Origin of the sequence: Sulfitobacter sediminilitoris (assembly GCF_010667575.1) — a bacterium.
Classification (GTDB): Bacteria; Pseudomonadota; Alphaproteobacteria; order Rhodobacterales; family Rhodobacteraceae; genus Sulfitobacter; species Sulfitobacter sediminilitoris.
Genome location: NZ_JAABNT010000001.1, coordinates 514577 through 569474 on the forward strand (window position 1 = coordinate 514577; position 54898 = coordinate 569474).

Consider the following 54898-nt stretch of genomic DNA (forward strand, 5'->3'; position numbering starts at 1 on the left):
CGTCATGGGCGGCGGCATCCTCGGCATCGAGGGCGTCGAGACGGGATTGGAGGGTGGCGTGGGGGTCCATGGGGTGACGTTGGGCGCGGTTTGCGCCTGCGTCAAGTGGAGGCCCCGACGGGCAGCGCCCGACCTGAGGGCGTTTTGGTCGGGATGTGTGGCAGAGGGACGGTGCGGAGTATGGGACGGGTGAGCTTGGGGGTGACTGTGCAAAAGCGCCCGTCAAACCGAAGGTTTGCCTTCGGCAAAACGGGGAGGTCGGGCGGGGCCGAGCGGGACAGGTGAAGAGGTGGTGCGGGGTTCATTTCATATTTCGTTAACCATGACCGGCTTACCCTGCCTCATGTCGAATTACATCCGGCCCCGGCGTCCCGGCGCTTGTTTATTCCTGACCATAACGCTCGCGCAGCGTGGTTCAACGACCTTGATTGACCGGATCGACAGCTTGCGGCGGTCGGTGCGGGCGTCGATGGCATCGCGGCCCTTTCAAATTGATGCTTGGGTGGTCTTGCCGGATCACATGCATTGCGTTTGGACGTTGCCGGACGGCGATGACGCCTATGCGGCGCGAGTGCAGTCGATCAAGGCGCGTTTTTCGCGGGATATGCCAGAAGGGTTTCGCCGGGCGAGCCATGTGGCCCGGCGCGAGAAAGGCATTTGGCAGCGTCGGTTTTGGGAGCATCATATTCGAGACACTGCTGATTACGAAAACCATATCGCGTATTGTTGGCACAATCCGGTGAAACATGAGCTGGTCGAGCGCGTAGAAGATTGGCCCTATTCGTCATGGCATCGGGATCACGCGTAGGGTGAAAGCCTACCGTGCAAGCCAAGAATTCCTCATTTTCATCGGTATTTCACATGCCTCAGCAACAACCTCTTGAATCCGATCTATGTCATCATCGCTAGGATCGAGAAGAACGGAAACAGCCGCCCTAGCCACTCCCGCTTCTGTCATTCGATAATCTTGGCAATCTCCAAAATACACGGCCATGGTCGAGGTTATTAGGCGATGCAGTCTAAGTTCTCTCACAGCCGGATGGGCGGAACGTAGATGTACAGGATCAGGCCGATTTTCAGTAAGAAAAACCAGTATCGCTTCCGCTTCGAAGGAAATTCCAAGCCGAGAAGCAGTGAAGTTCATCCATATCCGTTTGGAGTGCTTTGATGAAAATCTCCAAATAAAAAAGCCAATTGTGGTCAACAGAAGCAATCCGGACAGCAGGAAAGTCGTTAAGAGCCAAAATTTCCATTTGGCAATGTCATTTTCGACTCCGAAAACGTCGACGATACCGAAAAGATTGAATAATTGAATTCCTGAAACGACCCAAAGTACAATTGCAATCTGGGCCGGGCGAGCGAAGCTCTCTACTGCTCCCCAAATTCGCTCTAGCAAATTATTCAAAGTTTACCCAATAACTCCCTCAAACTCCCGCCACTCCCCCTTGCTCATGCCGGAGGTCTCCTGCGTCACCACCTCACCCTTCACAATCCGCCGAATACAATCAATAGCTGTGGCCGACAGGTTCGCTCCCCCCAGACGATAATCCTCGAATGCGCCGTAAGCCGCAGGCACCCAGTCGGCGACGATCTTGCAGATTTCCTCGGCGTAGACGCGGATTTCGTATTGGGCGTGGGCGTCGGCGCGCAGGCGGAGGAAGTGGAAGAGGTTGTGCAGGTCCACCTTCCAGTACCATTGGGTGTAGATATTGGCGGGCAGGTTCATGCGGGCAAGCTCGCGGGCGAGGCCGTCCTGGCCGTCCTGGGAGATCATTTCCTCGTAGTGGTCGTAGGCGCGGGTCGAGTCCGCCTTGAGGTATTCGAGGACGCGCGCGGCTTCCTCCCCTTCGAGCAACCCGCCCCGGCCCTGGTTGTTGACGGTCGACTGCGCGTTGATGTGTTCGGGCGCGGGAATGTAGAACTCGCGGTCGAGGATGGAGTAGCGGGCGGAGTATTCGTTGACGTTGGCGGTGCGGTGGCGGATCCACTGGCGGGCGACGAAGACGGGAAGTTTGACGTGCAGCTTGATCTCGCACATCTCAAACGGGGTCGAGTGCCAGTGGCGCATCAGGTAGCGGATGAGGCCTGTGTCGTTCTGCACGGATTTGGTGCCTTTGCCATAGGAGACGCGGGCGGCCTGGCAGATGGCGGCATCATCGCCCATGTAGTCGATAACACGGACAAAGCCGTGGTCGAGGACGTCATGCGCCTTGTAGAGATGCGCCTCCATCCCCGGAACGGTGGCCCGCAGCGTGGGCTGTGGCGTGCTGCGCAGTTCTTCGATTTCGGCGGTCTGTTCAGGGGAAAGGGGCATGGGCAGCAGTCCTTGGTCAGCAACATGGATTCGCGGACCACTATATCTGGGTGAAGGGCCTGCAGGAACAGCGATATGCAGTATTGTTTTTTGGGCACCCTTGGGCAGTTATTTCCACTTGCCCGCCCGCGAGCGTTGACAAGCGCACCCCTTTGCCGGGAATGTTGGCAAAAAGCAAATGAGTAGGCAGGCGATCATGAAAATCAATGCAGCAGGGCTGTTGCTTTGCACGTTCTTGGTGGGGTGCGGCAGTGGCGAAGCGCCCTTTGGCAACGATGCGACAGACCCCGATACCGGCGTAGAGGGTGATGACGGCACGATCACCAGCGATCGGACCATCCCGCCCGGCACCGCCTCCCCTTCCCCGGACGAGACGATCTTCCGCAAGGAAGCGCTGGACGGGGCCAGCGGCAACGGCTTTGCCGAAGGGGTCCGGTATAATTCCGCTGATGACACCTTCTTTGTCGACAACCTGCCTTTCGATGGTAGCACCGACGCCCCCTACATTCGCGGCGTGGCTGTCGGCAGTCTGGGCGATTACGCGGTCTACGAGGCCGTCGACCAGTATCCCGACTCTCTGAACGGCTCCCCGATCAATCAGTTCCGCCACCGCGCGATTTATGGCGTCAGCCAATCGGGCCAGACCGAATTCGCGATCATCCGGACCGGCGACTATGTTGGCTATGGCTTTGGCGGGTTTGTTTACGAGCGCAACGGCACGGTCAATCTGCCGACAACCGGTCAGGCGCTTTACAACGGCAAAGGCGCGGGCCTGCGGGACTACGTCAACCTTGGCGGGCTGGAATACAGCACCGCGGATGTTCAGATCGCACTGGATTTCGATGATTTCAACGCGGACACAGGCCGTTACGAGGGCGCGGTCGACGGTTTCCTGTTCAACCGCCGTGTCTTCGATCTTGCAGGCAACGAGATTACGAACGATATCATCGGCCGCCTGAACGAGGGCAATAACGCCTCGCTCACAGCGATCCCGACAGCAGTCTTTACCATCTCCACCAATGCGCTGGACGGTAATGGCGAGATCGTGGGCGAATTGACGTCCCGTTTTGCCAACGATGCGGGTCAGGCTGTGGAATACGAGGAAGGCCAGTACTACGGCATCATTTCGGGCGAAAACGCGGATGAGATCGTGGGTATCATCGTAACCGAAAGTTCGGTTGATCCCTCAGCAGAGACAGTCCGCGACACCACAGGGTTTACGATTTATCGACAAGCCAGCGACTAATGCGCTTTTGGCGTTTCACAAGGATTTCGGCGGTTGCGTTCTGTATTAGCTGCGCTCTGAGCGCAGATGCGCAAGTTGCCCTTGATCCAAATGAACTACGTCAGGCGGCAGTTGTGGCGTTGCAGACCGGCGATGCGCCGACTGCGCGACGTTATGCCGAAGCATTGGTGGCACGCGATCCCGCTGACCTGAACGCTAATTTGATCCTTGCCCGCGCGGCGCGCGATATGGGGGATATCCCCCCTGCCCGCACGGCGGCCCGGACCGCATGGCAACTGGCAGATACGGACGCAGAGCGATATTCGGCGGCGCTGATCACGGCCCAAATCCTTTCAACCGAAGGCAAACGCACCCGCGCGCAGCTGTGGTTGCGCCGCGCAGCGCAGAACGCCCCGAACGATCTGCTGCGCGAACGCGCCAAACGGGACTTTCGCTATGTCAAACGGCGCAATCCCTGGAAGACCGATCTGACGTTCACTTTCGCCCCGAATTCAAACATCAACAACGGCAGTGCTCGGGATACGTCGCGGCTGAACTACGCAATTTCCGAACTGCTGTTTGGCGAGCCCATTGAATACGAGCTGAACGACGAGGCTCAGGCCATTGCAGGCATCGAGATTGGCGGATCGGTTCGCACGCGCTACCGTTTTGCCCAGACGCCCACTACGGCGCATGACGCCAAGCTGTCGCTCAGCTACCGCACGTTCTCGATCACCGATGATCTGGACGATGATGGCATCAAGGGCTCCGACTTTGCCTTTGGATCACTGGCCTTTGGCTATGGCTACCGCCGTCTGAACCTTGACAGGAAGGGCGAATTTGCGCTGGACGTCGAGGGGGGCCAAACTTGGTACGGCGGGTCGCGCTATGCCTCTTATCTGCGCTCTCAGGCACAGCAGACATGGCGGACAAGCGCGCAGAGGCAATTCCGCTTTGGCGGAGAGCTTGAGCGTCAGTGGGGGCAGGCGACGCCCGATCTGGACACAGTGGGCCTTTCGGCAAGCATCACGCAGGGCTATGCCTCTGGCAACACCGGTTTTTTCGGCCTCTTTGCAACAACCACCCAGTCGCCAAACCCCGGATCAGAATATACCGAAGTGATGCTACGCACCGGGATCGCGCTTAGAAAGCCAATTGTGGGGGCCGCAGTACAATTTGGCCTGGGTGCAAGTTGGCGCGACTATGACTTCAGCCGGGATTCCCGCGATGGACGGCGGGATACACGTATCTTTGCGGATGTCACTGCCACGTTCAAAGACATCGACTATTACGGCTTCAATCCTACCGTGACGCTTTCCGCCTCAAGCACAGATAGCAACATTGGGCTTTACGATGTGAACCGGGTCGGGCTGAACATCGGGATCAAATCGGCCTTTTAAGCGGACACTCCCCGCCACCCTGCTGAATTTTCTGCAAGCGGCTGGCATCCCGGCAGCGCCATGCTAGGTTCGGGATCAGACCTGCAATCAAAGGAGCCGGCCAATGCCCATCAAATATCTGCACACTATGGTACGAGTGAAAGACCTCGACAAATCCATCGCGTTTTACAAGCTGCTGGGACTGAAGGAACGGCGCCGGATGGATCATGAGGGCGGCCGATTTACGCTGGTATTCCTCTGCCCACCAGACATGGACGACGGCCACGCGGATGTTGAGCTTACCTACAACTGGGACGGCGATGACGATTTGCCGTCAGACAGCCGTCACTTTGGCCATTTGGCCTATACGGTCGATAATATCTACGAAATGTGTCAGCACCTGATGGACAACGGTGTGACCATCAACCGTCCGCCGCGTGATGGACGCATGGCCTTTGTGCGCAGCCCTGACAACATCTCGGTCGAACTCCTGCAAGAGGGCGATGCCCTGGAGCCCGCCGAGCCATGGGCAAGCATGGAAAACACAGGGCATTGGTAAGAACCGCCACAGCGCTGACACTGGCGCTGGCTGCTCCTGCGGGGGCGGCTGAATGTCGGTTGGCGCTGCTGCTTGGGCTGGACATCTCCAGTTCTGTCGATGCGGCGGAAGATGCGTTGCAGCGTGGCGGGATGGCTGCCGCGCTGACATCCGAGCCGGTTCAGAACGCGTTTTTTGCGTCTCCAACACCCGTTGCTCTTGGGGTTTTCGAATGGTCAGGGCGGTACAACCAAGAGATCATTCTTGATTGGACGATGATCGAGGACCGTGCCGATCTGATGGCAGCTGCCGATGCCATCGCGCAAAGTGACCGCAGCTATAATGAATTCCCTACTGCGATGGGCGAAGCACTGATCTTTGCGGAAGCAATGTTGCGGCGCGGCCCCGACTGTTGGCAGCGCACAATCGATATTGCGGGTGATGGCGAAAACAACGAGGGGCCGGGACCACAGGCGATCTATGCGTCTCATCCCTTGTTCAAAGAGATCACAGTCAACGGATTGGTCGTGGTCAATGCCGCCGATTTTCAGACACCGCACCGTCTGACCCAGTTCTATGGGCAGGAAGTGCTGCACGGACAGGGCGCCTTTATGATCGAGGCCAATGGCTTTGATGATTATGAGCGTGCCATGCGCGAAAAACTGGAACGGGAATTGAGCGTGGCCGTGATGGGCGCAGCACCGATCAAGAAGGGGTCGCAGGGATGATCCGAATGGCACTTCTGATCGTGGTGTTGAGCCTGCCGGGTGCCGCTTGGGCCAATTGCAGACTGGCGCTTTTGCTGGCCCTGGACGTGTCCAGTTCTGTTGATCCGTCAGAGGACGCCTTGCAGCGTGGTGGCGTTGTCGCAGCGTTAACCGCACCCGAAGTGGTTGCGGCGTTCTTTGCCACAGATCAGCCAGTGGCGCTGGCTGTCTACGAATGGTCCGGTCGCTATCAGCAGGATGTCTTGCTGGACTGGACACTGATCGACAGTCAGCGGGCCCTGATTGAGGCGGCTGAGACAGTTGCCGCGACCAAGCGCGGACATTCCGACTATCCAACGGCTATGGGCTATTCGCTTGGGCACGGTGCACGGTTGTTCGAGACCGCGCCGGTCTGCACACGCAAGACGCTGGACATGGCCGGTGACGGTCAGAACAACGAAGGATTTGGGCCGCAGGATGCCTATAGGGCTTTTCCCTTCGATGACATCACGGTCAACGGATTGGTGGTAAATGCTGCAGATTTTGAAGGAGAGCTGGGTCTGATTGCATTCTACCGGGCCGAAGTGTTGCATGGGCCCGGCGCATTTTTGGAGATCGCCAATGGCTTTGCCGATTACGAGCGCGCCATGCGGCGCAAGCTGGAGCGCGAGTTAATGCCAGCAGTGATTGGCGCGCGGCCCGGCCCGAAAGACCCCAAGGGATGATCCGGCAGGCGGCATTGGCGCTGCTATTGCTGGTCTCTGCCGCGCCTGCCTTGGCTGAGTGTCGGCAGGCGCTGGCGCTTGGGCTGGATGTTTCGGGTTCCGTGGATGCACGCGAATATCGGTTGCAAATGGGCGGTGTTGCGCAAGCCTTGGACAGCTCGGAGGTGCGAGAGAAACTCATGGCGATGCCTTCGGCACCTGTGCACCTGATGGTGTTCGAATGGTCCGGCCCCGGCGATCAGGCGATTGTCGTGCCATGGACGGCGATTGATAGCGAGACCACGCTCAACGCAGTCATCGCAAACCTGCGTCAGACCGAACGGCGCGATGCCAGCCCCGGCACAGCACTTGGTGTCGCGATGAGCGAAGGCGAGCGGTACTTGCGGCAGCAGGCGGCGTGCTGGAAACGGACATTGGACATTTCTGGCGATGGCAAATCCAACCTTGGCCCCCGCCCCCGCGATGTAAAGGAGCGCATCGCGCAAAGCGGCATTACCATCAACGCGCTTGTGATCGGCGTGGACAACCCCAGCAGCGGCGACATCCGCCAGTCCGAGATCGGAGAGCTGTCGTCCTACTTCGACGCCGAAGTCATTGTCGGGCCAGACGCTTTCGTTCAAACCGCAATCGGATTTGCCGATTACGCCCGCGCGATGAAAGAAAAGCTGATCCGCGAACTGGATGGTCTGGTTTTTTCACAGCTGTAACACTCGTCCGTTACCTTGTTGCCTGTCACGCAAACGTGCCTGTCTCGTGATCATGCAACTTGTTATGTCGTCCCAGATGAACCGCTGCAGGATACCACCCCCATGCGCCCATTGAACCGCCGCTCTTTTGTCATCTTGACCACAGCGATCTTTGCGGCTGGTCTGACCCGCCCTCTTGCCGCGGGCACATCGCGGGTTTCAACTGATCGGGCCGGACGCGCCATTCAGGGCTATGACACCCGTGCCTATTGGACCGTGAATGCCGCGCAGGATGGGTCAGACGATCACACGGTCACCTGGAACGGTGCGCTCTGGCGCTTTGCCAATCAAAACGACGCTGACCAGTTTGCAAGCGCACCTGAAAGCTTTGCCCCGCAATTTGGCGGTTTCTGTGCGCGGGCAATGTCGCTGGGGAAGGTGGTCGACGGAGACCCAGAAGTCTGGCGGATTTTCGAGGGGCGGCTTTATCTTTTCGCACGCCCTGCGGGCGGCAAGATGTTCGACAAGGGAGAGGCGGAAATCATCGTAAAGGCGGAACAGTTTTGGCAGACGCTTTACTGATACATCTTGTGATGTGATCGCATAATGAATTATCGGATTTCAGCGCAACGAAGCAGATCACCAGTCCGGCTGCTGTGCGCCACAAAGCATCAGTAGATATATCTGATCTGATCGGCCCAATACCTCTCCATCCGCTTGAGAGAGACTGTGATCTCACTGATCCCATCTTCACCCAGCACGCCCTTGTCCCTAAGGCCGTCGGCTTGGCGTGCAAATAGCTCTGCCACGACTTTGCGGATGTGTCTGCCCTTTTCGGTCAGGCGTACCCGGACAGACCGGCGGTCAATCTCGCAGCGCTGGTGATGCATGTATCCCATCTCCACCAGCTTCTTGAGGTTATAACTGACGTTGCTGCCCTGATAATATCCGCGGCTTTTCAATTCGCCGGCGGTCGCTTCATGGTCACCGATATTGAACAGCAAAAGCGCCTGAACCGCATTGATTTCCAGCACGCCGACCCGCTCAAATTCATCTTTGATCACATCAAGCAAGAGCCGGTGAAGCCGTTCAACCAACGACAGTGCATCAAGGTAGCCAACCATGAAGTCTTTGTTAAGCAGGCTTGTTCCGACAGGGTCTTGAATGCTCATGTAAGTTCTCCGACTCAATTGTTGAGCCAGAAACTGAAGAATAAAACAGAATATTTCGTTAAACCGAAAGGGCTGCGGGACGCCCTTTAGACCTGTGGTGAATAGAGCGTTCGAATGTCGGCGATCACTTCGGAGAAATTGGCAGGCGCGTCGGTCTGGCCGGTCACCCATTGGTAAAGATCATGATCGTTTTCATTCAGAAGCGCGTCATACAGCGTGAGGTCTGCGTCAGTCATCGCCTCCAGCCGTGCGCCCGCATAGGCCGAAAGGATCAGGTCCATCTCCTTGATCCCCCGCCGTATGGAACGCATGTGCAGCCGCTTGATTTTGTGTTCGCGCAACTCAGACATTAGCAGGCTCATCCATCAGTTTGCGCAACCGTTTCTCCAAGCGCCCCATGGCCTCGGCATTGCTCAGCATTTCAGTTCGTAGCATCCGCATTTCCGCCATTACGGCTTGCATATCAGCACTCACTTCAGTGCCTTCGCCGGGCTCATCAAGCCCCTCACCTTCACCGTTTATCAGCCACATCATTGAGACATTCAGCAAGCCCGCCAGCATCGACAGCCGGTTCGCGCGCGGTTCTGACAAATCGTTCTCCCAGGCGCGCAGCGTTGCCAGACGCACGCCCAACCGCTTTGCAAGCATCGCCTCGGTCATGCCCGCGTTATCGCGCGCTGCGGCGACGCGGTCCCCGAATGTTGCGGCATCAGGGCCGTACCAGTCTGTTTCAGAATCCATCGTAACAACTCCGTCGTTGTATCAGGACCAATGACGCTTGATCGGTGCGAAGGCGGCCCCTATGAGTACGGTTGAACACATAACCGCCAGAGGCCCCTCATGGAATTGCTCTCAGCGACGCTTGACCGCGTCAAACCGTCTCCCACCATCGCTGTAACAACAAAGGCGGCGGAATTGAAGGCCGCCGGTCGGGATGTGATCGGCCTTGGTGCAGGAGAGCCGGATTTTGACACCCCCCAGAACATCAAGGATGCTGCAATTGCCGCGATAAACGCGGGCAAGACCAAATACACTGCAGTGGATGGCATTCCAGAGCTGAAACAGGCGATTTGTGCGAAATTTCAACGTGATAATGGTTTGATCTACACCCCCAGCCAGGTCAGCGTGGGCACAGGTGGTAAACAAATCCTTTACAATGCGCTGATGGCCACACTGAACCCCGGAGAAGAGGTGGTGATCCCCGCCCCCTATTGGGTAAGCTACCCCGATATGGTGCTGCTGGCTGGCGGCACCCCGGTCATCGCACCTGCAACACTGGAGGATGACTTCAAACTGACGCCCGAAGCGCTTGAGGCAGCGATTACGCCAAAAACCAAATGGCTGATCTTCAACTCTCCGTCCAACCCGACGGGTGCAGGCTATAGCCGGGCGGAACTCAAGCAGTTGACCGATGTGCTGATGCGTCATCCCCACGTCTGGGTGATGACCGACGACATGTATGAACACCTTGCCTATGACGACTTTGAATTCTGCACCCCCGCCGAGGTAGAACCCGATCTTTATGACCGCACTCTGACCGTCAACGGCGTGTCCAAGGCCTATGCCATGACCGGCTGGCGCATCGGATACGCGGCCGGACCAGAAAAACTGATCGGAGCGATGCGCAAGATCCAGTCGCAATCAACGTCAAACCCCTGCAGCATCAGCCAGTGGGCTGCTGTTGAGGCGTTGAATGGCACGCAGGACTATCTTGGTCCAAACAATGAAATTTTCGTACGCCGCCGCAATCTCGTTGTTTCTATGCTGAACCAGATTGACGGCATCGTGTGCCCAACACCCGAAGGGGCGTTCTACGTCTATCCTTCGATCGCAGGGCTTATTGGCAAGACCTCTGCTGCTGGGACAATCATCAAAGACGATGAAACCTTCGCCACGGCCTTGCTGGAAGAAAGCGGCGTTGCGGTTGTCTTTGGGGCCGCTTTCGGACTTTCCCCAAACTTCCGGGTCAGTTACGCTACATCAGATGAGGCCCTTAAGGAGGCCTGCACACGCATTCAGACCTTTTGTGCGGGGCTGACTTAACGGGAGAAGGAATATGGCGGCAGAGCTGCCTGAATATTACTTCAGGGTGCGCGAGAACGGAGCAGCCGTTTTTCGCGTCGATACCGAGAACAGGCAACGCCGGATCGAAATGGATCAGATCGCTGTCGTGAACATCAAGAACGGCGAGATCAAGCCGCATGGCGATCGCACCCTGACCGAAGAAGACCGCGAAACGATCCAAAGCTGGATGGAGGCAAGGGTTCAGGTCCTCGCACATCGCGACATCGACGATATTTTTCGCACCGTCGATCATATGAACCTCACAACCCAATGGGCTCAATCCCGCGCCAGTGACGCACAGCTTGAGGCCGTGACCGATCAGTTGCTTCTGGCAATGCACGATCTGCGCAGCACGCTTGTGCGAAAGAAGGCTGATCGCATTCGAAAGAACTGATCGTCGCCTGTCCGACTTTGCGACGGGCGCAAAGCCACGTTCATAGACAAAATTTGGCGGAATTGCCGTTCAGGACTGATGCGCCGGGGCCGAGGGCACCTGTTTCAGGGTCACGCCCCAAAAGCGCGCGTTGAGCAGCACTGCGGCAAAGCCGAGGCCAGTCACAAGTCCTGCCCAAACGCCGATACCGCCCCATCCCATAACAAAGCCCATCAGATAAGAGCACGGAATACCGACCACCCAATAGCTAAAGCCTGCCATCCACATCGGGATGGCCGTATCCTGCACGCCACGCAGCAGCCCAAGCGCAATCGCCTGCGCCCCGTCTACCAGCTGAAACAGCGCAGCCATGGTCAGAAGCCCCACGCCAATCGCAAGAAATTCAAGCCGCGGAGGTTCGTCTTTCTGCATAAAGATCGAAATCAGTGCCTCCGGCCAGATCACGAAACCAAGGATCGTCACTGCGGCAAAAGCCACTGATAAAACCGTGACCGTGACCGCCCCCCGGGCCATATGGGCAGGGTCGCGACGACCAAGGGCATTTCCGGCCCGGATGGTCGCCACATTGCTGAGCCCCAGATGCACCATGAAAGTGATTGAGGCGAGTTGTACCGCGATCCCATGGGCAGCAAGCGTGATTGTCCCAAGCCAACCCATCATCATCGCTGACGCCGCAAAAAGGCCGACCTCGCTGAGCGCGGTCAGTCCAATCGGGACACCCAGCCGGAAGACCCGCGCCAGCATTTGCGCATCCAGACGCCAAATCCGCACGAACAACTGATGCTGCGGAACGGAAAAAAAGGATATAGAGGGCCACCCCGATCAGAGAGACCACATGCGTCGTGACAGACGCAAGGGCGGCGCCGACCACGCCCAGTTCCGGCGCCCCCCAGTTGCCAAATATAAACGCGTAGTTGGCCAGCGCATTGATCACCGCCGCAACAAGCGTGATCCACAAGACAACCTGCGTACGTTCAAGTGCTGCCAGATATGACTTAAGCACCATCACCAACAGCGCTGGCAAGATGCCCCAGCCTGCCACCGCCAAATACCGACCCGCCGCATCCGAGACGGCTTCCCCCTGCCCCAAAAGCCGCAGGATCGGCTCTGCGAACACCAGAATTGGCAGCGCGAGCAGGCCAAAACCCAGCGACAGCCACAGACCCATGCGCGTGGCACGCCTGATACCGGTCTCATCCTTTTCGGCGGCGAAAGACGCGACCATCGGCATCACGGCCCATGCAAAGCCGGAGCCGAAAATGAACAGTACGAAAAAGTAGGTGCTGGCCAGCGTGACAGCCGCCAGTGCCTCGACTGAATACCAGCCGACCATGACCGTGTCGGTCACCCCGATTGCCACCTGTCCAAGGTGCCCACCAATCAGCGGCAATCCCAACGTCAGAATCGCCCGCACGTGGGCGCCGTATGTCATCTGAGCCTGCATGGCCCCAGCCTTACGTCGGGGCCAAAGCAAGGGGAACAGATTTCAGACCCTGCCCAGATGTGTTTCCTTGAATCCCGATCCGTATTTCAAACCAAAGCCAAGGGCCCGGTCCAGCCCGATGTGGGCAACCCAGATCAACGCCAACTGCCAGATAATCACATTGCCGATGATAAATGCGGCCCCGCCCAAGACGCTTGGTCCAAAATAACTGTGCCCAAGATTGTAAAGGAGTGCGCCCAGACGCGGCCCACGAAGATAGCCCAGCATCATCAGATCCGGACTGAGGATAAGCAAGGCAAACAGCATCCAGCTTCCGCCCAGATACCCAAAACAGAGGAGCGCTGCGATGACAACCGCCAGTCCTTCGAGGCGCAGGATAAGTGCAATAGGGTTGAAGACCGGCGATGCTGATCTGGTTTCGGTAAGAGACATCATTCCGTTTCCTTTTTCAATATTCTGAGGTCAGTATGCGCTGCGCCTGACCTGAAAGAAATTGTTTAAATGTGTATAGTCAGGTAACAACATTTGATGAGCATGACGTCCCTGACCCACATCCCCGCGTTTCACGCGGTCATGACCAAAGGCAGCCTGAGCGCCGCTGCGCGCCATCTTCGGCTGGCGCAGCCAACGGTGCGGCGGCATGTCGAAGCGCTTGAAGATGAACTGGGTGTCACGCTCTTTACGCGCGCGGCCAATGGGCTCACGCCGACAGCAATGGCAGAAACGCTTTTGCCATTCGCTGTTTCCACTTTGGAAGAGGCCGCAGCCCTGAATCGCGCGGCCTCCGCCCGCGCAGACGTGCTGGAAGGTGTCGTGCGGCTGACTGCCAGCCGGGTTGCCGCCACACATGTTCTGCCCCCTGCCCTTGCCGAGATCGGACGGCAGGCCCCCGGCCTGCGATTTGAACTTGCCGCGACCGATGTGGCTGAGAACCTCGTCCAGCGTGCCGCTGACATCGCCCTGCGTTTTACACCTCCACAGCAACAGGCACTTGTGGCTGCGCGGCTGGCTGATGTGGAGATCGGTTTCTTTGCCGCCCCCCGACTTGATTTGCCAGCGGACCTGACAGACCTGACCGGCGTTCCCTTCATCGCCGACGACCGCGAGGCGCAGATGCTGCCCCGGCTGGCAGAGATGGGTCTATCGCTGCCGCGCAACGTGGTGATGCGCTGTGACGATCCGCTGGCGCAGATCGCATATGTTCAGGCCGGGCTGGGCGTCGGGGTCTGTCAGGTCAAGCTGGCCCAGCGGTTGGGTCTGGTCCGGGTCTTGCCCGATCTGTCCTATCCCATGCCTGCCTGGCTGGTCGTGCACGAGGACCAAGCACAGGTCGCCCGGATCAGACATGTTTTCGACCACCTCAAAAAGACGTTAGGTCACTGGATGTGAGGCCGCTTGCCTGATCGCGGCGCAACGGTCAGTCTGACGAACAGACCGCAACGTCGCCTTTGCGCGGACAGGGTGATTCAATTTGAAAGCCACGAAAGGATGACCGTATGGATGCGCCAAGAACACAGACCGTCGATCTGAATGGCAAGCCCTTCTTTGTTCGGCACTGGGGCGACGAACGCCTGCCCAAACTGCTGCTTTTGCACGGCTTTCCTGAATACGGCGGCGCGTGGAGTGAACTGGCGCCCCTGCTGTCCGCGCGGTTTCACTGTATCGCCCCGGACCAGCGTGGGTTCGGCCAAAGCTGGGCACCGCAGGATGTGTCCGAATACACTGGATCCAAACTGGTTGCCGATATGGCCGCGCTGATCGGGGATGAACCGATCAACGTGTTGGGTCACGACTGGGGCGCAGCGGTGGCCTATGGCCTTGCGATGTTCCGCCCTGACCTTGTGAAGCGGCTGATCATCATGAACGGCGTGCACCCCGTGCCATTCCAACGGGCATTGGCGACTGGCGGGCCGCAGACCGCTGCATCGCAATACATTCACTACCTGCGCGCCGAAGGCTCCGAAGACAGGCTGGCAGCAGGCGGGTTTGCCAAGCTGACGGCGCTATTCTCAGCCCATATGGACCTGAGCTGGATGGATGAGGAGACGCGGGCGAGATATGTCGCCGAATGGTCAAGACCGGGGCGCATGCGCGGGATGATCAACTGGTACCGCGCATCGCCGCTGATCGTGGGCAAGCCGGGTGAAGCCCTGAGAGACTTGCCCGAATTGCCAGTCGAGAAGTTGCGGGTGCGCTGTCCACACCTTCTGATCTGGGGCGCGGATGATACGGCTCTCTTGCCCGAAGCGACCGAAGGGCTGGAAGATTTTGCTCCCGATCTCACTCGCGTGCAGATTGCTGGTGCGGATCACTGGCTGCATCACCAAAAGCCGCAGGAGGTGGCGCAGGCTATTCTGGACTGGCTACCCTCTGACTAAGGGGCGCTGGAGAGGTAAACATCAAGCCTTTGAACGCTTAACGATGGCCCCAATCATCAGGGTCGTCGTTGTTTCCAGGACTCAGCCCAATAATGTCACCATCGGTTGAACAACCAAGCCCCAGCACAGTGCGGTTTGCGTAGGCGAAATAGGCCGTGACCTGATTGATTTCGAGGATCTCGCCATCGTTCCATCCGGCCATGCGCAGCGCTTCGACATCTATCTCGGCCATGTCTGCGGGCGCGCGTGTCAACCGTTCCGCGTAGCGCATCGCGGCGTGTTCCCGTGCATCAAGGGGTGTCGCCGCAATGTCACGCGCCTCAATGCCCACGCGGATTGCATCAGCGTGCGCATCATCGCGCAGCAACCTCTTCATACCGGCAAAGTGATGCTCAACGCAGTAAGAGCAATCATTCAGCGAAGACACCCAGACGCCCAGAACCTCAAGAAACCACTTGGGAATTTCGTTGTCCTTATGGTGCAGCACGTATTTGTAGATCGCCATATGCCCCTCCATCGTGTGGGGCCGCAGCGAATGCATCATCATGATGTTATCCACATTGTTGTCTGGGCCGGTAACGCGTTGATAGAGGTCGCGCAATTTTCCAGTGGCGGCCTCGAACGGGATGGTGCTGATCCAGGGCATGTGTCACTTTCGTTAAGAGTCGTCTCAAAGCCTCCTAGCAGAGAACCGACAGGGCCGCACTTTTGGTTTAGAACGCAGAATGCTTATGTTGAGAACGGCTGACGGTTAATAGCGCCGACAGATAACCGGGACGATTGCAGATGGGCTGGATCACGACGCTCAAATCGAGAACACGACAAACGCTTGACCGTATTCGGGACCGCGTGCCCTTTGGCCTGCGGTCGGTGCTTGGGCTGTTGTTGATCGCCGGAGGCCTGCTTGGCTTTCTGCCCATACTGGGCTTCTGGATGATCCCCCTTGGCATTGCTGTAATTGCGATTGACCTTGCACAGATCTGGAAATCAATCAGACGTCACCGCTGACAACGCCAACCCGAGGTTTGCTCTGTCGCCTTAACAAGCAGCCTCAAACCCAGAACCGATCACTTCCGACTTCGTGTGAAAACCATCTTTTGATTGTGCAGATCTTGCGTGGCCCCAGTCCATGCATAAGCCAGCAAAGCCGGGTTGCGCGCCCCCACGGTGATGCGGTGCAGATGATCCGGTGGATTAAAGATCATCGATCCCGGCACATAGACCCCCTGATGATTTTCCGAGACCGCCCCTGACAGGCAGACATAGCTTTCCGTGATCCCCTGGTGGGCATGGGCGGGATAGGTGCAATTGGGGGCAAACAGCACCACGCCAAGGATAATTTCCTCGCTTATAATAGGACCGTTCGTGCCAGCCAGTTCAGCATAGGCGTAGCTGTTCTGCAGGCCTTTGGGCACCTTTTCATATCCCCATTGCCAGCTCAGATGCTGTTCAACCGCATCAAGCGCACGCACGGTGGGGGCCAGCACGCCCTGACGCCCCTCATCCAGCGCACGTCGGAGGTGGGCCGTCACGGGCTTGTGTGCAGGGGGCTGGGGCCGCACGAAGGCATTGCCGCGGAGCAGACGGGCGATCGCCTCCCGGACTTTGCGCTGGTGGCCCGCGATGCGGTTGCTGCCACCTGCAGGCAAGTAGCGATACAGTTCTTCAAACTCCTGCAGCAGATACTTCCAGTTCGGCTCAACTTGGAGGCGGGGCAGCGTATCAAGGCTCTCGCTGATCTTTTGGGCAGCACCTGAGGCGGGGTTTGTCATGCAAGCGTGCTTTCGTTGGCTGTGGACGCGCAGAATATGACCTGTGGCGCAAAAGGAAAGCGTGGCTTTGCGGATCATGCGCCCTTCCCCCTTGCCCGGCGCTCTGGCATAGTATGATCCAACCAAAAAGCGAGCCAGAGCAGCCCATGAACGACCTTCTTTCCGGACAGGAACAGACCGACTACGATGCATCCTCGATCGAGGTGCTGGAGGGACTGGAACCCGTCCGCAAGCGTCCCGGCATGTACATCGGCGGCACAGACGAACGCGCATTGCACCATCTGGTGGCCGAGGTGCTGGACAACTCTATGGACGAGGCGGTGGCAGGACACGCCACGCGCATCGAGGTGGAATTGCACGAGGACTATGCCGTCACCGTGCGTGACAACGGGCGCGGCATCCCGATTGATCCGCACCCGAAGTTTCCCGACAAATCCGCGCTTGAGGTGATCCTTTGTACCCTGCACGCAGGCGGCAAGTTCTCAGGCAAGGCCTATCAGACCTCTGGCGGTCTGCACGGGGTTGGTGCCTCTGTCGTGAACGCCCTGTCCGACAGCATGGTCGTGCAGGTCGCCCGCAACAAGGAGCTGTTCGAACAACGGTTCTCGCGCGGCATTCCGCTGGGCCCGATTGAAAAAGTGGGTGCGGCCCCGAACCGGCGCGGCACAACGGTGACCTTTCACGCGGACGAACAGATTTTCGGCTCCCACCGTTTCAAACCCGCACGGCTTTTCAATTCTATCCGGTCCAAGGCATATCTGTTCTCTGGCGTGGAAATCCGTTGGAAATCAGCCATTTCAGATGGGGAAACCCCACAGGAAGCGACCTTTCACTTCCCCGGTGGCCTGTCGGACTACCTGAAAGAAACGCTGGGCAAGGCCACCACCTACGCCGAAGCCGCCTTTTCCGGCACCGTGGATTTCCGCGAAAAATTCGGCGAGGCGGGCAAGGTCGAATGGGCGATCAACTGGACGCCATCACGGGACGGCTTCATCCAGTCCTACTGTAACACCGTCCCCACGCCTGAGGGCGGCACCCATGTGGCGGGTTTCTGGGCCGCGATCCTGAAGGGGATCAAGGCCTACGGCGAGTTGGCGAACAACAAAAAGGCCGCGCAGATCACCCGCGAAGACCTGATGTCAGGGGGCTGCGCTCTGGTGTCCTGCTTCATCGCGGACCCGGCCTTTGTTGGGCAGACCAAGGATCGCCTCAGCACGGAATCCGCACACAAGATGACCGAAGGGGCGGTGCGCGATCACTTCGACAACTGGCTGGCGGCGGATACCAAATCCGCCGGTGCCATCCTCGATTTCCTCGTCTTGCGTGCCGAGGAACGGATGCGCAGACGGCAGGAAAAGGAGACGGCGCGCAAGTCCGCCACCAAGAAACTGCGCCTGCCCGGCAAGCTGACTGATTGCACCAGCAAGGACCGCGAGGGCACGGAGCTTTTCATCGTCGAGGGAGATTCGGCGGGCGGCTCCGGCAAGGGGGCGCGGAACCGCAACACGCAGGCGCTCTTGCCACTGAAAGGTAAAATCCTGAACGTGCTGGGGGCTGCGTCAAACAAGCTGACCACGAACGCCGAGATCAGCGATCTCTGCGAGGCGCTTGGCGTCGGGATGGGGACGAAATTCAACCTTGACGATCTGCGGTACGAGAAGATCATCATCATGACGGACGCCGACGTGGACGGGGCGCATATCGCGTCCCTGCTGATGACCTTCTTCTTTACCCAGATGCGCCCGCTGATCGACCATGGGCACCTCTACCTCGCCTGCCCGCCGCTTTATCGCCTGACCCAGGGCGCCAAGCGCATCTATGTGGCTGACGATGCGGAAAAGAACTACTGGCTGGAAAAGGGCCTTGGCGGCAAGGGCAAGATCGACTTGCAACGCTTCAAGGGTCTGGGCGAGATGGACGCGAAGGACCTCAAAGAGACCACGATGGACCCCGCGACGCGGAAACTGATCCGCGTGTCCGTGGACGAGGACGTGCCCGGCGAGACCGGCGATCTGGTGGAGCGGCTGATGGGCAAGAAGCCGGAGCTGCGGTTCCAGTATATTCAGGAGAACGCGCGGTTTGCGGACGTGGCGGAGTTGGATGTTTGAGTAGTGACGCTAAGGCTAGATTTAGCATCCTGAAATTTGTCCCAATTGTTTTGAAGGAACGAGAGGGCGAACGTCTGACTGCAAGACAGATCGCAGAAATCGTCATGCAGAAGTTCCCGGTCGCTGTTGAGAACAAGCGCCGCAACAGTCAGGCAGTCCGGACACCGCTCGACAGCGATGATGCGATGATGCGATGATTTCGCAAATTGTTGCCGAGATCGGTAGTCAAAGGCATGCGATATTGAGTAAAGAGCCAAGAATTCGCACTTTGGACGAAAGACCTAGGAAATTCTTTTACTCTGAAAACTCAGATTTGGACGAGGTATCAGCGGACGCAGCTGCCAACCTAATCCTCCCTAAACTAGATAATCACCAACCATCAAAGCTGTCCGAACATGATCTATACCCGTTGTTCAGCAAATACCTACTAGAAGAACTGGGCGTTTACCCGAAACGCATTGACGAGAGAAAATCAAACAACACGCGAGGTGCTGGAGGCAATAGATGGCTGTTCCCGGACATCGTAGGTATGGAAGATTTAAGTCGAAATTGGGATCGTGAAATCGTTGATTTCGCAAAAGAGTACTCTGACAAGAAGACGAAACTTTGGTCTTTCGAAATCAAGCTAAAGCTGAACGGATCGAATGTTCGAGAGCCTTTCTTTCAAGCGGTCAGCAATTCGACATGGTCTAATACTGGCTATCTTGTAGCACAGGAGATTCAAGGCGAACAAACGGTAGAAGAACTAAGAATTCTCTGCGGCCTTCACGGAATTGGCGTGATCCAATTCAATTCAAGCGATCCATCAGAAAGTCAGATTCTGATCCCCGCCAGAGAACGGCAAGATGTTGATTGGCATACTATGAACCGATTGGTTGAACAAAACTCAGACTTTCTTCAGTTCGTTCGATTAGTTCGACAATTTTACCAGACCGGCGACCCACGTCAGACGGAATGGGATGCAATCTAGCCATTGCGTCGCACGCCCTACTCCTGCACCGCCTCCAAAAACGCCACCAGATCCGCCACCGGTCTGCTCGTCATGATCGGCTGGCCCGTCTCGGCCTTCATCGGCACGTCCTCGCCGTCAAAGAACTGACCGTAGACCGGCATGGGAGAGCCGTGGGCGACCAGCGGGTCGCGCCCGTCGATGCGCATGACCACGCGGGAGGTGGGGAACACGCCTTCGTGGCGCGATGTCAGGGTGCGCAGGTTCGGCGGTTGCAGGATCAGCGCGGGTGCCAGCGGGCCGCCGCCGCGGGCCTCTTCCCCATGGCAGACCGCGCAGTGCGTATCGTAAAGCTCCGACCCGATCTGCGCGTCCTGCGCCTGCGCCGCACCGGTCATAAGACAAAGCGCCGAGATGGCCGTAAGTATCTGTTTCATAGGATATTCCCTCCTGATTTGCCTTCATCCTAGATTGAGCAGATCTTCGCCGCCCTGATCAGGATCAAATTGTTTAAAAAATAGCTGTGACAGCGGCAGACCACCATGGGTGATTAACCTTTGGCGTGCAAAAGAAGGCTCTCCGCCGCCGCCCGTCACGGCTTGCAACATCGTCCCGGCGCCGTAGGGTAGGATCAACCGACCCAAGCGAGGCACCATGACCCCAGAAACCGCTCAATCCATTCTTGACGATGCCTTCGCCCCCTGGGTCCGTGCGCTTCAGCCCCGGATTACGGAAATTGGGCCTGATCGGACGGTGATGGAAATCCCCATTACCGAGGAGATCAATCGCATCGGCGGGATCGTTTCTGGCCAGGCACTGGCGGCACTGGCGGATACCGCCATGGTGTTTGCCTGCTTCGGGCATCTCGACGCGGTGGAGCCGGTGGGCACGGTGACGCTTGATACGCAGTTCCTGCGCCCCGCAACCGGCGACAGCGTTCGTGCCGAAGCGGAGGTCACTCGGGCCGGCAAGGCGATGGTCTTTGCCCGCGCCACCCTGATCGCGGAGCCATCCGGCAAGCCGGTTGCGCTGGCCACGGCGACCTTTGCGCGGTGAGGTCCTGATGCGGCTGTGCCTTGCGTTACTGGCAGTGCTGATGATCACCGCCTGCGGCCGCCCGCTGACGGAAAACGAACGCGCCTTTCTGGGCACGATCCACGGCGACACCCTTGATCTGGATGCGGTGCGCCTGCACGACGGTGCGCCGACGCGTGCGGTCACCTTTCGCCGCAAACCCCGACCCCGCACCACCTGTCGACAGCTGATCCTGCCACCCCCGGAAGATGAAATCGTGACCACCAAACCCGCCGCCGTGGCGCTGTGGAACACGGTCCTGTTCGACAAGGACTGGTTTCTTGAAGATTACCTGCCGGAGTATCCCGATACGGTGGGCATCATCGCGGCAATGCTCTTTGCCCATGAAATCACCCATATCTGGCAGTGGCAGAACCGCGCCACCACGGGCTATTCCCCGCTGCTGGCCGCCTCTGAACATGGCGGCGGGGCGGACCCCTATCTGTTCGACGTAAATGCAGACCGAAAGTTCGCAGATTTCGGGTTCGAGCAGCAAGGCTCCATCGTGGAGGAATACGTCTGTTGCCGTGCGCTGGCGCCGCAGGGACCGCGGACATCGCGGCTGCATGCGCTTATTGCTCAGGTCATGCCGGTCGCCCCGCTGCCACGGTCACGCGAGTGGGACGTGCGGCTGCCTTGGGACGGGGTAGAGCTACGGGGCATCTGCGGCTGAGCTGGTCAGGCATGGCACCGGCGCACTCCGCGTCTACCGCTGAATGCTCTCCATATAGGCCAGCAAACCGGCGAGCGCCCGTGGGGTCGGGGTCAGCACGCCATCCACCTCCAACGGCACAAGATCGTCCGCCATGGCCCCGCCGAACTGCGGCATGACGCGGGCCAGATGGCCGCCTTGGGGATCACCGTAGATATAGCTGAGTGCCCGCGCGGTCGGGAATGTCCCGCCATTACGACGCGCCAGAAGTGTCAGATCCGTCGGTTTGGGCGAGAGGCCTGCGCTCAGTGGTCCCTCCCCTCGCCCATCCCGTCCGTGACACGAGGTACAATTGGCGGCGAAAAATGCGGCACCCTCCTCCGGTTCCGGCATAGACGCCGGCGCACAGGCAACCAGCAAAGTCAGGGTCAGCGCCGACCCAAGTGAAATGGCTATTGCCCGCATTGCGCCCTCTCCAATCGACCCAACGGTATGGGTATCTTGCATGCTCGTACGACTCTCGCCATGATCCAGATCAAAGTTGCTCCCGAAAGGCAAGACATGGCTCATTACGCGTTGATCATGCTGCTTGCGGGCATCGGCATTCCCATCCTTGCTGCGATGAATGCCGCCCTGGGGCGTCATGTCGGATCCCCCGCTGCGGCAGCGGCGGTGCTCTTCGTCGTGGCTTTCCTGACGTGCCTTGCGGTGGCCATGGCCACTGGCCCACACCCCTTGTCACGCTTCGCCACGGCACCGAAGCACCTGTTCATGGGCGGACTTTTCGTGGCCCTCTACGTCCTGTCCGTCACCTTCATCGCGCCCAGCTTTGGCGTGGGCAACGCGGTGTTCTTCGTCCTGCTCGGCCAGCTAATCTCGACCGCCGCGATTGATCATTTCGGCTTGTTCGGTGCCCAGGTATCCCCGCTGGGTTTGATACGCGCCGGCGGTATTGGGCTGATGGCTGCCGGCGTTTGGTTGACCCAGCAAGCCTAAGAGGCCAGCGCCTTCATCTGATCCCAGACCGCATCCGCGACCTCAACCGGATCGGCGGGCTGCTTACTCTGACCGGGCATGCGCGCGCCCTCATCAGTGTTGGCATGTTCTTTCAACGCTTCCAGCCGCGCGGCAAAGTCAGGCGAGGCGGAGGGATCAATCACGATGTAATATTGCCCCAGATCATGCGGCGGCCCCTCGGGAGCCTTCAGCGGCTTGACGTCTTTCGACAGAACCCCGCCGGTCATCCCCGCCGCCAGCAATTCCGCCATCAGACCAAAGCCCCACCCCTTGTAGCCGCCCATAGACACAAGCGACCCCTGAAGGGCTGCGTCAGGATCGGTTGTCGGATTGCCCTCGGCATCCACGGCCCAGCCTTCGGGAATGCTCTGGCCCGCAGCCTTGGCCATGGTGATCTTGCCCAAGGCGACGGTTGTGGTTGACTGGTCGAATTGCATAGCGATGCCGCCCTTGCCATCCGGTACGGAGAACGCGATGGGATTGGTGCCGATTACGCGCGTCTTGCCACCGGGGGCCGCGACGATGGGTGAGGCATTGGTGAAACCGATACCGATAAAGCCGGACCGGGCAATCTGTTCGGTGAAATATCCCAACGACGTGCAGGTGTGCGCGTGGCCCACGGCAAGGCTGGCAATGCCGGATTGGCGCGCAGCATCCAGTGCCACGGGCAAACCGTATGCAAAAGCGGGTTGGGCAAACCCGAAATGAGCATCCACAGACACCACGGCACCGCGCGGCGTGGACACGGTTGGCGTGACATCCCCTTTGACACGACCTGATTTCAGTTGTTGGCAATAGCTTTCAACGTAGTAGAGCCCACAAATCTTGTTCCCGACAGATTCTGCTGCTGCGACCGCCCGCGCAACCTCTGCCGCAGGAAACGCGTCAGCACCGTGGGAAAGCAAAGCGGCCTGAACGGTCTCTTCGATATCTTTAAGAGAAACCTGAACCATATGCGCGCCTTTCCTTCACCAGCCAAACGGCGGAACTCCACTCTGACCAAAGGCGGGGACTTGCGTCAAGCGACATATCGCTCAGGCGGTGGTCATCTTGCCGGCATCCAGCCTGATCTGACGATCCATGCGTGCAGCCAGTTCAAGGTTATGCGTTGCAATCAGGGCCGAGAGGCCGCTGCCGCGCACAAGTTCCATGAGCGCCGCAAACACCTGATCCGAGGTTGCCGGGTCAAGGTTGCCCGTCGGCTCATCCGCCAGCAAAAGTCGCGGCGTGTTGGCCAGCGCCCGGCAAAACGCCACGCGCTGCTGCTCTCCCCCTGAGAGGGCAGCCGGGCGATGATCTGCACGCGAGGCAATGCCGACTGTCTCCAGCAGATCACGCGCACGGGCCTCGGCCGCCTTGCGTGCCGCGCCGTTGGCAAGTTGCGGCAGCACGATGTTCTCAAGCGCGGTGAATTCGGGCAGAAGGTGGTGGAACTGGTAGATAAAACCCACATCGTTGCGACGAATGCGGGTGCGACGGCGATCGTGAAGCCCTGTCATGTCCTGACCCGCGATCTGCACCTGCCCGTGATCCGCCGTATCCAACAGCCCGGCGATATGCAACAAAGTGGACTTGCCTGCCCCGGACGGGGCGACAAGGGCCACGATTTCACCCTTTGCAACCTCAAGATCGACACCGCGCAACACCTGCACTTCGTTCGGTCGACCCAGGTTATAAGTCTTGCTGATGCCTGTCAGTTTCAGCGCCGCATCACTCATATCGCAGCGCCTCTACCGGGTTCATGCGCGCGGCCCGGCGCGCCGGAAAGATCGTGACGATGAATGACAGACCCAATGACAACGCCACGGCTGACAGGACGTCTTTCAGGTTCAGCTCGGCTGGCAGGAAATAAATGCCCCGGATCGAGGCATCCCATGCAGTGCCGCCGGAAAGGTAATTCACGAAGCCGAAAATCTGATCCACGTAGATGGCAAAGAGACACCCAAGGATCACCCCCATCGCGGTACCGATGATACCCGTGAAGGCCCCGCAGATGAAAAACACCCGCAGAATAGAGCCTTCCGTCAGGCCCATTGTCCGCAGGATGCCAATATCGCGCCCCTTGTTCTTGACCAGCATGATCAGCCCCGAGACGATGTTCATCGCCGCGATCAGGACCAGCACCGACAGGATCACGAACATGACCCGGTCCTCGATATCAAGTGCATTCAGGAACGCCCCCGAGGCATCGCGCCAAGTCCAGATCTGCCCCCGTTCTCCAGCCGCCTGAAGCAAAGGCAAAGCCATCTCATCCACGCGTTCAGGCTCTTCCACCATCACCTCAAGTTCGTCCGCGACACCCTCTCGATTGAAGAAAGATTGCGCTTCGGCCAGCGGCAGATAGACCCGCGTGCGGTCAATGTCGTACCGCCCGGCGGCAAAGATATAGACCACTTCATAGGCGTTCACGCGCGGACTGGTGCCAAAGGCGGTCTTCACCCCGTTGGGAGAGATCAGCTTGATCCGGTCGCCCACGTTGACCCCAAGCGACCGCGCCACCCCGATGCCCAGCGCGATACCTTCCTCGAACCGGTCAATATCGCCCTGCGCCTGATCTGAACTGGCAATCCGTGGAATGGTCTTGAGGTTTTCCGGCGCGATGCCGTAAACCTCGACCCCCGCGTTGGACTGCCGGTTGTTGGCCATCACCTGCTGACGCACCAAGGGGGCGACACGGGTCACGCCGGGTACGGCGGCAACCTGTGCGGCCAGCGCCTCGTAATCGGCAATGGTCCGGTCGATCTGCCCGTTCGGTGCCACCTCGCCCAATTGGTAGACCGTCACATGTGCGTTGGCGCCCAGAATGGTATCCACGAACTCCGCCCGAAAGCCCGAACGGACCGAGAGCGTCGCAATCAGCGCAAAGACCGCCACCGTAATGCCGATCAGGCTGATCCATGTCATCACGCTGACCCCGCCCTCAGCCCGGCGGGCACGCAGATACCGCCATGCGATCATCCACTCAAAAGGGGCAAAAGGCGCGGTGCGGGCCATGGGTCAGATATAGGTATGGAAGCTGCGGTTCGCCATCATCTCGACATGCTGGCCGTGCTTGTGACCTGCATAAATGTCACGAATGCGCTCCACAGCCTGCTCTGGCGGCATTTCTTCGCTTTCACCCGTACGGCGCGAGGTCAGTTCGACCACACCGTTCTTCAGGCCGCGCGGGCCCACGGTAATCCGCCACGGCAGACCGATCAGGTCCATGGTGGCAAATTTGCCGCCCGCGCGCTCATTACGATCATCATAAAGCGGTTCAAGCCCAAGTGCGGTCAGCGATGCATAAAGCGCCTCGCAGGCAGCGTCTGCTTCTGCGTCGCCCTGCTTGAGGTTGACGATACCAGCGTGGAAGGGTGTCACCCCTTCAGGCCAGATGATGCCGTTGTCATCGTGGCTTGCCTCGATGATCGCACCCAACAGACGGCTCACTCCGATGCCGTGGCTACCCATGTGCACGGGCACGTTCTTGCCGTCAGGGCCTTGCACGGTAGCCCCCATAGCCTCGGAATACTTTGTCCCAAAGTAAAAGATCTGCCCCACTTCGATGCCCCGCGCCGTGCGGCGCCGCTCTTCGGGTACCTCACCGAACAAGGCTTCATCATGCGTCTCATCCGTGCGTGCGTATTTCGAGGTGAACTCTTCCATGATGGCCGCGCATTGCTCCACGCTATCATAGTCGATCTCGCGGTCCCCAAAGGTCAGGTCTGTCACCGCGCTGTCATAAAACACCTCCGACTCGCCCGTGTCGGCCAGCACAAGGAATTCGTGCGTGTCATCGCCACCAATGGGGCCGCTGTCCGCGCGCATCGGGATCGCCCGAAGGCCCATCCGTTCGTAGGTACGCAGGTAGCTGACCAGATGGCGGTTATAAGCGTGCAAAGCGTCTTCTTTCGTCAAATCAAAGTTGTAGCCGTCCTTCATCAAAAACTCGCGTCCCCGCATCACGCCAAAACGCGGGCGGATTTCGTCGCGGAATTTCCACTGGATCTGGTACATAGTCAGCGGCAGGTCCTTGTAGCTGCTGACGTGGGCGCGGAAGATATCCGTAATCAGTTCTTCTGCCGTGGGAGTGAACAGCATGTCGCGCCCACCACGGTCCTTGATCCGCAGCATTTCCTCACCGTAAGCGTCATAGCGTCCGCTTTCGCGCCACAGGTCCGCAGACTGGATCGTGGGCATCAGCATCGCGTGATGGCCTGCGCGCGCCTGCTCTTCATGGACGATATTCTCAATCTTGCGCAGCACCTTGAAGCCCAGTGGCAACCACGAATAGATGCCTGCCGAAGACTGCTTGATCATACCCGCGCGCAGCATCAAACGATGGCTGACAATCTGCGCCTCAGAGGGGTTTTCCTTCAGCACAGGCAGAAAATAACGGCTCAGACGCATGGCAGCACTCCTTGAGGCTCAAATCACATTCCGGTTTGCCTAATTCAAAGCCACGCCCGACACAATTGCCTTCTCTTTTTGGCGACAAATCCCGCAGGGCTTGGGGCAGAGCCCCAACAATAAGATCGAATGCGGGCTTGCCCGCTCCTTCAGGTCACGGTCCGCCGGGCAAGCGCAATGGCCACCTTCGTCGCCAGTGCCATATCCTGCACCGATATCCACTCAAGCGGCCCGTGAATCTCCTGCATGCCGGTAAAGACGTTGGGGCACGGGACCCCCATCTCTGTCAGCCGAGACCCGTCCGTGCCACCTCTGATCGGAATCGATACTGGCTCCAGCCCCACGTCCGTCACGGCGGCGCGCACCAGGTCAACGGGTGTCATGTCCTTTTCCAGCCAATAGCGCATGTTGCGGTATTGGGGTGTGATATCGCACTTGATCTGCGCCCGCAGCTCGGTGGCCGCGACTGTTTCGCAGACTTGCCGCAGCAGCGCGCCTTTCGCCTCCAACCCCTCCATTTCGAAATCACGGATGATCAGGGTGATCTCTGCCTCCGACGATCCGCCCATGATCTCTGAGACATGAATGAACCCTTCGGTCCCTTCCGTGGTGTCCGGGGTCATGGTCACTTGGGGCAGCATCATCACGATTTTCGAGGTCAAATGCAGCGCGTTGACCATCTTGTCCTTGGCAAAGCCGGGATGCGCCGACACGCCGGTAACGGTGACCGTTGCCCCGTCCGCCGAAAATGTCTCGAACTCGATCTCACCGGGTTTGCCGCCGTCGAAGGTATAGGCAAAGTCCGCCTTCAGATCGTCTGGCAGACGCGGGTCCACGCCGCGCCCGATTTCCTCATCCGGGGTAAAGGCCAGCCGAATAGGGCCATGCCTGATATCAGGGTTCTGCAAAAGGTACCGCGCCGCTGTCATGGCAATCGCCACCCCGGCCTTGTCGTCCCCTCCCAACAGCGTTGTACCGCTGGCCGTGATGATGTCCTCGCCAACTTTCTGCGCAAGATAGGGCGAGTTCTCAGGCGACAGCTTCAACTCCGGCGCATCCGCAAAGGTGATATCCCCGCCATTGTAGCCGCGATGCACGACCGGTTTCACACCTGTAGCGTTGAACTGCGGGGCCGTGTCGACATGGGCGCACCACCCCATCGTTGGCCCTTCGGCGGTGCCGGGGATCGTGGCAAGTACGACACCGAAATCCGTCAGAGTAACGTCTTGCGCGCCCATCTCTTGAAGCTCTTGCACCAGTAGGCGCGACATATCCAACTGTATATCCGTGCTGGGAGACGTCGCTGATCGCGCATCGCTTTGGCTGTCGATGGCGGCATAGCGCACAAGGCGGTCTTGCAGTTCGTCGTCGAATTCCGTGCGCATGCCGGTGCTCCTTTTGCCCCGATCTGCTGCTTTCAGACATGCGCTGTCAAGGTGCCTGATCGTCCACAAGCATGTGGACCGCCATCTGCTGCATCAACGCGATGTAGCGATCTTGCGTCCAGCCGCAGGTCACGCAAAGCTGTTCCCACGCAGGCACGGAAAGAAGCGTCCAAAGCGCATCGGTCGCTTCTTTCTCTGTCATTTGTGACGTCAGCACCCCATCGCCAGCGAGCGCGGCTACGGCCGCTGCGCATCCTTCGCGCACGGCCTGCATCCGGTCAGACCATGCGTCAGCTGCCTCGGCGTCACTGGCTTGGAGCGCCATCAGGGCTTTGGCGATACCATAGATCTTGGGGATGTAGTTGCCCCAGACCACCACCCATTCGTGCAACCGCGCCCTGCCGGTTGGTGCCGCACGGCTGGCCGCAAGTTTGCCCTCGATATCATAGACCTCATCCAGATATCGCGTGGTTGCGACAAGCAGTTCGGCCCTGTTGGGGAAGTGCAGGTACAGGGCTTGCCGACTGATTTTGGCGGCTTTGGCGATGTCCGACATCCGTACAGCACTTGCACCGCCGTCCTCCAACAGCTCCCAAGTGGTTTTCAGAATACGATCGCGGGTTGGATTTTTCTTACTTGACATGATGTCAACATGACGATTATTGACACCATGTCAACTTTACACGGTGTAAAGGCAGAAATGGAGATTAAGATGAGAACAATTGTATTCGGTGCCACTGGCACAATCGGGACCCTGGCCGTCGAACAACTGTTGGCCGAAGGGCATGATGTGACGGCGTTCGCGCGCAGCCCCGAAAAGCTGGCGATCTCGCACCCGCAGCTGACCTTGCAGACCGGCGACGCATTGAACGAAGACGATGTTGCCAAGGCCATTGACGGGCATGAGGCCGTGATCGTGACACTGGGCGCGGGCATGTCGCGTAAAAGCATGGTGCGCTCTGAGGGCACGATGAACGTGATACGGGGGATGCAGAAGCACGGCGTTTCACGGTTGATCTGCCAATCGACGCTCGGCGCGCATGAAAGCTGGGACAATCTGAACTTCTTCTGGAAGCGCATCATGTTTGGCGCGTTACTGCGTCCCGTGTTCAAGGACCACGAACTACAAGAACAGCTTGTCCGCGCCAGCGGCTTGAACTGGACCATCGTCCGCCCAGGTGCCTTTTCCGACGGTCCCGCCACAGGAACCTACAAGGAAGCATTCGGTCCGTCAGAGCGCAACCTGACCCTCAAAATCACCCGGGCAGACATTGCCAGCTTCCTTGCACGCCAACTGAATGACCTGCGCTATGCCGGGCGTGCTGTCGCAATCTCCAACTGACTAATCGAAAGGACATCGATATGACCATACCATTCACCGTATGGGGTCTTTTAACCCTCAGCATGGCAACCGGCCTTGTGGCAGGGGTCTTCCTGACTTTCTCGGACTTCGTGATGAAATCATTGCGGGCCACTGAACCGGCCGGGGGCACCGAAGCGATGCAGATCATCAACCGCGAAGTTTACCGGTCCATCTTCATGGTGCTTCTGATCGGGATGATCCCGGTTTCCGGGGCTGTGGCAGGATTTGCGATTGTATTTGTCAATGGGCCGGTAGCCACCTGGCTGACCGCGGCGGGCGCACTCTACATCATCGGTGTCTTTGTTGTCTCAGCAGGCGGCAACATTCCTATGAACAAGCGGCTTGAAGCCATGCCTCAAGCGGGTGCCGCGGCGCAGGCCTATTGGCCAGATTACGTCAGGGGTTGGGTACGCTGGAACCACGTCCGATGGGTCACGGCGTTGGGGGCCTCGATCTGCTACGCGGTCAGCGCGGTTCTGATTGCAGGGGGTGCGTGATCGAAGTTTTCACACCCCTCCCCTTGAAACCATCCACCGGTTGCGCAATGTCAGAAGGACGCGCAACCGGAGTTTCACATGGCCCTCCCGATACGAGATCAACTGAAGTACTGGGGAGTAGCCGCCGCAGTCTTCCTTGTGGCCCTATGGTTTTTGGGCGATGTGCTGGTGCCGTTCCTGCTGGGTGGCGCTATTGCCTATTTCCTGGATCCGGTCGCTGACAAGCTGGAAAGCATGGGTTGCAGTCGGGCGTTGGCCACTTTGCTGATCACAATCATCGCGATACTGACCTTTGTTTTGGTTGCCCTTCTGGTGATCCCAACCCTTGTGAACCAAACTGCCAGCCTGATCGAGACAGCACCACAGCTCTTTAAGAATTTCACCAACTTCCTGACTGAACGCTTCCCGGCCCTGCTTGACGAAGGGTCGACATTGCGCACTTCGCTGAACTCCATCGGGGCGACCATTCAGGAACGTGGGGGCGAACTTCTCGAAACGGCGCTTTCTTCTTTCGCTTCCATCATCAACGTTTTGCTGCTGTTTGTCGTGGTGCCAGTGGTGTCGGTCTATTTGCTGCTGGACTGGGACCGCATGATTGCCTCCATCGACCGGCTGCTGCCCCGCGATCACGCACCGGTCATACGCGACCTTGCCAAAGACATCGATGCAACCCTGTCGTCCTTTGTACGCGGCATGGGCACTGTCTGCCTGATCCTTGGGTCCTATTACGCCATCGCGCTGATGCTTGTCGGTCTTCAGTTTGGCCTTGTGGTCGGGTTTGTTGCGGGCGTCCTGACCTTTATCCCTTATCTGGGCGCGCTCATCGGCGGCGCATTGGCGATTGGTCTGGCGCTTTTTCAGTTCTGGGGGGATTGGGTCTCTATCGGGCTGGTCGCAGGTATCTTCGGGCTGGGTCAGGTCATTGAAGGCAACGTGCTTACCCCCAAACTTGTCGGCAGTTCGGTGGGACTGCACCCTGTCTGGTTGATCCTCGCTCTGTCGGTATTTGGCACGCTTTTCGGCTTTGTCGGGATGCTTGTGGCTGTTCCACTGGCGGCGGCCATCGGCGTATTGGCCCGCTTCGCGGTCGATCAATATCAGCAAAGCTTGCTGTACCGTGGCACCGGCCGCCACGAACACGCCGAGGCGGACGACGCGTAAATGGCCCAGCAACTTGGCCTAGATCTGCCCAGCCGCACCGCGCTGGGGCGGGATGCGTTTTTTGTAAGCCCGTCAAACGCCGTAGCACTGGCGATGATCGACGCCTGGCATGACTGGGCGGGTGACAAGCTGGTGCTGACCGGTCCGGAGGGTGCGGGCAAGACGCATCTGACCCATGTCTGGGCAGAGATGTCGGGTGCACGTATCATAAGCGCCAGGGAGCTACGGCAAGAGGACGTCCCAGAGTTGGCGCAAGGGCCAGTCGCGGTTGAGGACGTGCCCGATATTGCGGGAAATTCAGAGGCCGAGACAGCGCTGTTTCATTTGCATAACCTTGCGCTCTCCGAAGAGCATCACCTGTTGTTCACCGGCACCGGCCCCGTGACACAATGGGGTCTGCGCCTCCCCGATCTTGTGAGCCGTCTGCAGGGGACAACCGCTGCACAATTGGACGCTCCGGACGACTCTTTGCTGTCGGCGTTGCTGGTCAAACTATTGGCCGACCGCCAGTTGACGCCAAAACCAGACCTGATCCGCTATCTGTTGGGCCGCATGGACCGTTCCTTTGCAGCAGCGATTGATCTGGTGGAACGGCTTGATGCCGCCAGTCTGGCCCTTAAGCGGCCCATCACGCGTCACCTTGCCGTGCAGGTGCTGGACAAGGACGCCCCCGGCGCGTGATACTGGGCCTGCGGCGCAACTGTCGCAATTCTTTGACACTTCTGCACAATAAGGTCGCCATGACCCAAACCGATTTTCTCAAGGGTGATTTCCCTCCCGCCATCGACCTGCCCGATCTGGACATCAGCGGCCCAGGCCGGTTCTACAACCGCGAACTCAGCTGGCTTGGCTTCAACTGGCGGGTGCTGGAAGAGGCCGAGAACCCCCGCGTCCCCCTGCTGGAACGGCTGCGCTTTCTGTCGATATCCGCCGACAACCTTGATGAATTCTACACGGTCCGCGTCGCAGGCCTGCGCGAACTGGCCCATGCGGGCAACACCACACCCGCCGCCGACGGCCTTTCGCCCGCCGAACAGCTGGTTTTGATTAACGAAAACGCCCGAAGCCTGATGATGACCCAACAGCGGGTGCTGGTCGATCTGATGGCCGAGATGGACGAACAGAATATCTACCTTGAGCGGATCGCAGACCTCAGCAATGAAGATCTCAGTTATCTCAAGGAAGTGTTTCTCAATCAGGTCTTCGCGGTTCTGTCACCGCTGGCGATTGACCCTGCGCATCCCTTCCCGTTCATCCCCAACACCGGCTACGCACTGGCGCTTCAATTGGAACGCAGCAGTGACAAGCGCCCGCTGCAGGCCCTGTTGCCAATTCCTGCGCAGATCGACCGTTTTGTAGCGCTTCCGGCACCCGAAGGCACTTTGCGCTACCTGCCGCTGGAGGACCTGCTGGTCATCCACATCCCCGACCTCTTCCCCGGTTACAAACTTAAATCACACTTTGAATTCCGCGTGCTGCGGGATAGTGATCTGGAAGTCGAGGACGAGGCCGAAGACCTCGTGCGCGAGTTCGAAGTCGCGCTGAAGCGCCGCCGCCGGGGTGAAGTCGTACGCCTGACCCATTCCGCTGGCGCACCGGAAAAGCTCAAAGCGGTGATCATGGCGGAGCTGGGCGTGCTGGAGCGCGATGTGATCGAGATCGCTGGCATGATCGGGGTCGATGACCTGTCAGAACTTGTCACCGACGCCCGGCCCGACCTGTTATGGCCCCAATTCACCCCACGGATCCCAGAACGCGTTACCGACCACGACGGGGATATGTTTGCCGCGATCAGGCAAAAAGACATGCTGCTGCATCATCCTTATGAGACGTTCGACATGGTCGTCCGCTTTCTGGCGCAGGCCGCACGCGACCCCGATGTCGTGGCGATCAAACAAACGCTTTATCGCACCTCACGCGACAGCCCGATTGTTGAAGCACTCTGCGAAGCTGCCGAAGACGGCAAATCGGTCACGGCACTGGTTGAACTGAAGGCACGGTTTGATGAAGCGGCGAATATCCGTCAGTCGCGCAGGCTGGAACGCGCAGGCGCCCATGTCGTGTATGGTTTCATCGACCTGAAAACGCACGCAAAAATCTCAACCGTGGTACGCCGCGAGGGAAACCAACTGGTAACCTACACGCATTACGGTACAGGCAACTATCACCCCATCACAGCACGTATCTACACCGATCTGTCGTTGTTTACCTGCGATGCCAAACTAGGACGGGATGCGACCAAGGTGTTCAACTACCTGTCTGGCTACGCCCAGCCCGACAGCCTTGATAACCTCGCGATTTCACCGACCACGCTCAAGCCGCGCCTGCTGGAAATGATTGCCGCCGAAGCAGCGCATGCAAAGGCAGGGGAACCGGCGGTGATCTGGGCCAAGATGAACTCGCTTATCGACGCAGAGGTCATCGACGCGCTGTACGCGGCCTCTCAGGCTGGCGTGAAGATCAGCCTTGTCATTCGCGGCATTTGTGGTTTGCGCCCCGGTATCAAGGGGCTGTCCGAAAACATCCGCGTCAAATCCATCGTGGGCCGTTTCCTTGAACACTCGCGCATCGTCTGTTTCGGCAACGGCTACGGGCTGCCACACAAGAAGGCCCGCGTGTTCATCTCTTCGGCTGACTGGATGGGCCGCAATCTGAACCGGCGCGTAGAGACTTTGGTTGAGATTGAGAACGCCACCGTGAAAGCGCAAATCGTGAGCCAGATCATGGCGGCAAACCTTGCCGACGTGGCGCAAAGCTGGATCATGGCAGCCGATGGCAGCTTTTCCCGGCCAGCCTACCAGGAAGGGCAATTCACCTTTAATTGCCACCGCTTCTTTATGGAAAACCCCTCTCTCTCCGGGCGTGGCTCTGCGGGGGCGTCAGATGTGCCCAAGCTGACCCATACTGAGGATTGAGACGGTTCTCCATCCGCTCTGCCGCCCGGTTAATCATTGACCCTGTCCACCGGGTGACCCATCTTGCCGCCTAATCAAGCGACGGGGATGCGCATGAACGACCAGACCGAGATGACCCGCCCGGCTGTTCCCGAAACAGGCGTGGCCGATCTGGGGCTTTTTGGCAAACCTCTGTTCGAAGACCCCAGCGCACGCGCCCTCGCGCGGGTCGGTGTGGTGGATGTCGGGTCAAACTCCGTCCGGTTGGTAGTCTTTGACGGGGCTGCACGGTCGCCTGCGTATTTCTACAACGAAAAGATCATGTGCGCCTTGGGGGCTGGCATGGCCGAAACAGGCCATCTGTCGCCCGAAGGGCGGACACGTGCGCTGTCTGCCATGCGGCGATTCAAAAAGCTGGCCGATGGGATGGGGCTGACAGAACTGTCCGTCGTAGCAACGGCTGCGGTCCGCGACGCCAGCGACGGCCGCGCCTTCTGTGATGACGTTATGCGCGAAACTGGCCTGCGCATCTGGGTCATCGACGGCGAAGAGGAAGCACGCCTGTCGGCACAGGGCGTTCTCTTGGGCTGGCCCGGGGCGTATGGTCTGGTCTGCGACATTGGTGGCTCGTCCATGGAACTGGCAGAAATCTCCGGCGGGCGCGTCGGCCGCCGCGTGACCTCGCAACTTGGACCCCTCAAGCTTCGCGAGATGAAAGGCGGCGCCAAGGCACGCAATGCCCACATCAAGGAGATCATGCAGGGCCTCAAGGAAACCATGGGCGCACAACGCGACCGCTTGTTTCTGGTTGGCGGGTCCTGGCGGGCAATTGCGCGGATCGACATGGTGCGGCGTGGCTATCCCCTGCACGTTCTGCACGAGTACCGCATGACGCCACGCGCCGTCTCTGCTACGGTAAAATTCATCAAGAACACAGACCTTGAAGAATTGCGCGCCATATCCGGCGTATCCTCCAGCCGGATGGCGCTGGTGCCCTTTGCCGCCGAAGTGCTGAGCCGTCTGGTCAAGACTTTCAAGCCCAAGGACATCGCCCTTTCCAGTTACGGCATCCGCGAAGGCATGCTGTACGAGCAAATGCCCCAACGCCTGCGCGACCGCGATCCGCTGATCGAGGCCTGCCGCTTTGCCGAGGCCAAGGATGCGCGGATGCCGGGCTTTGGCAAGATCCTCTATGATTTCATCCTGCCGCTCTACAAATCGGCCTCCGGGCCGCGCAAGCGTCTGGTGAAGGCAGCCTGCCTGCTCCATGACGTCAGCTGGCGAGCCCATCCTGACTACCGGGCCGAAGTTTGTTTTGACAACGCCACCCGCGCCAATCTGGGCGGCCTCAAGCATTCCGAACGGGTCTTTCTGGGGCTGGCATTGCTGCACCGCTATTCCAACAAACGGGAAAACCGTCGGTTCGAGGATCTCTACGATATGATCGACAAGAAGGCGCGCGCCGAAGCTGAAGTTCTGGGCAAGGCCATGCGTTTCGGCGCGATGCTCTGGATGACCCCGGACGAAGACCGCGGTGAATTGCGGTGGTTCTCGAAAAAGAAAATTCTTCAGCTCAGGTTGACGCAGGACATGCTGCCGCTCTTTGGCGAAGTGGCAGAAGCGCGTCTGAACTCACTTGCGGCCTCTCTGGGGGCCGAGGTTGAGATCAAGACGGTGAAGTCAAAGAAGCAAGGCTGAAAGACGTGAGGACAGCCGACTAGGCGCACATGACACCCGCGCAGAAGTGACACCGGCTCAGATCTCTGCATAGACCTCAAGCAGATTACCGTCGGGATCGCGAAAGAACAGCGTCCTGTGGCCAAAATCGCGGTCCGCTGGCTGCGACACGATATCAATACGCTTTTCCGACAGTTCCGCCGCGCAGGCATCTACCGCTTCGACGGGCACCCGGAATGCAAGCTGCAGCGCCGCTGTCCCATGAGGGATGGGCGGATCGTCTTTGGTCAGGCCCGGCGATGAAAGCGACAAAATCGTATTGCCAATGCGATACTCAAACCAGTTCTCGGACAGGCTGCGCTCCAGCTCAAATCCAAGAACACCCTCATAGAATGCGCGCATTGCACCCATGTCGCGCGTGATGATTACAGTGTAATCCACCGCGCGGATGGCGTTGAACGCAGACGACATCAAAGCTCGATCTGCGGTGCAGGCTTTGTCGGCGTATCCGGCGGGGTCAGTGGATGATCCGGTTTGCGCCTGATGATGATGTCACCGTTCGGCAGCACCTCGGGCGGTTGGTAGGCGCTCCAATCCTCAATCTCTTCAAGAAGCTCGCCCAGCTTTGGGCCCATTTCTTTGGCAAACTGCCGCAACGCCGGCCCCATCTCATCGGCAAATCCCTGAAACTCCTCAATGGCCGGCTCCATCTCTTTCAAAATGCCTTCCATGAACATCTGCGCCCCCCGCTCCATCAGGGACAACCCGGGCTCATCAGCATCCTCTGCCTGCGCCACAGGGGCCGCAAGCCAGAGCGCGACAACAAAAGGTAACGTTCGTTTCATACTGCAAATATAGGTCAATCCGACGCCAATTACGAGCGGTCATCGAAATCGAGCGTCACCGGAAAGTGGTCGGAGGCGGTAACCAGAGCATCGCGCAATTCCGGGTTCTGCCAGCATTGCGGATCGTCCAAGGGGTGCCAGATCCGCCATTTCGCACCTTTTGCGCGGATATCGTCCGTCACCATGATATAGTCCAGAAGCGCTTGCAGAAAACGCTTTTCCGGCCTGATCCAGAACCGTGCCGTCGTAGGCTGAGCGCCCAACCGACGGCTGAGTGCCTGACGTGCATGCGGATCGAAAAGCCCCGCACCGTCGTCTTGCCCCATCACGATCTCGACCGAAGAGCGGCCAAAAAGGCTTTCGAATTCATCAAGCCCCGGACCGTCATTCAGATCACCCAGAACGATCAGCGGTGTGCCCTCTGCCAGATGCGTTTCAATCCGTGCGCGCAACCAGACCGCCTGCGCCAACTGCTTGCGCCGGTTGGCAATGTTCAGCGTCAGCATTTCGGCGGAACTGCCAGCGCCATGCGGTGCCTTGGATTTCAGGTGCGCGCCGATCATGCGGAAATCAAAGCCGTTCGCTGTCTGAAGCGCAATCTCAAGCGGCGGCTTGGAAAAGACCACCCTGTCTTCAGTCGCGTCAATGTCGAGGTCGATCAGCAGGGTACCGTCAAATCGCGGCGCACCGGTGGCCCCTTCCTGACCGGAAAACACGCCCTTCGGATCATGTTCTGCGACCATCACATAAGGGTCGTACAGCAGAGCGATTTCCTGTTCTGTATCGTTGGAAAACCCCATAACAACTTCGCGCGTGCGCAAATTGAAATGGTTCGCAAAATTAGTCAGCGCCCGGATAGTCGCGTTCGTTTTGCTTTGATCCGGGGCTTCGATGACCATGATGGCATCGGCATCCATCGCCTGAAACACAACGCCAAGCGCGGCTGTTTGCTGTGCCCGCGTCACGTTATACCGCGACGACCAACCGTTGTCGTTAAAAAGCTCATCATGGTTATTGAACAGCGCGGAAAACCATTCGACGTTATAGGTCGCGATCCGCATCAGGCAGCCTTTCCCGAAAGCGTCTCCCACGCCCGGTTGATGTCGATCATGCGTTTCTCGGCCATGCGCACCGCTTCCTCAGGCAGGCCACGTGCGATCAATGCATCGGGATGGTTGTCTCTCACCAGCTTGCGCCACGCCACGCGCGCTTCTTCCAGCGTGGCATTCGGCGCAATGCCAAGAACGGTATGGGGCAAGGGCGATGTGTCAGGCACAAACCGCGCCTTGAGAGAGGCAAAATCATTATCCGACATGCCAAAAATCCGCGCCACATCCTCCAGAAACGCATCTTCGTTCGGATGATATTTCCCATCCGCCATGGCGATGTGGAACAACCCCTCCATCAGATCGCTCAGCATGTCCGGCTGGCCCTGAAACATCGTAGCAATGCGTTTGGCGTAATCGTCGTAACCGGCCACGTCCTGCCGGGCGAGGTTAAACACCCGCGCCGCCCCGTCAGTGTCACCTTCGGCGATCTGGAACACCTCCCGAAAGGCCGTCACCTCGTCCCGCGTCACCAGCCCGTCTGCCTTGGCCATCTTCGCACCCAGCGCGATCACGGCGATGGTAAAGGCGACCGACCGCTCCGGCGGGCTGCGCAACCGGTCAAAGACGGCTGCCAGCCCCTCGCCTGAGGTCAGCGCGGAAAGCGCCTCGGTGATGCGGGTCCAGATCGACATGGGCGAACCCTAGCTGAGCCTGCGCGGGAAGTCAGGGCGCTTGAAGCGTTTTCTGCATCAAAATCAAGTCAAGCCATTGCCCTGCCTTGCGTCCAACCTCCGGCATATGCCCGGTCTGGCGAAACCCCAATGCGCGGTGAAATGCGACCGCCGCCGGATTGGCCGAACTGATCCCGGCGACCATGACATGATGCCCCTGCGCGGCTGCGGCTGCCACAGCGTGGGTCATCAACTGACGGCCATATCCCCTGCCCTGCGCGGATGGCCCCAGAATGATCGTGTGCTCGACTGTCGCGGCATAACCTGGACCTGCACGAAACGGACCATAGGTCACGAACCCCAGATCACAGTCGCCCTCCTCATCAATCACCCAGAAAGCGTCTGACCTCTCTTGAATCAACTGGCGTGTCGCGCTGACAGTTTTTTCTTCGGTCGTGAACGTCGCAAGCGAATCGCGGATCATATCATTCCAAAGCGCCGCGATGCGCTCTGCATCCGAAACTGTCGCGGGCCTGATCATCAGTAAAGCGCCTTTGCCACCCCTGCCACGGTGAACTGAGCCTCCAGTCCGGCGGCTCCTGCTTCGAATTGAACGCGGGGATCATTCAAGTGGCTCGCAAGCATCGATTGCAGATCGGCAGCCCGAGGGTGCCGGACCGTCAGCCGGTCTAGCCGTGCACCCTGTTGCGTAAGCAAGGGGGCGGGATGCACGTCACCCTCCCACTCAATCAACGCGGGCGCGCAGTTGTCAAAGGGAAGCACCCCATCGGCCGGAACGGCCATACGCCACCGCAGATCACCACGCTGCAGGGACACCGGCGCGCCAAATCCGTCAGGCAAAGAAGCCAGCGTCGCATCCAGGTCCGCGCAGCGGCAGATCCAGTTTGTCAGCCGCGGCGAACCGGAAAAACGATCAAGGTCAAACCAGCGCGGACGGTCAGGTGTCGGCGCAGCCGGATTGACCGCAATCGCCTCAAGATAAAGCCCATCTTCCAACCCCAGCAGCGTGTTGTGGGTGTGAAAGACTGCATGCTCCCCACCTTGCTGCAAAGGAACGCCTAACGCAGACTGAACATGAGCCGTTGCCTCGGCCAAAGTCCCGGCACTTACCGCGATATGGTCCAACTCCATCTGCGACATGTCTTTTCCTTACAGATCAGGTTACCGCCAAGAGATAAGGGAAGGCGCGTGGCCTTCCCCCTTTTTCAGCGCCGCGCCTCGCGGATCAGTTTAAGGATATCCTCTGCCGCCGCAGGTATGTTCGTGCCGGGCCCAAAGATCGCCTTGACCCCTGCATCATAGAGGAACTGATAATCCTGCTGGGGAATGACGCCCCCGCAAATGACAAGGATGTCTTCGGCTCCCGCCTCTTTGAGCGCCTTGACCAACTGCGGTGCCAATGTCTTGTGGCCCGCCGCCTGCGATGAAATGCCGATCACATGGACGTCGTTGTCTACCGCGTCCTGTGCGGCCTCTGCTGGTGTCTGGAACAGCGGGCCGACATCAACATCGAAACCGATATCGGCAAAGGCGGTCGCAATCACCTTGGCCCCCCGGTCGTGACCATCCTGACCCATCTTGACGACCAACATCCGGGGGCGACGGCCCTCTTCTTCGGCGAATTGCTCAACCGATTTCTGGATTGCGGCAAAACCTTCGTCGCCTTCATATGCAGCACCATACACCCCGGCGAGGGTTTTTACCTCTGCCCGGTGGCGGCCGAATTCTTCTTCCATTGCCATGCTAATCTCTCCCACGGTGGCGCGTGCGCGTGCGGCGTCCACGGCCCCTTCCAACAGGTTGCCGCCCTCTTTCGTCCGGCGCGTCAATTCATCCAGCGCAGCTTTGCACGCGGCGTCATCACGGCTTGCGCGGATGGTTTCCAGCCGCTTGATCTGGCTCTCCCTCACCGCGACGTTGTCGACATCAAGAATATCGATCGGATCTTCCTTGTCGCGCCGGTACTTATTCACCCCGACGATGACCTCTGTGCCCCGGTCGATGTTGGCCTGACGCTGGGCCGCCGCTTCTTCAATACGCAGCTTCGGCATGCCAGTGGCAACAGCCTTGGTCATGCCGCCCAACTCCTCGACCTCCTCGATCAGTTTCCAGGCTTCTTCAGCCAGATCATGGGTCAGCTTTTCGACATAATACGAACCCGCCAACGGATCGACGACGTTGGTCACGCCGGTTTCTTCCTGCAAAATCAATTGCGTATTACGTGCGATGCGGGCCGAATTCTCGGTTGGCAGCGCGATCGCCTCATCCAGCGCGTTGGTATGGAGCGACTGAGTGCCGCCCAGAACCGCCGCCATCGCCTCGTATGCGGTGCGCACCACGTTGTTGTAAGGATCCTGTTCCTGAAGGCTCACTCCCGACGTCTGGCAGTGGGTCCGCAGCATCGACGACTTGGGGTTCTTTGGATTGAACTCAGCCATGATGCGATGCCACAGCAGACGCGCGGCACGCAACTTGGCGGCTTCCATGAAGAAATTCATGCCGATTGCAAAAAAGAAGCTCAAACGCCCTGCAAACTTGTCCACGTCCATGCCCCGCTCAATGGCGGCACGCACATACTCGCGACCATCGGCCAAAGTGAACGCCAACTCCTGCACCAGGTTCGCCCCCGCTTCCTGCATGTGATAGCCGGAGATCGAGATCGAGTTGAACTTGGGCATCTCGTTCGAGGTATATTCGATGATATCCGCAATGATCCGCATCGACGGCTCTGGCGGATAAATGTACGTGTTGCGGACCATGAATTCTTTCAGAATATCGTTCTGAATCGTGCCCGACAGTACGGCGCGGTCATGCCCCTGCTCTTCGCCAGCGACAATAAAGTTCGCAAGGATCGGGATCACGGCACCATTCATCGTCATGGAAACCGACACCTTGTCGAGCGGGATACCGTCGAACAGGATTTTCATGTCCTCGACACTGTCAATCGCCACGCCGGCCTTGCCCACGTCGCCCTCAACACGGGGGTGATCGCTGTCGTAGCCCCGGTGTGTCGCCAGATCAAAGGCGACTGAGACCCCCTGCTGACCGGCGGCCAGGTTCTTGCGGTAAAAGGCGTTGGATTCTTCGGCGGTCGAAAAACCCGCATATTGCCGGATTGTCCACGGCCGGCCCGCGTACATCGTTGCTTTCACGCCTCGCGTGAAGGGCGCCTCTCCGGGCATGGAGCCCAAATGATCGACACCGTCCAGATCGGACGCATCATAGACCGGCTGTACGTCGATCCCTTCCAGCGTCTTCCATGTCAGATCATCAAGACTGCGGCCGCGCAGTTCGGCCTCAGCGGTGCTGCGCCATTTGTCCTTCGTCATATCCTTGTCCTTTTGTCATTGCACCCGTTGGCAGACTTGTGTCCGCTCTTGTCAGGTGCGCGTCCTCTGTCAGTGTCGCCAGACCATCCGCCCCGGCAGTAAGCCAATGCAGATCATCCGCGTAATTCTCGCGCAGGCGTGCGATTTGTTCGTCCGTGAAGGGCTGCCAACGCCCTACCCCGTCCGGCAATTGATTGGAATCTGCGCCATGCTGCGCCAGTGTTGCGCGCAAGGCGGGCAGATCCTGAGATCGGTTCAGCCAACGCAGCCTATCATCCCGTGGCGCGTCTCGCCCAAGGGCTGCATGCAAGACCACGTCGGGACGACCTGCATGCGCCTCAAACGGCAGAACCTTAATCTCGGCCCCTGGCGCAGCGCAGGCCAGGTCAGTAATGACATCGCGCCACGTCCGGCGGCCTTCCGAAATCGCGGCAAAGCGTGCAGCTGAAGGCACAGGATGCCCCCGCGAGACCGCGAGAGCCGAAGCTGAGGCCCAAAACAGTTCGGGGCTACGGATCGACAGCACAATGCGCCGCAACCGTCCACCAAAAGCCGCCGAAATTCTTGCCACGCGTTCCCCCGCGCCGGGATACAACCGCTCAAACCTCAGGTTCTGGGCGCAATTGCCAAGCAGGTTTTCATCACTCACCAGCAGTTCCTGCACGCCACGTAACTGCGCCTGCTGACTAAACATCCGAATGCGCCCTTCGGCCCGTTGCGCCACATTGCGACCTTTTTGGCCGAGAACAGAACGAAACAATCCGGGAAATACCGACTTCCGGCAGCGCTGCGGCCCCCAATACCCAACATTTTGCCCAACCAGATCGTCCACATGATCGCGCATGTAATGCTGAAAAGTGGTTGTCGCGGTGCGGTGAACCCCAAGGTGCAAGATGACGTCCATAAGCCTTTGGCCCAGCCTTTTCCAAGGGGCCGCCCCGTTCGGCCATGATGCGAGGATCACCTCTTTCATGCCAGAAAACCCCTTGCTGTGCGCTTAATGCGCACCTGAGACGATTTAGCCATCGCATTTGGCCAAATCACGCTTATATCTGAGACAACAGGAGAAGACATGAAACGCCTTATACCTATTGTAATTGCTGGATTAATTGCCTCCAGTGGGGTGGCACAGGAGACAGACGTGGTTGAACTCGAAACTCTCTTTGTGGCTGCAGATATGGCTGATTTAAGCGAATTTCGCTGGAAAAAGCGCCCCGTATTGGTCTTTGCAGACAGCGAGGACGACCCGGCGTATATCGAACAGCTTGAACTGCTGGGCCAGCGTCCCGAAGCGCTGCTGGAGCGCGATGTGATCGTATTGACCGACACCGACCCCGAAGCCCGTTCTCCGCTCAGGCTCAAGATGCGGCCACGCGGCTTCATGCTGGTGCTGGTTGGCAAGGACGGCGGCGTAAAGCTGCGCAAACCATTCCCTTGGGACGTTCGCGAGATCACGCGCAGCATCGACAAGATGCCGATGCGCAAACGCGAGATCAGAGAAGAAAAAGAAGCCGCCCGCGAGCGATAATAGCCGCGGGAGGCTCTGCGCCGACCAGCTGTCTTTGGACCACAACAGGTGCCCCAGCTTATGCAAAGAAGCCCGGTCATCACGCGTGCGCCGATTTCACTGTTCTATCCATGCGTATCCCATCCTGAAGCGTCCACACAGCATTTGATGACGCCGACAGACAATTGCCGACGTCAGTCTTGCACCATGTATCTATGGACACATCCGGGGACATTGCGCTCTATTCGAACTCCATGATCACGTCATCCACCGCCAGGCTGTCGCCCGCTTCTGCGTTGACCTTTGACACGACACCCTTTTTCTCAGCGCGCAGGATGTTCTCCATCTTCATCGCCTCGATGGTGCAAAGCGCCTGACCTTCCTGCACTTCGTCGCCCACGGCCACATCCATTTTCACCACCAGACCCGGCATCGGGCAAAGCAGCATCTTGGAGGTGTCCGGGGGTACTTTTTCGGGCATCTTGCGTGCCAGTTCCGCCTGTCGCGGGGTGCGCACATGTACCTTCAGATCAGCGCCACGGGTACGGATGCGGAAGCCGCCGGATATCTTGCCGACCTTCATCACCAACGGCGCATCCGCCACGGTCATCTGGGCAAGTTTGTCGCCCGGCGTCCAATCGCCCGAGACGCGCATATCACTGCCGTCCTCGAACCGAACCGTCGCGCCGGTCTGATCCGCTTTGATCGTCACATCAAAGGAATGCCCCTGAAGCGTCACGTTCCAGTCAGCGCCAACCTTGCGCTCGTGATTGTCCATCCGGCCAGATACGCGCGCACGGCGAATTTCGGCTACCCTGTGCATTGCCGCTGTCGCCGCCGCAATCCGGCGCAACTCGGCTTCGGCCAGTTCGACCCCCTCAAATCCATCGGGATACTGCTCTTCGATAAAGGCGGTCGTCATGTCGCCGTTGATAAAGATCGGATGATCCATAACGGCAGAAAGGAACGGCAGGTTATGCCCGATGCCTTCGACCTCAAAGCTGTCGAGCGCCACGCGCATTTGCTCAATGGCCTCCGCACGCGTAGGAGCCCAAGTGCACAGCTTGGCGATCATCGGGTCGTAGTACATGCTGATCTCGCCGCCCTCGTAGACGCCGGTGTCGTTGCGCACCGCCATCATGGCCTCAGGCGCATCATCCTGCCATTTGCCATTGTCCAGAAGCGGGCCTGCCGCCACTTCCTGCGGCGGGCGGTAGCGGGTCAAACGGCCAATTGATGGCAAAAAGCCACGGTAAGGGTCTTCGGCATAAAGTCGGTTTTCAATGGCCCAGCCGTTAAGTTTTACGTCCGACTGCTTGATCGTCAGCTTCTCGCCATTGGCCACGCGGATCATCTGTTCGACCAGATCGACACCAGTGATCAGCTCCGTCACGGGGTGTTCCACCTGCAAACGCGTGTTCATCTCAAGGAAATAGAAGTTCTTGTTGCCGTCCACGATGAACTCAACCGTGCCTGCTGAGGTGTATCCAACCGCCTGGGCCAGCGCGACAGCCTGCTCACCCATCTCCTTGCGGGTCGCTTCATCAAGGAAGGGGCTTGGTGCTTCCTCCACCACTTTCTGGTTGCGGCGCTGGATCGAACATTCACGCTCGCCCAGATAGATGCCATTGCCATGCGCGTCGCACAGTACCTGAATTTCGATGTGCCGCGGCTGCGTGACGAACTTTTCAATGAAAATACGGTCATCACCAAAGGAATTCGCCGCCTCGTTCTTAGACGACTGGAAGCCCACGCGCGCCTCATCATCGGACCACGCGATCCGCATGCCTTTGCCGCCGCCCCCGGCAGACGCCTTAAGCATTACCGGATAACCGATCTCGTTGGAAATCTTGACCGCTTCTTCGGCGTCCTCGATCAGCCCCATGTAGCCCGGCACTGTCGAAACGCCGGCCTCCTGAGCGATCTTCTTTGAGGTGATCTTGTCCCCCATCTTTTCAATCGCGCCCTTAGGCGGGCCGACAAAGGCCACACCGGCCTTCTCAAGCGCCTCGGCGAATTTGGAATTCTCGGACAGGAAGCCATAACCCGGATGCACCGCCTCTGCGCCGCTTTCCTTGATCGCCGCCATCACCTTGTCGATCACGATATAGGACTGGTTCGCAGGGGGTGGGCCGATATGGATCGCCTCATCCGCCATCTGGACATGCAACGCCTGAGCGTCGGCATCTGAATAGATAGCAACGGACTGAATGCCCATCTTGCGCGCGGTCTTGATAACACGGCAGGCGATTTCGCCCCGGTTGGCGATCAGGATTTTCTTGAACATGGGATGTCCTTCTGGGTCTTGTGAGAAACGCAAACACCCCGCAACGGCAGACGCCGTGCGGGGTGTGATGAACGGGGACGACGCGGCTCAAAGCCGCGCACGCCGAACGTGGTTTTAGTTACATCTGCCGGGGTAGAGTTGGCAGTAGGCGACATTGCCCGCAGCACCGATGGCTGCACCTTGAGCAAGGCTGCCGCTGGTGATCGCGGCAGCACCTGCGCCGACGGCCGCGCCACCCAACGCTTGTTCGCCAAGCGTGTCACCACAGGCTGCAAGCCCTGCACAGGCGATGAGGGCAAATGAAATGGTCTTGATGGACATGTTGCTGTTCCTTGTCTGCTCTTGCTTGCTAGACCAACGCGGGAACACAGCTGAGGTTCCACGCCGGGTGCAAGCGCATGGGTCGCGCCCCCCTTTTGGTGAAACCCGAAAAAATGGGGCAGTACAAACAGTGCGGTGTTGTACTGCCCCTGAGGGGAAGGGGTATGGTTTAGGTGTGTCAAAGACGGCTCCTGGGGGGAATCGCATTCAACATCTGCGACCGTGGCGGATGCAGACAGCACCGCCAAGGGACCACACCAATTGCGGGAAAAATCGGCTAACGCCCGCTTATTCATGGATTTTGAAGGCAAGATCACGCCGATCCCTCGTCAAAGGCTTCGGGAAACGACGCACGGGCGCGCGCCTCATCAATCACGAGGAGAGCTTCATAGTCTTCAGGGTCAAACGGATCACTTGCAGGCAGAACCTCGCGCCCAAAAAGCCATGATAAACGGCCCGCATCCAGATTGCCGCGCTCGAACGGCTGATCGCCAAAATGCTCCCAAAGTGCCTTCATAAAGGCCGCATCGGCGCGGCGGTCCGGTGGACGACGATCAGAGCGCCGCTCGCGCCGTATGATCGGCGTGACGCCCTTTGGATTGGGGCGGCGAATGGTGAATTGGAAATCGGTGCCGGGCAAACGGCCCGGAAACCCGCGATGTTTCAGCATATAGGCTGGCATCAGGCACCCTCCCCGATATGAAAGGGGGCGCGGGGAGTGCGGGTTGGGACAGGCACAATCGCCTGCCCCGGAATGCGCTTACTTGTACTTACCGGTGTACGCTGGCTCGACCGAGATGGGCTCGGGCTCAACCACGACATACTCTTCTTCTGTCTGGCCGGATGTGCATGCGGCAACAGCGGCGACGAAACCGATGGCTGCCAAGAATTTGATGCTCTTTGACATCTATGTCTCCTGTCTATGTGAGTGGGGCGCGCATTATATGACTGCCTCACACGCCCCGTTTCTGAGGTAAGGGATACTTGGGTATTCCTTGCCCGCACCATAAAACAATCGGTGCCGAAAAAATACTGAAGGTTCGGCAATCGGCAGACTTGTGACGCCAAAGCCTCAATCAACTGATCACATGAGCATTCACGCGCAAGATGTTGTGGCTGCATCACAAACCCTCCCAGATACAGACATTATCTACCGGCCTGTATGCCTCAAAAAACTGCGTGGCATTGGGGTCTGCTGTTCCAAATTCTGTGGCTCGATCCGAAAGCGATATGACAATCACATCGCCACTCAGTGCGTATTGGTCGATGTAGGACAGGGCCAAAACATCACACAGATGCGACATGTCAAAAGCAGCAGTCTCATAGTCGACCGCTCCACCGTCCCGCGTGATTTCAGGTGCGATAAAGCGAAACCGCAGCCACGTTTCAGTGCCGATCTCATCTACCAGCACCTCTTGCAATTCCACAGGCTGGCCAGACGGCACATCGATTGCCAGCGCGGGGCTGGCTGCAAAAATGACCGCAGCAAGAAGGCTCTTCACAGGGCCTCCTCCTCGGACGTATCAAAGTCGGCTGGCGAGATAATCTCAATCAGTTCCAGATCGTCGGAATGGCGTACTTCACGGTGCTTGATCCCCGGTGGCTGGAGCACGCAGGACCCTGCGCGCAAGATATGCTCGCCCTGCCCTTCGTATTCGAAGACAACCCAGCCTTGGGTGATGTAAACCATCTGGAAGTCAAGATCATGCGAATGCCAGACTGCTGGACTTTCCATGCCCGGCACCGCACGGATCACATGCGCACCGTACTTGCCTTTTGTGGCGTCTTTGATGCCAAGGTCACGGTATTCGAAAAACGGGCGAATGCCCGCGCCTTCAAACTTCCCGTCATCTGCATGGGCGATCGTAAATGCCTGATTTTTCCAAAGCTTCATGCCGCACCCCCCTTGAGGGCTGCGACAAAAGTCAGTGGTCGCGTAGCGCCTCGATCAACTCTTCTTTGTCCATGTCCGAACGTCCGTCGATATCCAATTCCTGCGCCCGTTCGTATAGGTCGTCCTTGGTCCATTCCTCGTAAGGTGGCTGTTTGCCACCCTTCTTGCTGGGCGCCTGATTGTCGTTGGCCTGCGCATTGGCAATGCGTGCGGCCTTTTCCTTCGATGCGCCATCCTCGCGCAGGCTTTCGTAGGTCTCGTCGTCCTTGATGCTGGGTCCGTGGTCCGATGTCATGTCGTTCTCCTTTCCCGGAGAACAACGCAGCAGGCGCAATTGTTCCGTCAGCGCGGCGGATTGCGCCGTCCTGACCGGTGGACTGGCCGCCCACGATCGGCACCAGCACCTCAGACACAAAACACAACATCACCGTTCTCACAGCGGAATGTTATCGTGCTTCTTCCACGGCATCTCTTTCTTTTTATGCCGCAGAGATGCAAACGCTCGCGCAATCCGCTTGCGCGTCGTGCGTGGCTGGATCACCTCGTCGATAAAGCCGCGCTCAGCCGCGACAAAGGGATTGGCAAACCGCTCCTCGTAGTGTGCGGTGTGTTCGGCAATCTTCTCGGGATCGTTGCGGTCAGCGCGGTGGATGATCTCCACCGCCCCTTTTGCGCCCATCACGGCGACCTCGGCCGTAGGCCAGGCATAGTTGAAATCGGCCTGCAGATGCTTGGACGCCATCACTACGTAAGCACCGCCGTAGGTTTTGCGGGTGGCGACCGTCACCATCGGCACCGTCGCTTCACCATAGGCAAACAGCAGCTTGGCACCGTGCTTGATGACGCCGCCGTATTCCTGTGTCGTGCCGGGCAGGAAGCCCGGAACATCCACCAGTGTCAGAATCGGGATCTCAAAGGCATCACAGAACCGCACGAACCGCGCAGCCTTGCGGCTGCTGTCGATGTCCAGCACGCCCGCCAACACCATCGGCTGATTGGCGACCACACCCACCGTGCGCCCCTCAAGACGCATGAAACCGGTGATGATGTTCTTGGCGAAATCTTCCTGAATCTCGTAAAAATCACCCTCGTCCGCCAGCTTGAGAATGAGTTCCTTCATGTCATACGGTGTATTCGCATTTTCCGGCACCAGCGTGTCGAGCGACGGTTCAATCCGCTCCGGATCATCAAAGAACGGGCGCACAGGCGGGGCCTGACGGTTATTAGACGGTAGAAAATCCACCAGGCGGCGCACTTCCGCAAGCGCCTCAACGTCATTCTCAAACGCCGCATCCGCGACTGAGGATTTCTTGGTGTGCGTGCTTGCCCCACCCAACTCCTCGGCCGTCACCTGCTCATTGGTCACGGTCTTGACCACTTCGGGGCCAGTCACGAACATGTAAGAGCTGTCTTTGACCATAAAGATAAAATCAGTCATCGCAGGGGAATACACCGCACCGCCCGCACATGGCCCCATGATCACGCTGATCTGCGGGATCACGCCGGACGCCATGATGTTGCGCTGGAACACCTCGCCGTAGCCTGCAAGGCTGTCGACGCCTTCCTGAATACGCGCACCACCGGAATCGTTGATGCCAATCACCGGTGCGCCGTTCTGCATCGCCATATCCATGATCTTGCAGATCTTCTTGGCGTGGGTTTCGGACACCGACCCGCCCAGAACCGTAAAGTCCTGACTGAAGACGTAGACAAGCCGACCATTGATCGTGCCCCAGCCCGTGACAACACCATCGCCCGCAGGCTTTTGCTTTTCCATTCCGAAATCGGTGCAGCGGTGCGTGACGAACATGTCGAACTCTTCGAAGGATCCTTCGTCCAGCAACAGATCGACCCGTTCCCGCGCGGTCAGTTTTCCGCGTCCGTGCTGCGCGTCAATCCGCGCCTGACCGCCGCCCATACGGGCCGTCTGACGCCGCTCTTCGAGCTGTTCGAGAATATCTTTCATGGCAAACCCCTGCTAAACATTTGGCACATAATAGAGACCACAAAGGGTCTGTGAAAAGAGCCATTGTGAATATTTGCAAATCTTATGCAGATATGTTCGAGCAAATTGAAAATTTGCAAATATCACGATGTATGCTCGACAACCTACACATGCCGGATTACTTGCATTTGCATGAATGCGACTTCAGCCCCTGCTCCCTCAATTCGGTTCCTCGACCGCAGCACGCCGCCACACGTCTCGACACTGATATTACTTGCGGGTCTGTCAGCGCTGGTCATGAACATTTTTCTGCCAAGCCTCCCGCAAATGGCAGAATATTTCGGCACGTCCTACGCGGTGATGCAGCTGTCGGTCCCCTTGTATTTGCTGTTCAGCGCAGTGATGCAGCTTTTCATCGGCCCGATATCAGACAACCTTGGTCGGCGTCCGGTGATGATAGCCGGGCTTTTGCTGTTTATGGTCGCGACCCTGGGCTGCATCTATGCGCCGAACACTGCGGTCTTCTTGACCTTCCGCATCCTGCAAGCGGTCATTGCCACGGCAATGGTGCTCAGCCGCGCAGTGCTGCGTGATCTATACACGCAGGATCAGGCGGCCTCCAAGATCGGCTACGTGACAATGGGCATGGCGTTGGTACCGATGATTGCTCCCGCCGTGGGCGGGTCAATTGAACAGTTTGGCGACTGGCACCTGACATTCTGGCTGATGTTCTCAATTGCGGCCGCCATTCTTCTGCTGGTGATCCGCGACATGGGCGAAACAGCGGTCGCAAGCAACAACTCCATCCTCGGCCAGTTTCGCGAATACCCCGAACTTCTGCGTTCGCCGCGGTTCTGGGGCTATGCGATGGCCGCTGCTTTCTGTTCGGGCGCCTTCTTTGCCTATCTTGGCGGTGCGCCCTTCGTGGGATCGGTGGTCTTCGGCCTCGATCCCTTCTGGCTTGGCATCTATTTCGGCGCTCCTGCCGTGGGATATTTCTGTGGCAACTGGCTGACCGGTCTTTTCGCCCAGCGCTTTGGCGTCAACAACATGGTGATGTGGGGGTGTCTGGCCAATGCGACGGGCGGCACCCTGTCTCTGCTCATCTTTCTGGCAGGCTATGGAACGGCCGAATCATTCTTTGGCATGATGACGCTGATCGGCCTTGGCAATGGCCTGTGCATTCCCAACGCCACCGCCGGGATGCTTTCGGTCCGCCCTCATCTGGCCGGCACCGCATCCGGTCTTGGCGGCGCAATCATGATTGGCGGCGGCTCTGGCCTTGCTGTTCTGGCGGGGCTCCTGCTGACGCCCGAAACCGGGGCCTATCCGCTGATCCTGATCATGCAGTTGACGGCGATCGCCGGGGTCTTTTCAATTTTGGTGGTCATCCGACGCGAGCGCACGCTTCAACTGCGCGCCTGATCACCGCCCCCTTGAACGCCCCCCTTTGCAAAGCTAGGGTCCAGCCAGCTGCAAAGCTGCAAAGGGCGTGCCGATGGCCAGTCAAAAACTCTATGCCGGGGCCAAACTGCGCGAGTTGCGCACGAAGCTTGATCTGACCCAAAAGGATTTTGCCGCGCGGCTGGGCGTTTCTCTGCCCTATCTCAACCAGATGGAAAACAACAACCGCCCCGTCTCCACAACGGTGGTACTGGGCCTCGCGTCTGAATTCGGCCTCGACGTCACCGAACTCAGCGCAGGCGACGGGGAACGCCTTGTCAGCGACATGCGCGAAGCCTTGGCCGATCCGGTCTTTCAGGGCAAGATGCCGCCCCTTGCAGACATCCGCCTTGCGGCGTCCAACGCACCGGGCCTTGCGCGCGCCTTTCTGGACCTGCACCAGAACTACCGCCAGACCCACGAACGCCTCGCCTCTCTGGACGAGGCGCTGGGACGCGAAGATGCCCGCGCAGCACCCTCCCCTTGGGAGGAAGTCCGGGATTTCTTTCACTATTGCGATAACTACATCGACGCCGTTGACCGCGCCGCCGAACATTTCGCCACCCGTCACAACGCCGAGACATCCATGCGCTCCGTCGCGATTGCCGCGCTGCAAGAGACAGGCGTTTCCGTCTCCTTCTCGGACGCAGATACGCTGCGCCGCTATGACCCCGAAGCCCGCACGCTGTCGATCTCGTCGTTGGCCACGCCAGAGACCCAGACGTTCCAGCTGTTGTTGCAACTCGCCCTGATCAGCCAGAATACGTTACTCGAAGCGACCCTCGATCTTGCCCGTTTCACCACAGAAAGTGCGCGTGACATCGCCAAGATCGGTCTGGCCAATTATTTCGCAGGCGCAGCCCTGCTGCCCTACAAGAGGTTCCATCAGGCGGCGCAAGACTGCCGCCACGATCTGGAAGTGCTCTCCAGCCGCTTCGGCGCCTCCATTGAACAAGTGGCCCACCGGCTGTCGACCTTGCAGCGCCCCGGTGCCAAAGGCGTGCCTTTCTTTTTTGTCCGTGTCGATCAGGCCGGCACGATCACGAAGCGCCACTCGGCGACCCGCTTGCAATTTGCCCGCTTTGGCGGCGCATGCCCCCTGTGGAACGTGCACCGCGCATTCGAAACACCGGGCCGCTTCCTGCGACAACTGGCCGAAACCCCTGACGGAGTCCGCTATATCAGTCTGGCACGCGACATCAGCAAACCAGCGGGCCGCTACGGGGCACCCGTGCGGCGCTATGCCATTGCGCTGGGATGCGAGATGCGGCACGCGGATCAATTGGTCTATGCAGATGGTCTCGATCTGACCCGCGACAGCGCTTTTGAACCCATCGGGATTTCCTGCCGGATTTGCGAGCGCAAAAGCTGTCATCAACGTGCCGTACCCCCATTGGAGCGTCAGCTCAAAGTGGACCCGGACCGCCGTGATGTCTTGCCCTACCGTGTGGAATGATCAGCGCCTAGCCGCACGCCACCCCGACGCCCGAGCCTGCGCCTCAGAGCAGAACCAGCGTTCCCCTTTCTCCGGCCTGATCCCCGTGCGCTCGTAAAATTCTTGCCCCGGCATGTGATAAATCCGTGCGCCCTGCGCATTGATATTACCCTTGATGCGGCATTCGGGGTCCGGTGCGTCCCGCCCCAGTGTCCGCGTCAGCCGGTAGCGCGCAGGCGATTGCAGGGCAAACCCATGAATGCCCCTCTCCGCAACAAGGGCCGCCTTTTCATCCAGGTCATAGTCCATGGAATACTTGCGATAGGCATAGGCCAACCCCTCGCGAACCAAAACGCGCCCAATGTCCTGACCGCCTGCAAAACAACGCGCCCATAGCGGTCCCGATCCACCGGCTCACAACGCGCCGGCACCCCGTCGAACCGGTCCTGCACCTGCCGCATGACCCAATCCCCGCAGCCCCAGTTCTGTCCTGTCAGCGTGGTGCAGGGCTGATCACGCTCAGGTGCATCGATCCCGTGCAACCGGATACGTGTATCGCCCACATCTATCGTGTCTCCGTCCACGACCCTCACTTTACCCGCAACGTCAGCCGCGAAAGCGACTGATCCCCAGATCAGACCAAGGACAACGCTCGCGCAGATTCTTAACATTTGATTAATCTGGACGGTGAAAGCGCCCCGATCAACCGCCTTCGTCAAGAACCGTTAACAAAGCTCACCGCTGTGACGTTTTCCACTCTGGATGCACCCAAGGTTCATCGTTCGCCCTTGCCAATGGATCAAGCCCAAGCAGATGATCCGAGACCTTCTCTCCCACCATGATTGACGGCGCATTCAGGTTACCATTGGTGATGCGCGGAAAGATCGAACTGTCCGCCACGCGGAGCCCCTCTACGCCGATCACACGCGCTTCGGGATCGACTACAGCGTTGCGGTCATCCGCCCTGCCCATCCGGCAGGTACCACAGGGATGATAGGCGCTTTCTGCGTGCTCACGAATAGCGTCATCCAGTTCCGCGTCGGTCTGAAAGGCCTCCCCGGGCTGGATCTCGTGCTTCACGAAAGGCTGGAATGCATCTTGCGCAAAAATCTCCCGTGTCAGCCGGATACAGGTGCGGAACTCGTCCCAATCCTCCGGATGCGACATGTAATTGAACCGGATCACCGGATCATCCGCCGGGTTGGCTGACCGTAGCGTCACCGCCCCGCGTGATCGCGACCGCATCGGTCCGGTATGCGCCTGAAAACCATGCCCCTCCGCCGCCGCCTGTCCGTCGTAGCGCACCGCAAGCGGCAGAAAATGAAATTGGATGTCAGGGTAAGGAATGCCTGCCTTTGACCGAATAAAACCGGCACTCTCAAACTGGTTTGACGCACCCATCCCGCGCTTGAGAAACAGCCACTGCGCCCCGATTGCCGCCTTCGACAGCAGGTTCCAATGCTTGTAAAGCGTGATCGGCTGCGACGCCGCCATCTGAATGTACATCTCCAGATGGTCCTGCAGGTTCGCGCCCACACCGGGGCGATCTGCGACAATCTCGATCCCATGTTCCGCCAAATGGGCACCGGGCCCGATGCCCGACAGCATCAGGAGCTTGGGCGAATTGATCGAGGATGCCGCGAGCACCACCTCCCGCTCCGCCTCGATCACCTCGCGCCGCCCCTTGCGCAAGACCTCGACCCCGGTCGCCCGCCCCTCCGATATCACGACCCGCTGCGCAAAGGCCCGCACGATCTGAACATTTCCCGTCCTCTGCGCGGGCCGCAGATAGGCATTCGCCGCGGACCAGCGCCGCCCTTGCCAGACGGTCTGCTCCATCGGGCCAAAGCCTTCCTGCTTTTCCCCGTTGTAATCATCGGTGACCTGATATCCCGCCTGCCGTCCCGCCTCGACAAAGGCCCGGTAGAGCGGATTGGCCCGTGGCCCACGGCTGACATGCAGCGGCCCGTCGCTGCCGCGCCAGGACGAATCGCCGCCATGACCGCTGTCGTGCCAGCTCTCCATCCGTTTGAAGTACGGAAGGACATCGGCGTAGGCCCACCCCCGTGCGCCCTGTTCGTCCCAATGATCGAAATCCATCGCGTGCCCGCGCACATAGACCATCCCGTTGATCGAGGACGACCCTCCGATGACCTTGCCCCGCGGACAGGCCAGCCTGCGCCCGCC

Annotated in this window: 63 protein-coding genes and 1 pseudogene (2 of these 64 cut by a window edge); 27 read left to right on the forward strand and 37 right to left on the reverse strand. The window is 58.9% G+C overall.

Annotated features, from left to right (window positions below; genetic code table 11):
- A protein-coding gene (locus tag GV827_RS02485) for a TraR/DksA family transcriptional regulator (RefSeq protein ID WP_164352089.1) crosses the window boundary here: on the reverse strand, window positions 1–70 show its 5' end (the start). It extends 248 nt beyond the left edge of the window; 70 of the gene's 318 nt are visible here — the first part of the coding sequence; it begins with the start codon at window positions 68–70; its stop codon lies off the left edge, out of view.
- 252 nt (window positions 71–322) lie between these two features.
- Here GV827_RS02485 and GV827_RS02490 point away from each other — a divergent pair, with 252 nt between their 5' ends.
- Window positions 323–808 carry an REP-associated tyrosine transposase gene (locus tag GV827_RS02490; protein WP_235930090.1) on the forward strand — a complete coding sequence of 162 codons (486 nt, stop codon included), beginning with the start codon at window positions 323–325 and terminating at the stop codon, window positions 806–808.
- Between the two features lie 9 nt (window positions 809–817).
- Here GV827_RS02490 and GV827_RS02495 read toward each other — a convergent pair whose 3' ends face one another.
- Together GV827_RS02495 and thyX are read right to left on the reverse strand one after the other, a co-directional pair.
- Window positions 818–1405: a hypothetical protein gene (locus GV827_RS02495; protein ID WP_164352090.1), complete on the reverse strand. Its 588-nt coding sequence runs from the start codon at window positions 1403–1405 to the stop codon at window positions 818–820.
- Between the two features lie 3 nt (window positions 1406–1408).
- Window positions 1409–2314 carry an FAD-dependent thymidylate synthase gene (gene thyX / locus GV827_RS02500; protein ID WP_164352091.1) on the reverse strand — a complete coding sequence of 302 codons (906 nt, stop codon included), beginning with the start codon at window positions 2312–2314 and terminating at the stop codon, window positions 1409–1411.
- Between the two features lie 196 nt (window positions 2315–2510).
- On the opposite strand from thyX, the gene GV827_RS02505 reads away from it, so the two are divergent.
- The 7 genes from GV827_RS02505 to GV827_RS02535 all read left to right on the forward strand — a co-directional run bounded on the left by GV827_RS02505 (window position 2511) and on the right by GV827_RS02535 (window position 8156).
- Complete coding sequence (locus tag GV827_RS02505; protein ID WP_164352092.1) at window positions 2511–3560, forward strand: hypothetical protein; 1050 nt, start codon at window positions 2511–2513, stop codon at window positions 3558–3560.
- Between the two features lie 113 nt (window positions 3561–3673).
- Window positions 3674–4939, forward strand: coding sequence for a surface lipoprotein assembly modifier (locus tag GV827_RS02510; RefSeq protein WP_164352093.1), 1266 nt, complete (start codon window positions 3674–3676; stop codon window positions 4937–4939).
- 103 nt (window positions 4940–5042) lie between these two features.
- Window positions 5043–5477 (forward strand): VOC family protein, encoded by a 435-nt coding sequence (locus GV827_RS02515; protein WP_164352094.1) that lies wholly within the window; start codon window positions 5043–5045, stop codon window positions 5475–5477.
- A complete protein-coding gene (locus tag GV827_RS02520) occupies window positions 5444–6184 on the forward strand; it encodes a DUF1194 domain-containing protein (RefSeq protein WP_164352095.1) in 741 nt (246 codons plus the stop codon). Before GV827_RS02515 ends, GV827_RS02520 begins: the two co-directional genes overlap by 34 nt.
- The gene (locus tag GV827_RS02525) at window positions 6181–6888 is read left to right on the forward strand and encodes a DUF1194 domain-containing protein (RefSeq protein WP_164352096.1); all 708 of its coding nucleotides are present in this window, start codon (window positions 6181–6183) and stop codon (window positions 6886–6888) included. Before GV827_RS02520 ends, GV827_RS02525 begins: the two co-directional genes overlap by 4 nt.
- Window positions 6885–7595 carry a DUF1194 domain-containing protein gene (locus tag GV827_RS02530; protein ID WP_164352097.1) on the forward strand — a complete coding sequence of 237 codons (711 nt, stop codon included), beginning with the start codon at window positions 6885–6887 and terminating at the stop codon, window positions 7593–7595. The genes GV827_RS02525 and GV827_RS02530 overlap by 4 nt, the downstream gene beginning before the upstream one ends.
- A gap of 102 nt (window positions 7596–7697) precedes the next feature.
- Window positions 7698–8156: a YHS domain-containing (seleno)protein gene (locus tag GV827_RS02535; protein ID WP_164352098.1), complete on the forward strand. Its 459-nt coding sequence runs from the start codon at window positions 7698–7700 to the stop codon at window positions 8154–8156.
- Between the two features lie 89 nt (window positions 8157–8245).
- Here the strand turns inward: GV827_RS02535 and GV827_RS02540 are convergent, their stop codons facing one another.
- From GV827_RS02540 to GV827_RS02550, 3 genes are all read right to left on the reverse strand, one after another.
- Window positions 8246–8746, reverse strand: a complete 501-nt coding sequence (locus GV827_RS02540) for a MarR family winged helix-turn-helix transcriptional regulator (RefSeq protein WP_164352099.1) — start codon at window positions 8744–8746, stop codon at window positions 8246–8248.
- An 86-nt stretch (window positions 8747–8832) separates the two neighbouring features.
- Complete coding sequence (locus GV827_RS02545; RefSeq protein ID WP_164352100.1) at window positions 8833–9096, reverse strand: succinate dehydrogenase assembly factor 2; 264 nt, start codon at window positions 9094–9096, stop codon at window positions 8833–8835.
- Complete coding sequence (locus GV827_RS02550) at window positions 9089–9487, reverse strand: transcriptional regulator (protein ID WP_164352101.1); 399 nt, start codon at window positions 9485–9487, stop codon at window positions 9089–9091. Before GV827_RS02550 ends, GV827_RS02545 begins: the two co-directional genes overlap by 8 nt.
- 99 nt (window positions 9488–9586) lie before the next feature.
- On the opposite strand from GV827_RS02550, the gene GV827_RS02555 reads away from it, so the two are divergent.
- Both GV827_RS02555 and GV827_RS02560 read left to right on the forward strand, forming a co-directional pair.
- Complete coding sequence (locus GV827_RS02555) at window positions 9587–10789, forward strand: pyridoxal phosphate-dependent aminotransferase (RefSeq protein ID WP_164352102.1); 1203 nt, start codon at window positions 9587–9589, stop codon at window positions 10787–10789.
- Between the two features lie 13 nt (window positions 10790–10802).
- Window positions 10803–11204, forward strand: coding sequence for a hypothetical protein (locus GV827_RS02560; RefSeq protein WP_164352103.1), 402 nt, complete (start codon window positions 10803–10805; stop codon window positions 11202–11204).
- Window positions 11205–11273: 69 nt separating this feature from the next.
- On the opposite strand, the pseudogene GV827_RS02565 reads toward GV827_RS02560, so the two are convergent.
- Together GV827_RS02565 and GV827_RS02570 are read right to left on the reverse strand one after the other, a co-directional pair.
- Window positions 11274–12648 (reverse strand): annotated as a pseudogene (locus GV827_RS02565) (MATE family efflux transporter).
- 42 nt (window positions 12649–12690) lie between these two features.
- Window positions 12691–13080, reverse strand: coding sequence for a DUF4260 domain-containing protein (locus GV827_RS02570; protein WP_204325672.1), 390 nt, complete (start codon window positions 13078–13080; stop codon window positions 12691–12693).
- Between the two features lie 96 nt (window positions 13081–13176).
- On the opposite strand from GV827_RS02570, the gene GV827_RS02575 reads away from it, so the two are divergent.
- Window positions 13177–14037 (forward strand): LysR family transcriptional regulator, encoded by an 861-nt coding sequence (locus GV827_RS02575; protein WP_164352104.1) that lies wholly within the window; start codon window positions 13177–13179, stop codon window positions 14035–14037.
- A 107-nt stretch (window positions 14038–14144) separates the two neighbouring features.
- On the forward strand, window positions 14145–15026 hold the full coding sequence (locus GV827_RS02580; RefSeq protein ID WP_164352105.1) for an alpha/beta fold hydrolase: 882 nt from the start codon (window positions 14145–14147) through the stop codon (window positions 15024–15026).
- 37 nt (window positions 15027–15063) lie between these two features.
- Here GV827_RS02580 and GV827_RS02585 read toward each other — a convergent pair whose 3' ends face one another.
- Window positions 15064–15672, reverse strand: a complete 609-nt coding sequence (locus GV827_RS02585; protein ID WP_164352106.1) for a carboxymuconolactone decarboxylase family protein — start codon at window positions 15670–15672, stop codon at window positions 15064–15066.
- Window positions 15673–15812: 140 nt separating this feature from the next.
- Here GV827_RS02585 and GV827_RS02590 point away from each other — a divergent pair, with 140 nt between their 5' ends.
- Window positions 15813–16034, forward strand: a complete 222-nt coding sequence (locus GV827_RS02590; RefSeq protein ID WP_164352107.1) for a hypothetical protein — start codon at window positions 15813–15815, stop codon at window positions 16032–16034.
- 59 nt (window positions 16035–16093) lie between these two features.
- On the opposite strand, the gene GV827_RS02595 is transcribed toward GV827_RS02590, so the two are convergent.
- Entirely contained in the window at window positions 16094–16798 is a 705-nt protein-coding gene (locus GV827_RS02595; RefSeq protein ID WP_164352108.1) for a dimethylsulfonioproprionate lyase family protein, read from the reverse strand.
- Window positions 16799–16944: 146 nt separating this feature from the next.
- Between GV827_RS02595 and parE the strand changes: the two genes are divergently transcribed.
- Entirely contained in the window at window positions 16945–18906 is a 1962-nt protein-coding gene (gene parE / locus GV827_RS02600) for a DNA topoisomerase IV subunit B (protein WP_164352109.1), read from the forward strand.
- A 193-nt stretch (window positions 18907–19099) separates the two neighbouring features.
- Window positions 19100–19876, forward strand: coding sequence for an HrgA protein (locus GV827_RS02605; RefSeq protein ID WP_204325673.1), 777 nt, complete (start codon window positions 19100–19102; stop codon window positions 19874–19876).
- Window positions 19877–19893: 17 nt separating this feature from the next.
- On the opposite strand, the gene GV827_RS02610 is transcribed toward GV827_RS02605, so the two are convergent.
- Together GV827_RS02610 and GV827_RS02615 are read right to left on the reverse strand one after the other, a co-directional pair.
- Entirely contained in the window at window positions 19894–20292 is a 399-nt protein-coding gene (locus GV827_RS02610) for a cytochrome c (RefSeq protein WP_164352110.1), read from the reverse strand.
- A 24-nt stretch (window positions 20293–20316) separates the two neighbouring features.
- Complete coding sequence (locus GV827_RS02615; RefSeq protein ID WP_164352111.1) at window positions 20317–20463, reverse strand: hypothetical protein; 147 nt, start codon at window positions 20461–20463, stop codon at window positions 20317–20319.
- Between the two features lie 46 nt (window positions 20464–20509).
- Here GV827_RS02615 and GV827_RS02620 point away from each other — a divergent pair, with 46 nt between their 5' ends.
- The gene (locus GV827_RS02620; RefSeq protein ID WP_164352112.1) at window positions 20510–20911 is read left to right on the forward strand and encodes a PaaI family thioesterase; all 402 of its coding nucleotides are present in this window, start codon (window positions 20510–20512) and stop codon (window positions 20909–20911) included.
- A gap of 7 nt (window positions 20912–20918) precedes the next feature.
- Complete coding sequence (locus GV827_RS02625) at window positions 20919–21602, forward strand: hypothetical protein (protein ID WP_164352113.1); 684 nt, start codon at window positions 20919–20921, stop codon at window positions 21600–21602.
- Between the two features lie 33 nt (window positions 21603–21635).
- Here GV827_RS02625 and GV827_RS02630 read toward each other — a convergent pair whose 3' ends face one another.
- A complete protein-coding gene (locus GV827_RS02630; protein ID WP_235930092.1) occupies window positions 21636–22088 on the reverse strand; it encodes a c-type cytochrome in 453 nt (150 codons plus the stop codon).
- Between the two features lie 54 nt (window positions 22089–22142).
- Here GV827_RS02630 and GV827_RS02635 point away from each other — a divergent pair, with 54 nt between their 5' ends.
- Window positions 22143–22577 (forward strand): DMT family transporter, encoded by a 435-nt coding sequence (locus GV827_RS02635; RefSeq protein WP_164352208.1) that lies wholly within the window; start codon window positions 22143–22145, stop codon window positions 22575–22577.
- Here GV827_RS02635 and GV827_RS02640 read toward each other — a convergent pair.
- The 6 genes from GV827_RS02640 to GV827_RS02665 form a co-directional block, all read right to left on the reverse strand.
- Window positions 22574–23551 carry an Ldh family oxidoreductase gene (locus GV827_RS02640; RefSeq protein WP_164352114.1) on the reverse strand — a complete coding sequence of 326 codons (978 nt, stop codon included), beginning with the start codon at window positions 23549–23551 and terminating at the stop codon, window positions 22574–22576. The two genes, GV827_RS02635 and GV827_RS02640, sit on opposite strands and share 4 nt — an antisense overlap.
- Before the next feature lie 81 nt (window positions 23552–23632).
- Entirely contained in the window at window positions 23633–24316 is a 684-nt protein-coding gene (locus GV827_RS02645; RefSeq protein WP_164352115.1) for an ABC transporter ATP-binding protein, read from the reverse strand.
- Window positions 24309–25592: a lipoprotein-releasing ABC transporter permease subunit gene (locus GV827_RS02650; RefSeq protein ID WP_164352116.1), complete on the reverse strand. Its 1284-nt coding sequence runs from the start codon at window positions 25590–25592 to the stop codon at window positions 24309–24311. The genes GV827_RS02645 and GV827_RS02650 overlap by 8 nt, the downstream gene beginning before the upstream one ends.
- A 3-nt stretch (window positions 25593–25595) precedes the next feature.
- Window positions 25596–26987 (reverse strand): proline--tRNA ligase, encoded by a 1392-nt coding sequence (gene proS, locus GV827_RS02655; protein WP_164352117.1) that lies wholly within the window; start codon window positions 26985–26987, stop codon window positions 25596–25598.
- Between the two features lie 149 nt (window positions 26988–27136).
- Window positions 27137–28372, reverse strand: a complete 1236-nt coding sequence (gene pepT, locus GV827_RS02660) for a peptidase T (protein ID WP_164352118.1) — start codon at window positions 28370–28372, stop codon at window positions 27137–27139.
- Between the two features lie 46 nt (window positions 28373–28418).
- Window positions 28419–29015, reverse strand: coding sequence for a TetR/AcrR family transcriptional regulator (locus tag GV827_RS02665; protein WP_164352119.1), 597 nt, complete (start codon window positions 29013–29015; stop codon window positions 28419–28421).
- Window positions 29016–29084: 69 nt separating this feature from the next.
- Between GV827_RS02665 and GV827_RS02670 the strand changes: the two genes are divergently transcribed.
- From GV827_RS02670 to ppx, 6 genes are all read left to right on the forward strand, one after another.
- Complete coding sequence (locus GV827_RS02670; RefSeq protein ID WP_164352120.1) at window positions 29085–29714, forward strand: NAD(P)-dependent oxidoreductase; 630 nt, start codon at window positions 29085–29087, stop codon at window positions 29712–29714.
- A gap of 20 nt (window positions 29715–29734) precedes the next feature.
- Window positions 29735–30232, forward strand: a complete 498-nt coding sequence (locus tag GV827_RS02675; protein ID WP_164352121.1) for an anthrone oxygenase family protein — start codon at window positions 29735–29737, stop codon at window positions 30230–30232.
- 78 nt (window positions 30233–30310) lie between these two features.
- Window positions 30311–31393 (forward strand): AI-2E family transporter, encoded by a 1083-nt coding sequence (locus GV827_RS02680; protein ID WP_164352122.1) that lies wholly within the window; start codon window positions 30311–30313, stop codon window positions 31391–31393.
- On the forward strand, window positions 31394–32074 hold the full coding sequence (locus GV827_RS02685) for an HdaA/DnaA family protein (protein ID WP_164352123.1): 681 nt from the start codon (window positions 31394–31396) through the stop codon (window positions 32072–32074). It abuts the gene before it with no gap.
- A 59-nt stretch (window positions 32075–32133) separates the two neighbouring features.
- The gene (locus GV827_RS02690) at window positions 32134–34308 is read left to right on the forward strand and encodes an RNA degradosome polyphosphate kinase (RefSeq protein ID WP_164352124.1); all 2175 of its coding nucleotides are present in this window, start codon (window positions 32134–32136) and stop codon (window positions 34306–34308) included.
- A 93-nt stretch (window positions 34309–34401) separates the two neighbouring features.
- Entirely contained in the window at window positions 34402–35985 is a 1584-nt protein-coding gene (gene ppx / locus GV827_RS02695; RefSeq protein ID WP_164352125.1) for an exopolyphosphatase, read from the forward strand.
- Between the two features lie 57 nt (window positions 35986–36042).
- Here the strand turns inward: ppx and GV827_RS02700 are convergent, their stop codons facing one another.
- From GV827_RS02700 to GV827_RS02735, 8 genes are all read right to left on the reverse strand, one after another.
- Window positions 36043–36435, reverse strand: coding sequence for a VOC family protein (locus GV827_RS02700; protein WP_164352126.1), 393 nt, complete (start codon window positions 36433–36435; stop codon window positions 36043–36045).
- The gene (locus GV827_RS02705; RefSeq protein WP_164352127.1) at window positions 36435–36809 is read right to left on the reverse strand and encodes a hypothetical protein; all 375 of its coding nucleotides are present in this window, start codon (window positions 36807–36809) and stop codon (window positions 36435–36437) included. Before GV827_RS02705 ends, GV827_RS02700 begins: the two co-directional genes overlap by 1 nt.
- Before the next feature lie 29 nt (window positions 36810–36838).
- The gene (locus tag GV827_RS02710; protein ID WP_164352128.1) at window positions 36839–37870 is read right to left on the reverse strand and encodes an endonuclease/exonuclease/phosphatase family protein; all 1032 of its coding nucleotides are present in this window, start codon (window positions 37868–37870) and stop codon (window positions 36839–36841) included.
- Entirely contained in the window at window positions 37870–38550 is a 681-nt protein-coding gene (locus GV827_RS02715) for a molecular chaperone DjiA (RefSeq protein ID WP_164352129.1), read from the reverse strand. The genes GV827_RS02710 and GV827_RS02715 overlap by 1 nt, the downstream gene beginning before the upstream one ends.
- Before the next feature lie 31 nt (window positions 38551–38581).
- Entirely contained in the window at window positions 38582–39070 is a 489-nt protein-coding gene (locus tag GV827_RS02720) for a GNAT family N-acetyltransferase (protein ID WP_204325674.1), read from the reverse strand.
- Window positions 39070–39681: a VOC family protein gene (locus tag GV827_RS02725; protein WP_164352210.1), complete on the reverse strand. Its 612-nt coding sequence runs from the start codon at window positions 39679–39681 to the stop codon at window positions 39070–39072. Before GV827_RS02725 ends, GV827_RS02720 begins: the two co-directional genes overlap by 1 nt.
- Window positions 39682–39755: 74 nt before the next feature.
- A complete protein-coding gene (gene scpA / locus GV827_RS02730) occupies window positions 39756–41879 on the reverse strand; it encodes a methylmalonyl-CoA mutase (protein ID WP_164352130.1) in 2124 nt (707 codons plus the stop codon).
- A complete protein-coding gene (locus GV827_RS02735) occupies window positions 41848–42852 on the reverse strand; it encodes a hypothetical protein (protein ID WP_235930100.1) in 1005 nt (334 codons plus the stop codon). Before GV827_RS02735 ends, scpA begins: the two co-directional genes overlap by 32 nt.
- Before the next feature lie 99 nt (window positions 42853–42951).
- Between GV827_RS02735 and GV827_RS02740 the strand changes: the two genes are divergently transcribed.
- Window positions 42952–43407: a DUF4174 domain-containing protein gene (locus GV827_RS02740; protein ID WP_164352131.1), complete on the forward strand. Its 456-nt coding sequence runs from the start codon at window positions 42952–42954 to the stop codon at window positions 43405–43407.
- A gap of 220 nt (window positions 43408–43627) precedes the next feature.
- Here GV827_RS02740 and GV827_RS02745 read toward each other — a convergent pair whose 3' ends face one another.
- From GV827_RS02745 to GV827_RS02775, 8 genes are all read right to left on the reverse strand, one after another.
- Window positions 43628–45673 carry an acetyl-CoA carboxylase biotin carboxylase subunit gene (locus tag GV827_RS02745; RefSeq protein ID WP_164352132.1) on the reverse strand — a complete coding sequence of 682 codons (2046 nt, stop codon included), beginning with the start codon at window positions 45671–45673 and terminating at the stop codon, window positions 43628–43630.
- A gap of 114 nt (window positions 45674–45787) precedes the next feature.
- Window positions 45788–45994: a hypothetical protein gene (locus tag GV827_RS02750; protein WP_164352133.1), complete on the reverse strand. Its 207-nt coding sequence runs from the start codon at window positions 45992–45994 to the stop codon at window positions 45788–45790.
- A gap of 313 nt (window positions 45995–46307) precedes the next feature.
- A complete protein-coding gene (locus tag GV827_RS02755; protein WP_164352212.1) occupies window positions 46308–46664 on the reverse strand; it encodes a hypothetical protein in 357 nt (118 codons plus the stop codon).
- Between the two features lie 90 nt (window positions 46665–46754).
- Entirely contained in the window at window positions 46755–46901 is a 147-nt protein-coding gene (locus tag GV827_RS23315; protein ID WP_204325675.1) for a hypothetical protein, read from the reverse strand.
- 214 nt (window positions 46902–47115) lie between these two features.
- Complete coding sequence (locus GV827_RS02760; protein ID WP_164352134.1) at window positions 47116–47496, reverse strand: DUF6497 family protein; 381 nt, start codon at window positions 47494–47496, stop codon at window positions 47116–47118.
- Window positions 47493–47888, reverse strand: a complete 396-nt coding sequence (locus GV827_RS02765) for a cupin domain-containing protein (protein ID WP_164352135.1) — start codon at window positions 47886–47888, stop codon at window positions 47493–47495. The genes GV827_RS02760 and GV827_RS02765 overlap by 4 nt, the downstream gene beginning before the upstream one ends.
- A 31-nt stretch (window positions 47889–47919) precedes the next feature.
- Entirely contained in the window at window positions 47920–48183 is a 264-nt protein-coding gene (locus tag GV827_RS02770) for a DUF7218 family protein (protein WP_164352136.1), read from the reverse strand.
- Between the two features lie 138 nt (window positions 48184–48321).
- Window positions 48322–49854: an acyl-CoA carboxylase subunit beta gene (locus GV827_RS02775; protein ID WP_164352137.1), complete on the reverse strand. Its 1533-nt coding sequence runs from the start codon at window positions 49852–49854 to the stop codon at window positions 48322–48324.
- Between the two features lie 171 nt (window positions 49855–50025).
- Between GV827_RS02775 and GV827_RS02780 the strand changes: the two genes are divergently transcribed.
- Together GV827_RS02780 and GV827_RS02785 are read left to right on the forward strand one after the other, a co-directional pair.
- Window positions 50026–51258, forward strand: a complete 1233-nt coding sequence (locus GV827_RS02780) for a multidrug effflux MFS transporter (RefSeq protein ID WP_164352138.1) — start codon at window positions 50026–50028, stop codon at window positions 51256–51258.
- A gap of 73 nt (window positions 51259–51331) precedes the next feature.
- Window positions 51332–52732, forward strand: a complete 1401-nt coding sequence (locus GV827_RS02785) for a helix-turn-helix domain-containing protein (protein ID WP_164352139.1) — start codon at window positions 51332–51334, stop codon at window positions 52730–52732.
- Here the strand turns inward: GV827_RS02785 and GV827_RS23965 are convergent, their stop codons facing one another.
- Window positions 52733–53020, reverse strand: coding sequence for a sunset domain-containing protein (locus GV827_RS23965; protein ID WP_328823100.1), 288 nt, complete (start codon window positions 53018–53020; stop codon window positions 52733–52735).
- A gap of 426 nt (window positions 53021–53446) precedes the next feature.
- Window positions 53447–54898, reverse strand: the 3' portion of a protein-coding gene (gene betA, locus GV827_RS02795) for a choline dehydrogenase (RefSeq protein ID WP_164352140.1). It continues 207 nt past the right edge of the window; only the last 1452 of its 1659 coding nucleotides appear in the window; the start codon falls outside the window, past its right edge; its stop codon occupies window positions 53447–53449.

Excerpts from the sequence above, each read along its gene's own strand:
- GV827_RS02490 (WP_235930090.1), top strand. The coding sequence starts at position 323 with ATGACCGGCTTACCCTGCCTCATGTCGAATTACATCCGGCCCCGGCGT.
- thyX (WP_164352091.1), bottom strand. The coding sequence starts at position 2,314 with ATGCCCCTTTCCCCTGAACAGACCGCCGAAATCGAAGAACTGCGCAGC.
- GV827_RS02505 (WP_164352092.1), top strand. The coding sequence starts at position 2,511 with ATGAAAATCAATGCAGCAGGGCTGTTGCTTTGCACGTTCTTGGTGGGG.
- GV827_RS02515 (WP_164352094.1), top strand. The coding sequence starts at position 5,043 with ATGCCCATCAAATATCTGCACACTATGGTACGAGTGAAAGACCTCGAC.
- GV827_RS02520 (WP_164352095.1), top strand. The coding sequence starts at position 5,444 with ATGGGCAAGCATGGAAAACACAGGGCATTGGTAAGAACCGCCACAGCG.
- GV827_RS02525 (WP_164352096.1), top strand. The coding sequence starts at position 6,181 with ATGATCCGAATGGCACTTCTGATCGTGGTGTTGAGCCTGCCGGGTGCC.
- GV827_RS02530 (WP_164352097.1), top strand. The coding sequence starts at position 6,885 with ATGATCCGGCAGGCGGCATTGGCGCTGCTATTGCTGGTCTCTGCCGCG.
- GV827_RS02535 (WP_164352098.1), top strand. The coding sequence starts at position 7,698 with ATGCGCCCATTGAACCGCCGCTCTTTTGTCATCTTGACCACAGCGATC.
- GV827_RS02540 (WP_164352099.1), bottom strand. The coding sequence starts at position 8,746 with ATGAGCATTCAAGACCCTGTCGGAACAAGCCTGCTTAACAAAGACTTC.
- GV827_RS02545 (WP_164352100.1), bottom strand. The coding sequence starts at position 9,096 with ATGTCTGAGTTGCGCGAACACAAAATCAAGCGGCTGCACATGCGTTCC.
- GV827_RS02550 (WP_164352101.1), bottom strand. The coding sequence starts at position 9,487 with ATGGATTCTGAAACAGACTGGTACGGCCCTGATGCCGCAACATTCGGG.
- GV827_RS02555 (WP_164352102.1), top strand. The coding sequence starts at position 9,587 with ATGGAATTGCTCTCAGCGACGCTTGACCGCGTCAAACCGTCTCCCACC.
- GV827_RS02560 (WP_164352103.1), top strand. The coding sequence starts at position 10,803 with ATGGCGGCAGAGCTGCCTGAATATTACTTCAGGGTGCGCGAGAACGGA.
- GV827_RS02570 (WP_204325672.1), bottom strand. The coding sequence starts at position 13,080 with ATGTCTCTTACCGAAACCAGATCAGCATCGCCGGTCTTCAACCCTATT.
- GV827_RS02575 (WP_164352104.1), top strand. The coding sequence starts at position 13,177 with ATGAGCATGACGTCCCTGACCCACATCCCCGCGTTTCACGCGGTCATG.
- GV827_RS02580 (WP_164352105.1), top strand. The coding sequence starts at position 14,145 with ATGGATGCGCCAAGAACACAGACCGTCGATCTGAATGGCAAGCCCTTC.
- GV827_RS02585 (WP_164352106.1), bottom strand. The coding sequence starts at position 15,672 with ATGCCCTGGATCAGCACCATCCCGTTCGAGGCCGCCACTGGAAAATTG.
- GV827_RS02590 (WP_164352107.1), top strand. The coding sequence starts at position 15,813 with ATGGGCTGGATCACGACGCTCAAATCGAGAACACGACAAACGCTTGAC.
- GV827_RS02595 (WP_164352108.1), bottom strand. The coding sequence starts at position 16,798 with ATGACAAACCCCGCCTCAGGTGCTGCCCAAAAGATCAGCGAGAGCCTT.
- parE (WP_164352109.1), top strand. The coding sequence starts at position 16,945 with ATGAACGACCTTCTTTCCGGACAGGAACAGACCGACTACGATGCATCC.
- GV827_RS02605 (WP_204325673.1), top strand. The coding sequence starts at position 19,100 with ATGATTTCGCAAATTGTTGCCGAGATCGGTAGTCAAAGGCATGCGATA.
- GV827_RS02610 (WP_164352110.1), bottom strand. The coding sequence starts at position 20,292 with ATGAAACAGATACTTACGGCCATCTCGGCGCTTTGTCTTATGACCGGT.
- GV827_RS02615 (WP_164352111.1), bottom strand. The coding sequence starts at position 20,463 with ATGTTGCAAGCCGTGACGGGCGGCGGCGGAGAGCCTTCTTTTGCACGC.
- GV827_RS02620 (WP_164352112.1), top strand. The coding sequence starts at position 20,510 with ATGACCCCAGAAACCGCTCAATCCATTCTTGACGATGCCTTCGCCCCC.
- GV827_RS02625 (WP_164352113.1), top strand. The coding sequence starts at position 20,919 with ATGCGGCTGTGCCTTGCGTTACTGGCAGTGCTGATGATCACCGCCTGC.
- GV827_RS02630 (WP_235930092.1), bottom strand. The coding sequence starts at position 22,088 with ATGCAAGATACCCATACCGTTGGGTCGATTGGAGAGGGCGCAATGCGG.
- GV827_RS02635 (WP_164352208.1), top strand. The coding sequence starts at position 22,143 with ATGGCTCATTACGCGTTGATCATGCTGCTTGCGGGCATCGGCATTCCC.
- GV827_RS02640 (WP_164352114.1), bottom strand. The coding sequence starts at position 23,551 with ATGGTTCAGGTTTCTCTTAAAGATATCGAAGAGACCGTTCAGGCCGCT.
- GV827_RS02645 (WP_164352115.1), bottom strand. The coding sequence starts at position 24,316 with ATGAGTGATGCGGCGCTGAAACTGACAGGCATCAGCAAGACTTATAAC.
- GV827_RS02650 (WP_164352116.1), bottom strand. The coding sequence starts at position 25,592 with ATGGCCCGCACCGCGCCTTTTGCCCCTTTTGAGTGGATGATCGCATGG.
- proS (WP_164352117.1), bottom strand. The coding sequence starts at position 26,987 with ATGCGTCTGAGCCGTTATTTTCTGCCTGTGCTGAAGGAAAACCCCTCT.
- pepT (WP_164352118.1), bottom strand. The coding sequence starts at position 28,372 with ATGCGCACGGAATTCGACGACGAACTGCAAGACCGCCTTGTGCGCTAT.
- GV827_RS02665 (WP_164352119.1), bottom strand. The coding sequence starts at position 29,015 with ATGTCAAGTAAGAAAAATCCAACCCGCGATCGTATTCTGAAAACCACT.
- GV827_RS02670 (WP_164352120.1), top strand. The coding sequence starts at position 29,085 with ATGAGAACAATTGTATTCGGTGCCACTGGCACAATCGGGACCCTGGCC.
- GV827_RS02675 (WP_164352121.1), top strand. The coding sequence starts at position 29,735 with ATGACCATACCATTCACCGTATGGGGTCTTTTAACCCTCAGCATGGCA.
- GV827_RS02680 (WP_164352122.1), top strand. The coding sequence starts at position 30,311 with ATGGCCCTCCCGATACGAGATCAACTGAAGTACTGGGGAGTAGCCGCC.
- GV827_RS02685 (WP_164352123.1), top strand. The coding sequence starts at position 31,394 with ATGGCCCAGCAACTTGGCCTAGATCTGCCCAGCCGCACCGCGCTGGGG.
- GV827_RS02690 (WP_164352124.1), top strand. The coding sequence starts at position 32,134 with ATGACCCAAACCGATTTTCTCAAGGGTGATTTCCCTCCCGCCATCGAC.
- ppx (WP_164352125.1), top strand. The coding sequence starts at position 34,402 with ATGAACGACCAGACCGAGATGACCCGCCCGGCTGTTCCCGAAACAGGC.
- GV827_RS02700 (WP_164352126.1), bottom strand. The coding sequence starts at position 36,435 with ATGTCGTCTGCGTTCAACGCCATCCGCGCGGTGGATTACACTGTAATC.
- GV827_RS02705 (WP_164352127.1), bottom strand. The coding sequence starts at position 36,809 with ATGAAACGAACGTTACCTTTTGTTGTCGCGCTCTGGCTTGCGGCCCCT.
- GV827_RS02710 (WP_164352128.1), bottom strand. The coding sequence starts at position 37,870 with ATGCGGATCGCGACCTATAACGTCGAATGGTTTTCCGCGCTGTTCAAT.
- GV827_RS02715 (WP_164352129.1), bottom strand. The coding sequence starts at position 38,550 with ATGTCGATCTGGACCCGCATCACCGAGGCGCTTTCCGCGCTGACCTCA.
- GV827_RS02720 (WP_204325674.1), bottom strand. The coding sequence starts at position 39,070 with ATGATCAGGCCCGCGACAGTTTCGGATGCAGAGCGCATCGCGGCGCTT.
- GV827_RS02725 (WP_164352210.1), bottom strand. The coding sequence starts at position 39,681 with ATGGAGTTGGACCATATCGCGGTAAGTGCCGGGACTTTGGCCGAGGCA.
- scpA (WP_164352130.1), bottom strand. The coding sequence starts at position 41,879 with ATGACGAAGGACAAATGGCGCAGCACCGCTGAGGCCGAACTGCGCGGC.
- GV827_RS02735 (WP_235930100.1), bottom strand. The coding sequence starts at position 42,852 with ATGAAAGAGGTGATCCTCGCATCATGGCCGAACGGGGCGGCCCCTTGG.
- GV827_RS02740 (WP_164352131.1), top strand. The coding sequence starts at position 42,952 with ATGAAACGCCTTATACCTATTGTAATTGCTGGATTAATTGCCTCCAGT.
- GV827_RS02745 (WP_164352132.1), bottom strand. The coding sequence starts at position 45,673 with ATGTTCAAGAAAATCCTGATCGCCAACCGGGGCGAAATCGCCTGCCGT.
- GV827_RS02750 (WP_164352133.1), bottom strand. The coding sequence starts at position 45,994 with ATGTCCATCAAGACCATTTCATTTGCCCTCATCGCCTGTGCAGGGCTT.
- GV827_RS02755 (WP_164352212.1), bottom strand. The coding sequence starts at position 46,664 with ATGCTGAAACATCGCGGGTTTCCGGGCCGTTTGCCCGGCACCGATTTC.
- GV827_RS23315 (WP_204325675.1), bottom strand. The coding sequence starts at position 46,901 with ATGTCAAAGAGCATCAAATTCTTGGCAGCCATCGGTTTCGTCGCCGCT.
- GV827_RS02765 (WP_164352135.1), bottom strand. The coding sequence starts at position 47,888 with ATGAAGCTTTGGAAAAATCAGGCATTTACGATCGCCCATGCAGATGAC.
- GV827_RS02770 (WP_164352136.1), bottom strand. The coding sequence starts at position 48,183 with ATGACATCGGACCACGGACCCAGCATCAAGGACGACGAGACCTACGAA.
- GV827_RS02775 (WP_164352137.1), bottom strand. The coding sequence starts at position 49,854 with ATGAAAGATATTCTCGAACAGCTCGAAGAGCGGCGTCAGACGGCCCGT.
- GV827_RS02780 (WP_164352138.1), top strand. The coding sequence starts at position 50,026 with ATGAATGCGACTTCAGCCCCTGCTCCCTCAATTCGGTTCCTCGACCGC.
- GV827_RS02785 (WP_164352139.1), top strand. The coding sequence starts at position 51,332 with ATGGCCAGTCAAAAACTCTATGCCGGGGCCAAACTGCGCGAGTTGCGC.
- GV827_RS23965 (WP_328823100.1), bottom strand. The coding sequence starts at position 53,020 with ATGGACTATGACCTGGATGAAAAGGCGGCCCTTGTTGCGGAGAGGGGC.